This window comes from Pseudomonadota bacterium (assembly GCA_023229365.1).
Taxonomy (GTDB): domain Bacteria; phylum Myxococcota_A; class Polyangia; order JAAYKL01; family JAAYKL01; genus JALNZK01.
Map to the genome: position 1 here is coordinate 1 of JALNZK010000040.1, position 42,353 is coordinate 42,353.

At 68.4% G+C, this 42,353-nt stretch carries 30 protein-coding genes; 20 read left to right on the plus strand and 10 right to left on the minus strand.

The genetic code is table 11. The features are described 5' to 3' along the window. Positions 1 to 190: 190 nt before the first annotated feature. The 4 genes from M0R80_16300 to M0R80_16315 form a co-directional block, all read right to left on the minus strand. On the minus strand, positions 191 to 892 hold the full coding sequence (locus tag M0R80_16300) for a hypothetical protein (GenBank protein MCK9461189.1): 702 nt from the start codon (positions 890 to 892) through the stop codon (positions 191 to 193). Between the two features lie 201 nt (positions 893 to 1,093). Next, a complete protein-coding gene (locus M0R80_16305; GenBank protein MCK9461190.1) occupies positions 1,094 to 1,951 on the minus strand; it encodes a hypothetical protein in 858 nt (285 codons plus the stop codon). A 6-nt stretch (positions 1,952 to 1,957) separates the two neighbouring features. Next, entirely contained in the window at positions 1,958 to 3,214 is a 1,257-nt protein-coding gene (locus M0R80_16310) for a hypothetical protein (GenBank protein MCK9461191.1), read from the minus strand. Between the two features lie 15 nt (positions 3,215 to 3,229). After that, the gene (locus M0R80_16315; GenBank protein ID MCK9461192.1) at positions 3,230 to 3,868 is read right to left on the minus strand and encodes a GNAT family N-acetyltransferase; all 639 of its coding nucleotides are present in this window, start codon (positions 3,866 to 3,868) and stop codon (positions 3,230 to 3,232) included. A 96-nt stretch (positions 3,869 to 3,964) separates the two neighbouring features. Between M0R80_16315 and ligA the strand changes: the two genes are divergently transcribed. The 9 genes from ligA (at position 3,965) to M0R80_16360 (ending at position 20,710) form a co-directional block, all read left to right on the plus strand. Continuing rightward, on the plus strand, positions 3,965 to 5,980 hold the full coding sequence (gene ligA, locus M0R80_16320; GenBank protein ID MCK9461193.1) for an NAD-dependent DNA ligase LigA: 2,016 nt from the start codon (positions 3,965 to 3,967) through the stop codon (positions 5,978 to 5,980). After that, positions 5,977 to 6,408, plus strand: a complete 432-nt coding sequence (locus tag M0R80_16325) for a hypothetical protein (GenBank protein MCK9461194.1) — start codon at positions 5,977 to 5,979, stop codon at positions 6,406 to 6,408. The genes ligA and M0R80_16325 overlap by 4 nt, the downstream gene beginning before the upstream one ends. 92 nt (positions 6,409 to 6,500) lie before the next feature. Then, positions 6,501 to 6,824, plus strand: a complete 324-nt coding sequence (locus tag M0R80_16330; protein ID MCK9461195.1) for an RNA-binding protein — start codon at positions 6,501 to 6,503, stop codon at positions 6,822 to 6,824. A 165-nt stretch (positions 6,825 to 6,989) separates the two neighbouring features. After that, a complete protein-coding gene (gene tig / locus M0R80_16335; protein ID MCK9461196.1) occupies positions 6,990 to 8,306 on the plus strand; it encodes a trigger factor in 1,317 nt (438 codons plus the stop codon). Continuing rightward, positions 8,303 to 8,947 (plus strand): ATP-dependent Clp protease proteolytic subunit, encoded by a 645-nt coding sequence (locus M0R80_16340; protein MCK9461197.1) that lies wholly within the window; start codon positions 8,303 to 8,305, stop codon positions 8,945 to 8,947. The genes tig and M0R80_16340 overlap by 4 nt, the downstream gene beginning before the upstream one ends. Before the next feature lie 79 nt (positions 8,948 to 9,026). Next, positions 9,027 to 10,283 carry an ATP-dependent Clp protease ATP-binding subunit ClpX gene (gene clpX, locus M0R80_16345; protein ID MCK9461198.1) on the plus strand — a complete coding sequence of 419 codons (1,257 nt, stop codon included), beginning with the start codon at positions 9,027 to 9,029 and terminating at the stop codon, positions 10,281 to 10,283. Positions 10,284 to 10,342: 59 nt separating this feature from the next. Next, positions 10,343 to 12,799 (plus strand): endopeptidase La, encoded by a 2,457-nt coding sequence (gene lon / locus M0R80_16350; protein ID MCK9461199.1) that lies wholly within the window; start codon positions 10,343 to 10,345, stop codon positions 12,797 to 12,799. A gap of 143 nt (positions 12,800 to 12,942) precedes the next feature. Then, positions 12,943 to 14,388 (plus strand): leucine-rich repeat domain-containing protein, encoded by a 1,446-nt coding sequence (locus M0R80_16355; GenBank protein MCK9461200.1) that lies wholly within the window; start codon positions 12,943 to 12,945, stop codon positions 14,386 to 14,388. Between the two features lie 136 nt (positions 14,389 to 14,524). Further along, positions 14,525 to 20,710 (plus strand): Ig-like domain-containing protein, encoded by a 6,186-nt coding sequence (locus M0R80_16360; protein MCK9461201.1) that lies wholly within the window; start codon positions 14,525 to 14,527, stop codon positions 20,708 to 20,710. A gap of 3 nt (positions 20,711 to 20,713) precedes the next feature. Here M0R80_16360 and M0R80_16365 read toward each other — a convergent pair whose 3' ends face one another. Continuing rightward, a complete protein-coding gene (locus M0R80_16365; protein ID MCK9461202.1) occupies positions 20,714 to 22,669 on the minus strand; it encodes a DUF4388 domain-containing protein in 1,956 nt (651 codons plus the stop codon). Positions 22,670 to 22,783: 114 nt separating this feature from the next. Then, positions 22,784 to 23,560, minus strand: coding sequence for a Fic family protein (locus M0R80_16370; protein MCK9461203.1), 777 nt, complete (start codon positions 23,558 to 23,560; stop codon positions 22,784 to 22,786). A gap of 188 nt (positions 23,561 to 23,748) precedes the next feature. Between M0R80_16370 and M0R80_16375 the strand changes: the two genes are divergently transcribed. From M0R80_16375 to truA, 6 genes are all read left to right on the plus strand, one after another. Continuing rightward, on the plus strand, positions 23,749 to 25,797 hold the full coding sequence (locus tag M0R80_16375) for a serine protein kinase (GenBank protein ID MCK9461204.1): 2,049 nt from the start codon (positions 23,749 to 23,751) through the stop codon (positions 25,795 to 25,797). Further along, a complete protein-coding gene (locus tag M0R80_16380) occupies positions 25,787 to 26,896 on the plus strand; it encodes a DUF444 family protein (GenBank protein MCK9461205.1) in 1,110 nt (369 codons plus the stop codon). Before M0R80_16375 ends, M0R80_16380 begins: the two co-directional genes overlap by 11 nt. Before the next feature lie 4 nt (positions 26,897 to 26,900). After that, the gene (locus M0R80_16385; GenBank protein MCK9461206.1) at positions 26,901 to 28,445 is read left to right on the plus strand and encodes a SpoVR family protein; all 1,545 of its coding nucleotides are present in this window, start codon (positions 26,901 to 26,903) and stop codon (positions 28,443 to 28,445) included. Between the two features lie 157 nt (positions 28,446 to 28,602). Continuing rightward, the gene (locus M0R80_16390) at positions 28,603 to 29,913 is read left to right on the plus strand and encodes a fibronectin type III domain-containing protein (GenBank protein MCK9461207.1); all 1,311 of its coding nucleotides are present in this window, start codon (positions 28,603 to 28,605) and stop codon (positions 29,911 to 29,913) included. Then, positions 29,910 to 30,632 carry an MXAN_2562 family outer membrane beta-barrel protein gene (locus M0R80_16395; protein ID MCK9461208.1) on the plus strand — a complete coding sequence of 241 codons (723 nt, stop codon included), beginning with the start codon at positions 29,910 to 29,912 and terminating at the stop codon, positions 30,630 to 30,632. The genes M0R80_16390 and M0R80_16395 overlap by 4 nt, the downstream gene beginning before the upstream one ends. A gap of 26 nt (positions 30,633 to 30,658) precedes the next feature. Then, positions 30,659 to 31,396, plus strand: a complete 738-nt coding sequence (gene truA / locus M0R80_16400; protein MCK9461209.1) for a tRNA pseudouridine(38-40) synthase TruA — start codon at positions 30,659 to 30,661, stop codon at positions 31,394 to 31,396. On the opposite strand, the gene M0R80_16405 is transcribed toward truA, so the two are convergent. Continuing rightward, a complete protein-coding gene (locus M0R80_16405) occupies positions 31,397 to 32,041 on the minus strand; it encodes a hypothetical protein (GenBank protein ID MCK9461210.1) in 645 nt (214 codons plus the stop codon). Between the two features lie 63 nt (positions 32,042 to 32,104). Beyond that, positions 32,105 to 34,354 carry a hypothetical protein gene (locus M0R80_16410; protein ID MCK9461211.1) on the minus strand — a complete coding sequence of 750 codons (2,250 nt, stop codon included), beginning with the start codon at positions 34,352 to 34,354 and terminating at the stop codon, positions 32,105 to 32,107. A gap of 130 nt (positions 34,355 to 34,484) precedes the next feature. On the opposite strand from M0R80_16410, the gene M0R80_16415 reads away from it, so the two are divergent. The 3 genes from M0R80_16415 to M0R80_16425 are packed head-to-tail and all read left to right on the plus strand — an operon-like array spanning position 34,485 to position 38,488. Beyond that, the gene (locus tag M0R80_16415) at positions 34,485 to 35,549 is read left to right on the plus strand and encodes a hypothetical protein (GenBank protein MCK9461212.1); all 1,065 of its coding nucleotides are present in this window, start codon (positions 34,485 to 34,487) and stop codon (positions 35,547 to 35,549) included. Positions 35,550 to 35,598: 49 nt separating this feature from the next. Then, complete coding sequence (locus M0R80_16420; GenBank protein MCK9461213.1) at positions 35,599 to 37,167, plus strand: metallopeptidase TldD-related protein; 1,569 nt, start codon at positions 35,599 to 35,601, stop codon at positions 37,165 to 37,167. Further along, complete coding sequence (locus M0R80_16425; GenBank protein MCK9461214.1) at positions 37,160 to 38,488, plus strand: TldD/PmbA family protein; 1,329 nt, start codon at positions 37,160 to 37,162, stop codon at positions 38,486 to 38,488. The genes M0R80_16420 and M0R80_16425 overlap by 8 nt, the downstream gene beginning before the upstream one ends. Before the next feature lie 3 nt (positions 38,489 to 38,491). On the opposite strand, the gene M0R80_16430 is transcribed toward M0R80_16425, so the two are convergent. Further along, positions 38,492 to 39,712 carry a hypothetical protein gene (locus tag M0R80_16430; protein MCK9461215.1) on the minus strand — a complete coding sequence of 407 codons (1,221 nt, stop codon included), beginning with the start codon at positions 39,710 to 39,712 and terminating at the stop codon, positions 38,492 to 38,494. Between the two features lie 158 nt (positions 39,713 to 39,870). Continuing rightward, positions 39,871 to 40,188: a hypothetical protein gene (locus M0R80_16435; protein ID MCK9461216.1), complete on the minus strand. Its 318-nt coding sequence runs from the start codon at positions 40,186 to 40,188 to the stop codon at positions 39,871 to 39,873. 434 nt (positions 40,189 to 40,622) lie between these two features. On the opposite strand from M0R80_16435, the gene M0R80_16440 reads away from it, so the two are divergent. Next, the gene (locus M0R80_16440) at positions 40,623 to 41,465 is read left to right on the plus strand and encodes a hypothetical protein (GenBank protein MCK9461217.1); all 843 of its coding nucleotides are present in this window, start codon (positions 40,623 to 40,625) and stop codon (positions 41,463 to 41,465) included. Beyond that, the coding region (locus M0R80_16445) for a hypothetical protein (GenBank protein MCK9461218.1) at positions 41,458 to 42,353 on the plus strand (896 nt) is incomplete at its 3' end. The genes M0R80_16440 and M0R80_16445, both read left to right, overlap by 8 nt.

The window sequence follows — 42,353 nt, forward strand, 5'->3', positions numbered from 1 at the left end:
AACACTTTGGAGTCACCGCGAGTGCCCGGGGTCGATTCGCACGGACTCTGCACACCGCGGGGAACATCCAGGCGGGGCGCATATTGCATAGCTCCTTTGGAACCTCGTGGCCAGTTATTTTTTTTTTAATAGGCTACTTCGCCCCGGCGAACGCGACGAACGCGTCGTAGAGCGCATCGGCTTTCGAGATCTAGCCGAACGAGAAGCCGAGCGACAGCTCCGCGCCCCAGAACCGCTGGCCGACGATCCCGATCTCTCCCGCCGCGGCGACGAAGAACCACTCGCGCACGTACAGCCGGGCGCCGACCCGCGCCGAGAAGCCGAACGAGCACGCCCCGTACCCGACCGTCTCGCCGTCCACCACGAGCTCGGTGCTCACCCAGTCCACCTCGCCGATGAGGTCGACGAACGGCGCGAACCGCCCGATCGCGATCTCGCCGCCGATGCCGAACCGCAGCTCGTACGGTCGGATCTTCTGCACCGCGATCTCACGCTCGACGCCGGCCACGTCGTAGGAGCGCCGCGTGTCCGCGGGCTCGAACGACGCGAACGGGAAGTCGACGCCGGCCGTCATCCGCACGTGCGACACGACGAGCCGCAGGTCGTACCGGAGCCCGAACACCGTGCAGTCGTCGTACGGCGCCTGGCCGAACGGCTCCACGAGCGCCTTGACGCCCGCGACGCCGCCGCCCCCCTTCTCGTGCGCGAAGCTCTCGCCGTCGTACCGCCGCGCGCCGGCGATGAACCCCATCGTGAGCTCGAAGTGGTCGAGCTCGTCGTCGTCCTCCACGATGGTGGCCGGCCCGGCGTCGTCCTCCTCGGCGGCGGCCGGATCCACCGCGGCGCAGATCGCCGCGCCGAGCAGCAGTCCGATAATCGTGCGCGTTTCCATGGCGTCACCTCCGCGGCGAGGTGATGCTCACGCCGTGCCAAAATGGTGCGAAGCGCCCGACGCAGCCGGCCATCCGCGGGACTCCGTGCGAATCCTGCGGGGCGCGACGCGCGTGCGAAGCGCCGTACGCGTGGCAGCCGCGCCACACCGTGACCGCACGGCACAGGCGGAGCGCCGCCGCGCCCCGGTGCCCTTCTTGCGCTAGAGATCGACGCCGACGTTGAGCATGCCGTAGACGATGAGCTGGTCCGCGAAGCCCAGCCCCTCGAGGTTGGTCCAGGCGAAGCCGACCGCCGGGGTGAGGTAGAAGACGCCCGTCGCGTACCAGGTCAGGCCGGCCTTGACCCCCACGTCGAAGGTGTTGTCCTGCATCTTCTCATCCGCGCGGAGCCACGCCTTGTAGCCGAACGACGCGCCGAGATCGAGGCTCAGGGTCTCCGCCTCGTCGAGCACGAACGATCGGCCGACGCTCGGGCTGAGGTAGAGGTAGCTGTACTCGGCGATCGCGTCCTGGACGCCCGCCATGTACGTGACGGTCAGCCCGAGGTCGACGGCCGTCGACCAGGTGATCGACGCGCCCGGCTCGAGCCAGATGGGGGCGCCGCGGGTGAGCGTCACGTCCTCGTCCGCGAACGGGTAGAGGTAGGCGTACAGCTGCAGGCCGAGCGCGACCGTGTCGGTCAATCCGAACTCGTAGGTCGCGAAGAGGTCCTGCTCGGCGCCGACGCCGGCGTCGATGTTGTCGCGCAGGTTGGGGCCGTTGAGCTGGAACGCGGCCCACCAGCCCAGGGAGAGGCCGGTGTCGGCGACGCTCCAGGTGACGCCCGGCGCGAGCAGTGTGTGCGGATCGAGCTGCGCGCTCTCCTGGAACAGGTTCAGGCCGCGGAACACGTAGTGGGTCGCGAAGCCCAGGTCGAGGTTGATGCCCGCCCCCTCGTCCGCCGAGTCCTCGGCCGGCGCCTCGGCCGCGGCTTCGGAGGGCTCCGTCTCCGCGAGCGCCGACGACTGCGCGGCGAGGCACGCCGCGATGAACGCGCAAGACGCCGTTTTCGATGTCATGTCCGACTACTCCTCTCGCCGCTCGAGGCGGCACTCGGGAGGCGGGCAGGACGGCGTGCCAGCGGTGTCGAAAAAGAACTCTTCGGGGACGTAGAGGTTGCGCACGGCGCGCTCGTGGGCGTCCGGCATGTATTTCACCCAGAGCTTGATCGGCACCTCCGCGAGGTCGGCGCACGCCGGCGCGCGGCACAAGCTGAGCACGAAGTCCATGAAGTAGCGCACGTTCGTCGCGAGGTGGCCGTTGTAGTCCTGGAGCCCCCGCTGCACCCGGACGCGCTCCTCGTGCATGCTGCGTCCGATCTCCGACTCGAGCAGCTCCTCGAAGCTCGCGACGATCATCTCGAGGCGGACCGTGTCCTCGGCGCTCTCGACGAACGCCCGGTACTCTTCGGCGACCGTGTCCCGATCGAAGCCGCGGAACGACAGGACGCGCAGGAAGGAGTCGTCGGGCGGCGCGGCGAGGAGCCGGGCCTTGGGCAGCGCGAAGGCGAGCTTCAGGTTGATGCCGTTGTAGTGCCCGACGTGGTGCTCCTCCTCGGCGATCTCGACCCCCGGCGTCGCGGCGAGGAGATCGCGAAACCCGCCGAAGGCGTCCGGCTCGACGATCACCTTGACCCCCGCCACGTCCGGGATCTCGAGCTCCGGGAGCTCGGACTGGATCGTCCCCTGCTTGATGCTCTTCAGGAGCCGGCGCTCGGCGTGGTTGAACTCCTCGACCATCATCTCCTGGGGCGTGATGAGCTGATCCTTGGAGATCCCCAGGCTCCGCGCGCGCTCCTCGGCGAGCACGTCGGCGTTCGCGCGGATGCGGCCGAGCATGAAGTCGATGATCCGCCGCGAGCCCTTCTCGGCGATGCGCCGGATCCGCTTGATGCGGGAGGAGCCGACGAACCGCGCCGAGTCGTCCGCGCCGTTGACGTAGATGGCGCCGTCGATCGGGGTGTCCCGGTAGTAGTCCTCCGGGAAGCGTCGGTAGCGCTCGAGCATCTCCTCGACGCGCGGGTTCACGTACTGCGGGTGCGCGACGATGAAGTCCTTGAGCTGCCCCTTGAGCCGCACGGAGTAGCGCGTCGGATCGATCCCGTGAAACGCATGGAGAACGTCGCGCGCGAACCAATCGATCCACAGGCGCGCTATGTACGAATTGAAATTGATGATGGTCTTCAGGCGCATGACGTCGCCTGGCGCGGGCCTGTCGACCATCCAGCGCGTGAGGATCTCGGACAGCGCCGAGCGGTGTACGAAGCCGTCGATCAAGAGCATGGACGCTGCGTACCACTACTCGGCGGTCGTTGTCGAGCTTGGCTCGGAGCGCATCTGCCACAGGCGGATGCCGCCGATCCCCTGCAGATCGTGGGTCGCGGTCACGACGCACCCGTTCGCGGCGTAGAAACCCACGTTCGACTCCTTGTCGGTCTCGAGGCACATGGGGACGCGGTCCGCGGCGGCGATCTCGGCGAGGCGGGAGAACAGCGCCCGGCCGAGCCCCCGACCCTGGCGTTCCGGGGGCACGCCGAGGAAATACAGGTACCAGTGCGGCTGTGCGGGGTGGAGGCGGCTCAGGATCCCGTCGTACCGCGCGAGCCGGACGAACGGCTTCGGCCCGATCGTGAGGAAACCGAGGCCGGAGCGCACCCACCGGAAGAACGGCAGCGGCCACGCGCCGGGGGGGTACGCGATCGCCGCGCCTTGGATCTCGCCGTCGGCGCGCGCCGCGAGCACGCGCCCGAAGGACAGCGCGCCGAGCGTGACCGAGGAGAGCCCGCGCCGGAAGCGGCGCCGGATCGCGTCCTCCGGCACACCCTCGAAGGCGAACCGCATCGACGGAAGGTCCCAGAGCGCGTCCGTGAGCACGCGAGCGACCTGCTCCGCGTCCTTCCGGTCGATCTCCCCTACGCTGCACGCGATGGACGTCATGGGACCCACCGTAAGGATACCGCGCGGGCGCCGCGGCACCACGTGGCCCGCGTCTTTTTGGAGAAAATCCTGCCGCGGCTGTCGTATGCTGCCCCCATGCCGGACGCGAAGCAGGCCGTCGGCGCGCGCTACGCGGCGCTGATCCGCGAGATCGCGGCACACGACCGGGCGTACTACGTCCTCGCCGCGCCGACGATCGGCGACCGTGACTACGATCGCCTGTTCGCCGAGCTCGCCGAGCTCGAGCGCGCGCACCCGGAGCTCGCGCGGCCGGACTCGCCAACGCGGCGGGTCGGCGGCGAGCTCGCGGCCGGGTTCGCCCGCGTCCGCCACCTGCGGCGCATGTACAGCCTCGACAACAGCTACAGCGAGGACGACGTTCGCGAGTTCATGGCCCGCGCCCGCGAGGCGCTCGGCGGCGCGAAGGTCGCGTGGGTCGTCGAGCCCAAGCTCGACGGCGCCTCCATGGAGCTCGTCTACCAGGGCGGCTCGCTCGCGCTCGCCCTGACGCGCGGGGACGGCGTGGAGGGCGAGGACGTCACGACAAACATCCGCACGATCCGGAGCCTGCCGCTCGGCGTGCCGTGCGGCGGCGAGGTGATCGCGCGCGGCGAGGTGTTCATCGACAGCGCGGATCTCGAAGCCGTCAACGAGGTGCGCGAGGCGGCCGGGGATCCGCCGTTCGCGAACCCCCGCAACGCGGCGGCCGGATCGCTCCGGCTGCTCGATCCGAAGGAGGCGGCCCGGCGCCCGCTGCGCATCTTCCTCTACGAGCTCGTCGCCGCGCCCGATCTCCCGGAGACCCACCTCGGGTGCCTCGCGCGGCTCGAGGCGCTCGGGCTGCCGGTGCACGGCATGCAGCGGGCGTGCGGCACCGACGACGACGTCATCGCCGCGCTGGGCGCGTTCGCCGCGGCCCGCAAGGCGCTCCCGTTCGACATCGACGGCGCCGTGGTGAAGGTCGACCTTCTCGCGGCGCGGGAGAAGCTCGGCTCGACCGCGCGGTTCCCGCGCTGGGCGGCGGCGTACAAGTTCGAGACCGAGAAGGCCGAGACGAGGCTGCTCGACATCGCGGTGCAGGTCGGCCGCACCGGCGCGCTGACGCCGGTGGCGGTGCTCGAGCCCGTGGCGCTCGCCGGCACCGTCGTGAGCCGCGCGACGCTGCACAACGAGGACGAGATCCGCACCAAGGACATCCGCGTCGGCGACACGGTGATCGTCGAGAAGGCCGGGGAGATCATCCCGCGGGTCGTCGGCGTGGCGCGGGCGTCCGACGCGCGTCGCGGCCCGCCGTTCTCGATGCCCGCGGCGTGCCCGGCGTGCGGCGCGCCGCCGTCCCGCGGCGAGGGGGAGGCGCGCTGGCGCTGCCCGAACCGGCTCGCGTGCCCCGGGCAGCTCAAGGCGTCGCTCCTGCACTTCGCGTCCCGCAAGGCGATGGACATCGAGCACCTCGGCCCGTCGCTCGTCGATCAGCTCGTGGATCACGGGCTCGTGCGCGACGTCGCAGGGCTCTACCGCGTCGGCGAGGTCGAGCTCGAGGAGCTCGAGCGGATGGGGCAGAAGAGCGCGCGAAACGCGATCGAGGCGATCCAGGCGAGCCGGACGCGCCCGCTGCACAGGCTCATCACCGGCCTCGGCATCCCGCTCGTCGGCGAGGTCGCGGCGGTCCAGCTGGCGGCCCGCTACGGATCGCTGTCGCGCTTCGCTGCCGCCGAGCCGGAGATCGAGCGCGCGGAGCTGTCCGCGGTGTTCGGCATCGGCGAGAAGATCGCGGCCGCCGTAGCGGACGCCCTCTCGGACGATCGGTTCCTCGGCGTGATCCGCGAGCTGCTCGATCTCGGGATCGATCCCGCCGCGGAGGCCGCGGCCGAGGGCCCGATCGCCGGCGCGTCGTTCTGCATCACGGGGACGCTGTCGGCGCCGCGGCACGTCGTGCAGGAGCGGATCCGCGCCGCCGGCGGAGAGCTCCACACGGCGGTCAAGCGCGGCACCCGCTACCTCGTGGCCGGCGCCGACGTCGGCAAGGCCAAGCTCGAGAAGGCGCGCGCCCTAGGCACGGCGGTGATCGACGAGGCCGCGCTCGAGCGGCTGCTCGCGGGGGGGGAACTATGAACAGCGACGGCAGGCTCTTTCCGAAAGGCGCTCCGAAGCCCGCGTCCGCGCTCCTCGGTGAGTACGAGCGGCTGCGGGCGGCCGGCTTCGACGGCCTCGACCGTCTCCCGGCCGCGGATCTCGACTGGCTGCAGCGCATCCACGACAAACACCTCGACTTTTACAAGGAGGAACGCCGCCTGCACTTCGGCGCGTTCGCGCTCGTGGGGCTCGCGTTCGTCGTCCTGCTCGGGCCGACCCTCACCCTGGCCGAGACCGACTTCTTCCTCCCGCTCGCCGCCGCCGAGACGCTCCTGTTCCTGCTGCTCGTGCCGTACGTATTCGTCTACCACCGATACGAGGAGGGCGTGCGCCGCATGATGCGCGAATCGGTGCGGCTCGAGGACGCGCGGCGCGCCCGAGGCGAAAATTCTTGCCAACCGGATTGAAATCCAGTTGAATCTCAGCCAGTTGATCGTGAGAGGCCTCGCCGCTAGTGGCGGGGCTTCGGTGTTTTCGGGTCACGGAGCTGGAGAGAAAGATGAAGAAGCTATTTGTCGGCAGCCTGTCCTTCAACACGACGGAGAGCGAGCTCGAGGCCGCATTCAACCGCTTCGGCAAGCTCGCCGAGGTCAAGGTCATCACGGACAGGATGACCGGGCGCTCCCGCGGGTTCGGGTTCATTACGTTCGAGACGGACGAGGCGGCGCAGGCCGCGATGTCCGAAATGGACGGCACGACCCTCGACGGCCGCACGATCACGGTCAACGAAGCCCAAGAGCAGCGGCGCGACGGCGGCGGACGCGGCGGACGCGGCGGCGGACGCGGCGGACGCGGCGGCGGCGGGCGCGATCGCAACTGGTAAGCGCACCCCCGAGCCTCACAGGTCCATCGGGTCTCTGGCGGCGAGCCGCCCTGCACGGGCGGTACCGGCATCGATCCGCGCGGCGCCTTTCCGCGGACCTTGACACCGCCGCACGGCGAAGGGTAGATCGTGCGGTTTCCTCGTTCGTGTTCCAAGGAGGCTGAATTGTCTTCGATTATCAAGAAGTTGAGCCCGGTCGAGGTCGAGATCGAGATCACGGTGCCCGCGGCGGACGTCGGCGCCGCCATCGAGGGCGCCCTCTCCCGGATCGGGAGGGAGGCCCAGATCCGCGGCTTTCGCAAGGGCAAGGCGCCCCGCAGCGTCGTGAAGCGCATGTACGGCAAGGCGCTTCTCGGCGAGCTGACCTCGGAGCTCGTCTCTGAGCACTACCTCGCGGCGCTCACCGAGCACGATCTCGACCCGGTGACCGATCCGGAGCTCAAGTCCTCGGGCGAGGTCGAGGAGGGCAAGCCGTTCACCTGCACGCTCAAGGTCGAGGTCGGGCCGCGGCTGGAAGCGCTCGCGGTCGACGGCATCGAGCTCGAGCGGCGCAAGTCGGCGCCGAGCCCGGCCGAGGTCGAAGCGGAGCTGCGCCGGCTCCAGTCCGTCATGGCCAAGACGACCCCCCTCGCGTCGCCGCGGCCCGCGCAGGTGGGCGACGCGGTCCGGCTCGAGATCCGGCGCTGGCGCGACGGCGCCTTCCAGGAGCAGCCGCTGCCGGCGCAGGAGCTCATCCTGTCCGAGGAGGAGCTGCGGCCCGAGCTCTTCGCGGCGCTCCCGGGCCTTTCCGCCGGCGACGAGCGCGAGGTGGTGTTCCCGCCCGAGGGGCCGGACACGGAGCCCGCGAAGTTCCTGTGCAAGGTGCTCGAGATCAAGGAGCGCGCGCTGCCGGCGATCGACGACGAGCTCGCCAAGGACATGGGCGACTTCGACACGATCGCCGCGCTCCGGGAGGACATCGCGAAGAAGCGCACCGAGGCGCTCGAGCGCGACGAGGAGAAGCGCCTGCGCCACGAGCTGTTCGAGAAGCTGCGGGAGAAGAACCCGCTCGAGCTGCCGCCGCGCGTGCTGGCGCAGCAGGCGGAGGCGATGGCGAACCAGCTGCTCGGCATGATGGGGTCCGGCGCGGCCGAGGACGGCCCCGGGAAGGACGTGGCCGACAAGCTCGGGGAGAGCGCGAAGACCGCGGCGAAGGAGATCGTGCACCAGCACTTCCTGATGCGGGAGATCGCGCGGCTCCACGGGCTCTCGATCACCGACGAGGACGTGGAGGCGGAGCTCTCCCAGATGGCGGCCGCCACGGGGCTGCCGCTGCCGCAGATCAAGGCGCGCATCGCCCAGGGGGGGCGTCTTTCGGAGCTCAAGGTCGGCCTCATGGAACGCAAGGTTTTTGATTTCGTGCGCCCCAAGGTTAAGATCACCCTTGTCGATCCGCCGGCGACCCCGTCGGGCGGCGAGGAACGGCGAAAGGACGCGAAATGACGTTCAGCGACGACGCGCCGAAGTTTCGGGCTGACGGGTTCATCCCGTACCCGCAGGTCGTGGAGCAGACCCACCGCGGCGAGCGCAGCTGGGACATCTTCTCGCGGCTCCTCAAGGACCGGATCGTCTTCCTCGGGACCGGGATCAACGACGACGTGGCGAACATCATCGTCGCCCAGTTCCTGTACCTCGAGTCCGACGACCCCGAGAAGGAGATCATGCTCTACATCAACTCGCCGGGCGGCTCGGTGAACTCGGGCCTGGCGATCTACGACACGATGCAGCACGTGCGGTGCCCGGTATCGACGATCTGCATCGGGCAAGCGGCGTCGATGGCCGCGGTGCTGCTCGCGTCCGGCGAGCCCGGGAAGCGCCTGGCGCTGCCCAACGCCCGCGTCCTGATCCACCAGCCGCACGGCGGCATGTCGGGCCAGGCGTCGGACATCGAGATCCACGCCCGCGAGATCCTGCGGCTGCGGGAGCGGCTGAACGAGATCCTCGTGCGGCACACCGGCAAGCCGATGGACAAGATCAAGTCCGACACGGACCGCGACTACATCCTGACAGCCGAGGATGCGAAGGCGTACGGCCTCATCGACGAGGTGATGGCACCGAAGAAGAAGGGCGCCGGCGAGCCCTGACCGCGACCCATCAGGTTGCGGCGCGCGCACGCGGCCCTATAATTGGGGTGGTTTCGACCACCCAGCGAGGTGAACGGCCTTGACCCGCGGCAGAGGAAACGACCGTCCGACTCTGAGCTGCTCGTTCTGCGGCAAGAGCCAGAAGGAGGTCCGGAAGCTCATCGCCGGGCCGACGGTCTACATCTGCGACGAGTGCATCAGCCTGTGCAACGACATCATCGCGGAGGAGCTCGAGACGCCCGAGCAGCGCGGCGGCCTCAAGGCGCTGCCCAAGCCCGCCGAGATCATGGACTTCCTGAACCAGTACGTCATCGGCCAGCAGCACGCCAAGCGCGTCCTGGCGGTGGCGGTCTACAACCACTACAAGCGGATCGACGCCGCGCCGAAGAACGACGATGTCGAGCTCCAGAAGTCGAACATCCTCCTGCTCGGCCCCACCGGGTGCGGCAAGACCGAGCTCGCGAAGACGCTCGCCCGCATGCTCAACGTCCCGTTCGCGATCGCGGACGCCACGGCGCTCACCGAGGCCGGCTACGTGGGCGAGGACGTCGAGAACATCATCGTCCAGCTGCTGCAGAACGCCGATCACGACATCGAGCGCGCGCAGCGCGGCATCATCTACATCGACGAGGTCGACAAGCTCTCGCGCAAGAGCGACAACCCCTCCATCACCCGCGACGTGTCCGGCGAGGGCGTGCAGCAGGCGCTGCTCAAGATCATCGAGGGCACGGTCGCGAACGTGCCGCCCAAGGGCGGCCGCAAGCACCCGCAGCAGGACTTCCTCCAGGTCGACACGACGAACATCCTGTTCATCTGCGGCGGGGCGTTCCACGGGCTCGAGAAGCTCGTCGAGCACCGGATCGGCCGCAAGACGATCGGCTTCGGCGCCAAGACCGAGAGCGTGAGCGAGAAGCCGATAGGCGAGCTGCTCAAGGAGGTCCAGCCCGAGGATCTGCTCAAGTACGGCATGATCCCGGAGTTCGTCGGCCGGCTGCCGATCGTGGCGACGCTGAACGAGCTCGACGAGACCGCGCTCGTGGATATCCTGCTCAAGCCCAAGAACGCGCTCGTCAAGCAGTACCAGAAGCTCTTCATGATGGACAACGTCAAGCTGACGTTCACCGACGGCGCCCTCAAGGCCGTGGCGCGCTCGGCGATGGAGCGATCCACCGGCGCCCGCGGCCTGCGCTCGGTGCTCGAGGCGACGATGCTCGACGTGATGTTCGAGATCCCCTCGATGAACCGGCCCAAGGAAGTGGTCATTTCCGAGGAGGTCGTCGCCAGCGGCGAACGGCCCCTCGTCGTCCTCGAGAAAGACAGGGCAGAACCGGCCTGACGCGGCGGGGGGGACCTCGTGCGTCCCTCGGTCGCGTCTGCGCTTGGGAGAGGTGTGTCATGGCCGATCACGACGACAAGCAACCGCCGAAGCCGAGCCCGAACGGGACCGCGCCGCTCCTCCCCCTGCGCGACATCATCGTGTTCCCGCACATGGTCGTGCCGCTGTTCGTGGGCAGGGAGAAGTCGATCGCCGCGCTCGAGTCGGCGATGAAGGGCGACAAGTTCATCCTGCTCGCGGCGCAGAAGTCGGCCAAGACCAACGCCCCGTCCGAGGAGGACATCTACGGGGTCGGCACGCTCGGCACGATCGTGCAGCTGCTCCGCCTCCCCGACGGCACGGTCAAGGTGCTCGTCGAGGGCAAGCGGCGGGCGCGGATCCGGCGCTACCTGCCGGTCGCGGAGCAGTTCGAGGTCGAGTACGAGCTCGTGGAGGAGGCGGTCGAGGAGTCGGTCGAGATGGAGGGGCTCGTGCGCGAGGTCCAGTCGACCTTCGAGGCGTACATCAAGCTCAACAAGCAGATCCCGCCGGAGATGCTGATGACCGTCCAGGGGATGGACGACCCGTCGCGGCTCGCGGACACGATCGTCGTCAACCTCTCCGCCGTCAAGCTCGAGGACCGCCAGGAGATCCTCGAGGACGCGAACGTGCGCGCCCGCCTCGAGCGGCTCTACCAGCTCATGCGCGGCGAGATCGAGATCCTGCAGGTCGAGCGCCGCATCCGCACCCGCGTCAAGAAGCAGATGGAGAAGACGCAGAAGGAGTACTACCTCAACGAGCAGATGCAGGCGATCCAGCGCGAGCTCGGCGAGAAGGACGAGTTCCGCGGCGAGCTCCTCGAGATCGAGCAGAAGCTGAAGAAGAAGCAGGGCCTGTCCGAGGAGGCGCTCGACAAGGCGAAGAAGGAGATCAAGAAGCTCCAGATGATGTCGCCGATGAGCGCCGAGGCGACCGTGGTCCGCAACTACGTCGACTGGATCGCGGCGCTGCCGTGGGGCGAGTTCACGGAGGAGAACTACGACATCGACAAGGCGGAGCGGATCCTCGAGGAGGACCACTACGGCCTCAAGAAGATCAAGGAGCGAATCGTCGAGTACCTCGCGGTGCAGGCGCTCGTGAAGAAGCTCAAGGGACCCATCCTGTGCTTCGTCGGCCCGCCCGGCACGGGGAAGACGTCGCTCGCGAAGTCGGTCGCGCGCGCCACCGGGCGCAAGTTCCTCCGCCTCTCGCTCGGCGGCGTGCGGGACGAGGCCGAGATCCGCGGGCACCGCCGGACGTACATCGGCGCGCTGCCGGGCAAGATCATCCAGTCGCTGCGCAAGGTCGGCTCCGGCAACCCGGTGTTCCTCCTCGACGAGGTCGACAAGATGAGCTCCGACTTCCGCGGGGATCCGGCGTCGGCGCTGCTCGAGGTGCTCGATCCCGAGCAGAACTACATGTTCAACGATCACTACCTGGATCTCGACTACGACCTGTCGACGGTCCTGTTCATCACGACGGCGAACACGCTCGCCGGCATCCCGCTGCCGCTCCAGGACCGCATGGAGATCATCGAGCTGTCGAGCTACACGGAGTACGAGAAGCTGAACATCGCGACGCGCTACCTGGTGCCCCGGCAGAAGGAGGCCGCCGGCCTGGCGGCGGTCGACTGCGAGATGCCCGAGGCCGCGATCCGCACGATCATCAACCACTACACGCGGGAGGCGGGCGTCCGCAACCTCGAACGCGAGATCTCGTCCGTGTTCCGGAAGGTGGCGCGGCAGGTCGTCAAGGAGGGCGCGGGCCAGAAGATCCTGATCGGCGCGAAGGAGATCCCGAGGCTCCTCGGCGTGCCGCGGTTCACGGTGGGCAAGAAGGAGGAGGAGGACCGCATCGGGCTGGTCAACGGGCTCGCGGTGACGAGCTGCGGCGGGGATCTCCTCCCCACCGAGGTCGCCGTGGTGCCGGGCAAGGGGAAGCTCATCCTCACGGGCCACATCGGCCAGGTGATGCAGGAGTCGGCGCAGGCCGCGCTGACCTACGTCCGGTCGCGCGCCGAGACGCTCGGGCTGCCCGAGGAGTTCCACAAGAAGATCGACGTGCACATCCACTTCCCGGAGGGCGCGGTGCCCAAGGACGGCCCGTCGGCCGGGATCACCGCCGCGACCTGCCTCGTCTCCGCGCTCACCAAGATCCCGGTCCGCGCGGACGTCGCGATGACGGGCGAGATCACGCTCAGGGGCCGCGTCCTGCCGATCGGCGGGCTCAAGGAGAAGATCCTGGCGGCGCACCGGGGCCGCGTGCGGACCGTGATCATGCCCGCCGAGAACCGGAAGGACATCCACGACATCCCGTCGCGCGTGCTCAAGACGATGCGGCTCGTCCTCGTCGACCACATGGACCAGGTGATCCGCGAGGCGTTCACCGATCCCGAGATCGGCAAGCGGCTCGGCGCCGAGCACGAGACGCTCGTCTACCAGGAGGGCCGCCTCGTCCAGCCCGAGCCCGCGATCGACGCCCCGGCGCCGGTCGGCTGACACAGTCTGTGCCGCCCCACCGGCTGACCTTCGGTTTCCACCGCTAGAAAAATCGGGCACTTGGCGCTCACACGCGCGGTACACTGTCCTGGCTCGGAACTTGCTGCATTCCTGCTCCGGCGCGTCGCGCCGAGGAGGGAATCATGTCGAAGAACATCGCGCGTCTCGGCCTTGGGCTCCTGCTGCTCGTCGGTCTCGCCGCATTCGCGTGCGACGATTCGGCCGAAGGCGATGAGGATGCAGGGGTGGACTCCGATACGGACATCGACACCGACTCGGACGCCGACACCGACACCGGTGTCGACTGTAGCGGATCGCTCGCGTTCGAGGATGAATACCTCGAGCTGGCGGTGCGTGTCGCGATCAGCAAAATGGAGGGAGAGATCTACTCGGAGGATGTTGCGGGCCTCACGGAGTTGAACGCGGAGGCGTACGCAGTGAACTCGCTCGAGGGGATTCAGTGTCTGACCTCCCTGACAACCCTGGAGCTCGGTGATGACACCGGCTACTCCGGGTGGGGTGGTGTCCCCGACATCTCGCCACTTTCCGCGCTGACGTCCCTGACGCACCTCGATCTTTCATGGACCGCAGTGACCGACCTGTCTCCGATTTCGTTTCTCACTTCACTGACGTATCTCGATTTGCACGAGTGTGAGTACGCCAGTGGTTTCGCCGCGCTGGCCACCCTCCATTCATTGCAGCATCTCGACCTTTCTCTCGTCATGAAAACCATCGACCTTGCTTCTTTCTCCTCGCTCACCGCCCTGACGTACCTCGACCTGCGTTGGAACACCGTCAACGATGTAACGCCGCTCGCTTCGCTCGCTTCCCTGACACACCTTGATCTCTTCGCCACAAGTCAAGTCAGCGACGTCGCTCCGCTGTCCAGCCTCACGGCCCTGACGTATCTCGACATCTCACACAACATGGTGGAGAGCGTCGCACCGCTCTCGATGCTGACCTCGCTCACGACACTCAACCTCGAAGGAAACCAGATTTCCGATATATCCCCGCTCTCCTCCCTTGCCGTCCTCGCCGAGCTCAGGCTCGGTTACAACCAGATCGTCGACATCTCGCCGCTCTCCTCCCTAACCACCCTGACGTACCTCGATCTCTCCGCTAACCAGATCAGCGATCTGACGCCGTTGTCTCCCATCACCGCGTTGACACAGCTCTATGCGCGCCAGAACCAGATCGCCGATCTCTCGCCGATCTCCTCGCTCACGGCTTTGACGATCGCCGATTTCTCGTACAACCAGATCGTGGATCTCACACCGTTCTCTTCGTTGGGCACACTGGATCGCCTGTATTTGGAAGCCAACCAGATTGGCGATCTCGCCCCGTTTTCAACAGGCGCCGTGCCGACGCTGCTCGATGTCAACGATAACGAAATCACGACTCTCGCGCCTCTCGTCGCCAACCTCGGGGTCGGCGTCGAACACGAGGTGAAGGTAACTCTGAATCCGGTTGACGAGGCGGCCGAGGCAGGCAACATCTCGGCGCTACAGACTCGCGGTGTATGTGTTTGGGGCGACTGGTTCGACCCCGACGACGAGGATTCGGACACACCCGTGTGCTGGGAGTATTGAACGTACAGTTTTCCGTTCCCCTCCCACCTTTCTCCAATTTCGGATCGAACCCGCCCGAGAATCGTATAAGCTCTCGGAACGTCCCAAAGGTCCGCGGTTTCGTTCACGCTTTTCGCGTCGCAACGGAGGATTCGCCATGAAACGGTTGTTCGTCGCTTTCGTATTCGCGTCGCTCGCGGTCGCCGGCATGGCGCCGAGCTGCGGCGGCCGCACCGACAAGACGGCCACGAAGGCCCCGGTCGTCGAGCAGCCGAAGCTCGCGGGCGGCGACGAGGTGAGCTTCGTCGAGGACGAGGATCTCGAGGGGATGAAGCTGCGCCTGCGCGAGGTGGGCGCGCCGCGCGACGAGCAGCCGAGGCTCGCCGTGGCGCCGGGCGCCCAGCTCACGAAGGCCGAGCTCGACAAGCTGCTCGCACGCACCGAGGGGTTCGCGGCCGAGATCGGCGACGCGAAGGAGTTCGCCATGCGGCCGGGCTCGGCGCCGCCGCCGCTCACCGGGAAGAAGGTCGACCTCCCGTTCCCGCCCGAGATCGCGCTCAAGCCCCCGGAGTCGGGCAAGCCCGGGACGCTCGAGGTGATCCGGTTCGCGCCCGAGGGCGACGTGCCGATCGCCCCGCACCTGAGCCTCACCTTCTCGCGGCCCATGGTGGCGGTCACCTCGCAGGAGGAGGCCGCGAAGACCAGGCCCGCGACCGTGTCGCCGCAGCCCGCCGGGAGCTGGCGCTGGCTCGGCACGCGCACGCTGATCTTCGAGCCCGACAAGCGGTTCCCGATGGCGACCGACTACGCGGTCGAGGTGCCGGCCGGCACGGCGTCGGCCACGGGCGACAAGCTGAAGGAGGCGGTCAAGTTCGCGTTCACGACCCCGCCGCCGATGATCGTCGGCAAGTTCCCGCAGTACGGCCCGCGCGACATCGACCCCGTGATCTTCGTGGAGTTCGATCAGCGGATCGACGCGAACGCGATCGCCGAGATGACGCGGCTCAAGCACGGCGGCAAGTCGATCGCGCTGCGGGTCGCGACGGACGAGGAGATCGCCGCGGACGACGACGTGCGCGATCTCGTCGCCCGGGCCGAGAAGGGCCGGTTCGCCGCGCTCACGGCCGGCTCGAAGATCCCCAAGGGCACGCACTTCGACGTGGTCGTGAAGAAGGGCACGCCCTCGGCCGAGGGGCCGAAGACGACCCAGAAGGACCAGTCGTTCGAGTTCTACACCTACTCGCCGCTCGAGATCGAGCGCTCGCGGTGCGGCTGGAACGACGAGTGCCCGCCGACGCAGGATTGGTCGATCGAGTTCAACAACCCGCTCGACGCCGACGCGTTCGATCCGACCGCGATCCAGATCGAGCCCGCCGTGCCGGGCGCCGTGATCCGGCTGTGGGGCGACACGATCAACATCGGCGGGATGAAGCAGGGCCGCACGCGCTACACCGTGACGATCCCGGCGTCGACAAAGGACAAGTTCGGCCAGACGCTCGAGAAGACCGAGCACGTCACGTTCGAGGTCGGCCCGGCCGAGGAGACGCTGTTCGGGCCCGGCAAGGAGCTCGTCACGCTGGATCCGTCCGGCCCGCCGAAGCTCGCGATCCACAGCATCAACCACGACAAGCTCAAGGTGCGGATCCACAAGGTCTCCCCCGCCGACTACGGCGCGTGGAACGAGTGGCGGCGCAACTACCGGTACGAGACGACCAAGCCCGGGCCGCTGCCCGGGAAGCGCGTCTCTGACCGCTCGGTCAAGGTCGAGGGCGAGCCGGACCGGCTCGCGCAGACGCACGTGGATCTCTCGAAGCTCGTCGAGAAGCGCCACGGCCACTTCATCGTGCACGTCGAGCCGGCCAAGCAGCCCAAGGAGAAGTGGCGCCGCCAGGAGGTGCTCGTCTGGGTGCAGGTGACCGACCTCGGCGTCACGGCGTTCGTCGACGCGACCGAGATGCTCGTCTGGGCCACGCGCTTAGCGGACGGCAAGGCGGTCGAGGGCGCGGACGCCCAGCTCGCGCCCGGCTCCGGCATCAAGGGGGTCACCGACGGCGTGGGGCTCGCGCGGCTCGCGCTCGGCTCGGATCCGTCGAAGGCGCAGCTGCTCCTGGTTTCGACGCGCGACGACGCGGCGTTCCTGCCGGCGGACGAGTACGGCTACTGGGGCGGCTCCGGCTTCCAGGGCTCCAAGCCGAGCCCGGAGGCGCGCTGGTACGCCTTCGACGACCGCGGCCTGTACCGGCCCGGCGAGGAGGTGCGCGTCAAGGGGTGGATCCGCGCCTTCGATCCGGCCGTGCACGGCGACGTGGGCGCCCTGCCCTCGAAGCCCGAGAAGATCTCCTGGAAGCTCCGCGACTCGCGCGGCAACGACATCTCCAAGGGCGACGTCAAGGTGAGCGCGCTCGCCGGGTTCCACGTGGCGCTCACGCTGCCGAAGGAGATCAATTTGGGCACGGCGTGGCTCGAGCTGACCGCCGAGGGCGCGGGCGTCTCGAACACGACGTTCTCCCACCCGATCCAGATCCAGGAGTTCCGCAGGCCGGAGTTCGAGGTGAGCGCCGACGCGTCGCCCGGACCCTACGTGCTCGGCACCGAGGCGACCGCCTCGGTCTCCGCGAAGTACTACGCGGGCGGCGGGCTCCCGAACGCGCCCGTGATCTGGCGCGCCTACGCGGCGCGGGCCGACTACACGCCGCCGGATCGCGATGAGTTCCAGTTCGGCCCGTGGAGCCCCTGGTGGCGCTTCTTCGGCGGCGGCGGCGCGGGCGGCGAGACGGCCACGCTCGAGGGCAAGACCGACGCGATCGGGGATCACCGCGTGGCGATCCGCTTCGAGGCGGTGAACCCGGTGCGGCCGATGACCGTGACCGCCGAGGCGACGGTGACCGACGTCAACCGCCAGGCGTGGACCGCGCGGCGCGAGCTGCTCGTGCACCCGGCCGATCTGTACGTCGGGCTCAAGACCGCGCGCGGCTTCTACCCCAAGGGCGATCCTATCGAGGTCGAGGCGATCGCGGTCGACCTCGACGGCAAGGCGGCGACCGGGGTCGCGCTGGCGCTCGAGTTCGCGCGGCTCGAGGCGATGTGGAAGGCGGGCGAGTGGAGCGAGGAGGAGCTCGACGTCGAGAGCTGCTCGGTCGGCTCGGCCGAGGAGCCGGTGAAGTGCTCGTTCCACCCGAAGGTGGGCGGCACCTACCGCGTGCGAGGCACGCTGCGCGACGCGTACGGCCGTCGCAACCTCACCGAGATCCGCGTGTGGGTCGAGGGCGGGGAGACGCCGCCGTCGCGCGAGGTCGAGCAGGAGAAGCTGACGCTCGTCCCCGAGAAGGAGGAGTACCAGCCGGGCGAGACCGCCGCACTGCTCGTGCAGTCGCCGTTCTACCCGGCCGAGGGCGTGCTCACGATCCGGCGCTCCGGCCTCGTGCGCGAGGAGCGCTTCACGATGAAGGGGCCGACGGCCCGGCTGTCGGTGCCGATCCTGGAGGAGCACATCCCGAGCGTCTTCGTGCAGGTCGACGTGACCGGCGCCGCGGTGCGCAGCGACGACAAGGGCAAGCCGCGCGAGGATCTGCCGCGCCGCGTGGCCTACGCGACCGGCAGCCTGACGTTCAAGGTCCCGCCGCTCGCCCGCACGCTCTCCGTGAAGGCCGAGCCGCGGGTCAAGGCGATCGAGCCGGGCGGCGGCACGAAGATCGACCTCGTCGTGAAGGGCGCGGACGGCGCGCCGGTGAAGGGGGCGGAGCTCGTCGTGGTCGCCGCCGACGAGGCGGTGCTCGCGCTCACCGGCTACAAGCTGCCGAATCCGATCGACGTGTTCTACACGGCGCGCGGCGCCGGCGTGCAGGACTACCACTCGCGCAGCCAGGTGCTGCTCACGGATCCGAGCGCCCTCGCGGTGGCCGAGGCGGGGCGCATGTCGATGGACAACGCGCCCATGGCGCAGTCGGCGATGCCGCCGCCTTCGCCGATGATGGCGATGCCCTCGGCCGCGCCCGGCGGCGGCGAGGGCGGCGGCGCCATGCGCGGCATGAAGATGGCCGAGTCGTTGATGGACGAGGAGGCGTCCGCCGAGCGCGACAAGGCGCCCATGAAGTCGAAGAAGGCCTCGAAGGGCGACATGGGCGGCGACGACGACGGGGGCGGCGCCATCGCGGTGCGCACGAACTTCGAGGCGCTCGCCCTGTTCGCGCCCGAGGTCGTGACCGACGCCAAGGGCAAGGCGACCGTCGACATCAAGCTGCCCGACTCGCTGACGCGCTACAGGATCATGGTCGTCGCCGTGGAGGGCGGCAAGCGGTTCGGCTCGGGCGAGTCGAACCTCACCGCGCGGCTGCCGCTCATGGCGCGGCCGTCGCCGCCGCGGTTCCTCAACTTCGGCGACGTCTTCGAGCTGCCGGTCGTGCTGCAGAACCAGACCGACAAGCCGATGACGGTGGACGTCGCCGTGCGCGCGACGAACGTCTTCATAGCCAAGGACCGCGCGTCGGCCGTGCCGGGCACGGGCAAGCGCGGCGTCACGAGCTCGGGCAGGCGCGTGGAGGTGCCTGCGAACGACCGCGTCGAGGTGCGCTTCCCGGCCGCCTCCGAGAAGGCGGGGACCGCGCGGTTCGAGGTGATCGCCGCGAGCGGGGCGAGCTCCGACGCGGCCCGGTTCGAGCTGCCGGTGTGGACGCCGGCCACGGCCGAGGCGTTCGCCACCTACGGCGAGATCGACAAGGGCTCGCTCATCCAGCCGGTCCGGGCGCCCGGCGACGTGTGGCCGCAGTTCGGGGGCCTCGAGATCACGACCTCGTCCACGCAGCTCCAGGCGCTGACCGACGCGGTGCTCTATCTCGTCAGCTACCCGTTCGACTGCAACGAGCAGATCTCGAGCCGCGTGCTCGCCATCGCCGCGCTGCGCGACGTCCTGAGCGCGTTCGAGGCCGAGGGGCTGCCCGAGCCCAAGGAGCTCGAGGAGCTCGTGAAGCGCGATCTCGCGAAGCTCGCCGCGCGGCAGAACTACGACGGCGGCTTCTCGTTCTGGCGCAAGGGCGACGAGGGGTGGCCGTACCTCACGATCCATGTGGCGAGCGCGCTCGCGCGGGCCAAGGCCAAGGGCTACGAGGTGCCGCCGCTCATGTGGCAGCGCGCCGAGCGCTACCTCGAGGACATCGAGCGCCACATCCCGGCGTGGTACTCGATGGAGAGCCGCTGGATGATCCGGGCGTACGCGCTCCACGTGCTCCACCTGATGGGCAAGTCGGACGCGAAGAAGGCGAAGGCGCTCCTCGACGAGGCCGGGATGAAGAAGCTCTCGTTCGAGAGCCTGGGCTTCATCCTGCCTTTGCTGCACGCGGGCGGCGAGGCCGACGCGGTCAAGCAGATCCTGCGCCACATGACGAACAACGCGACCGAGACCGCCGGCGCGGCCCACTTCGTCACGGGCTACACCGACGGCGCGCACGTGCTCCTGCACTCCGACAGGCGCGTCGACGGCATCGTGCTCGAGGCACTCATCCTCGTCGATCCCAAGAACGACCTCATCCCCAAGGTCGTGCGCGGGCTGCTCGCCCACAAGACGCGCGGCAAGTGGCTCAACACGCAGGAGAACGCGTTCATCCTGCTCGCGCTCGACCGCTACTTCAACGTCTACGAGAAGACCACGCCGGACTTCGTCGCGCGCGTGTGGCTGGGCGAGAACTTCGCCGGCGAGCACGCGTTCAAGGGCCGCACGACCGAGCGCGCCCAGATCGACGTGCCGATGAGCTTCGTCGCCGAGCGCAAGGGCGACCAGCCGCTCGTGCTGCAGAAGGACGGCAAGGGCCGGCTGTACTACCGGATCGGCATGCGCTACGCGCCGAAGGATCTCGATCTCGAGGCCGCGGACTACGGCTTCACCGTCGAGCGGTCGTACGCGGCGATCGACGATCCGGCGGACGTGAAGCGCGACACCGACGGCACCTGGCGCATCCGGGCCGGCGCCCGCGTGCGGGTGCGGCTCACGATGGTCGCGGAGGCGCGGCGGTACCACGTCGCGCTCATCGATCCGATGCCGGCCGGGCTCGAGGCGGTGAACCCCGAGCTCGCGACGACCGAGAAGCTGCCGGTCGACAAGGACAAGCCGGAGGACAAGATGACGACCCGCTACTGGTGGTGGTGGCGGCCGTGGTACGAGCACGAGAACATGCGCGACGAGCGGGTCGAGGCGTTCACGTCGCTCCTGTGGGACGGCGTCTACAACTACAGCTACGTCGCCCGCGCCACGACGCCGGGCGCATTCGTCGTGCCGCCGGCCCGCGCCGAGGAGATGTACAGCCCCGAGACGTTCGGCAGGAGCGCAACGGACAAGGTGATCGTGGAGTAGAGCCTACCTGTTGTCCTCGTCGTAGCGGCGCAGCCCCTCGAGGAGGAGCATCTCGGCGTTCATCTTGATCACGCGCTCGGTCGCGGTGAACGTCGGATCGAGCGCGAACGATCCATCCCTGAACTTGACCAGGGCGAAGAACGCCTCGTTGCCGCTCAGCTTGCCGCACAGGGCGTTGAACAGCTCGCCGTTCACGAAGTGGATCTCGCCGCGCTGCTGGCCCGACGTGAGCCGGAGGAGCCCCGTCTTCCGGCCGTGGGCCAGGATCTGCACGAGGTCGGGGATCGACATCTCCTTGAGCGATCCCGACACGCCGCCCTTGGCCTCCGCGGGCTGCGCCTGCTCGAGGAACTTCTGCATCTTCATCGCCACGACGTCGACCGTCGACGGCTTGACGAGGTAGTCCTGGGCTCCGAGCCCGAACCCCTGGGCGACGTCGGCGGAGCTCGCGCGCGCCGTGAAGTAGAAGAACGGGATCTTCTTCAGCCGCGGATCGGCGTTCAGCCGCTTCTTGAGCTCGAACCCGTCGAACGGCTTGAGCTCCACCTCGGCCAGGACGAGCCCGACGGACTCCTTCTGCAGGAGCGCGAGCGCCGCGTCCGCCGTCCGTGCGGCCCGCACGCGGAAGCCGCGGGTCGTCAGCTGCATGTCGAGGATCGCGCAGTTCTCGGCGTCCGACTCGACGACGAGGATCGTCTGCGCCCCGGTGAGGAGCTGGCGCTTGAGGTCGTCCCCGGCGACCACCGCGCCGAAGAGATCCACGAGGTTCGCGTCGAACACCTTGCCGCGCCCCTTCTTGAGCACCTCCATCGCCTCGGCCGTGCCGAGGACGTGCCGGTACGGGTTGCGCTGGTTGGAGGTGAGATCGGCGTACGTGTCCGCCATGGTCAGGATCCGTGCGCCGAGCGGGATCTCCGTGCCCTTGAGCTCGTCCGGGAACCCGGTCCCGTCGTACCGCTCGTACATGTGGCGCAGCGTCAGAATCGTCTCGGGCGGGAGCTCCACCGATTCGAAGAGGCGGACCGGCGTCTCGAAGCGCTTCAGCGCCGAGGCGCGGTGGCCGTCCCACTCGGCGACGTTGAGCGGCGTCAGGTGGTACGGCTCCCCCTTGCCGAGGTCGTGCAAGAGCGCGCCCAGGGTGATCGCCTCGTTCTCGTTCGGCGAGAGGCCGATGCGCGCGCACACCCGCTCCGCGTAGCTCGCGGTGAGGACGGAGTGGCCCGCGAGATCGCCGCGCGAGCTCTCGAGCAGCGACACGAGGACGCGGACGACGCTCACGACCTGCGCGGTCACGGAGACCTGGCGGTCCTGGACGCCCGCGTCGCCTTCCGCGCGCCCCCTTGCGGTCATCTCTTCGGCGAGGATCGTCCGCTCGCGCCCCTCGCCGCCCGCGGCGGAGATCGCGGCGGCCAGGTCGGTCTCGTCGAGGAGGTTCCGCTGGTAGACGTCCATCATGGACTGGAACTCGCGGAGCCCTTCCTTGTCCATCGCCGCGAACGCGTGGATGTCTCCCTTGTAGAACTTCCCGATCGCCGCCTTGATCGCGGCGGGCCGCGCGAGGTAGGCGCGCACCCTGAGCGCCCGCGCGACCCGGCAGACCTCCTGCTCCACCTCGAGGTTCGTGGGGTCCGTCGTGACGATGGACAGCGTGCTGTTGTCCTCGTCGAAGAGGATCGGAAAGAGGTGGTGCTTGATCGCGAGCTCGCGGGGGACGCGCTCGAGCACCTTCTGGGAGATGTCGGCTTTCTTCAGCTTCGCGGTGGTGACGAAGCGCGTCTTGTAGTTGTTCGCGAGCGCCTTGAGCAGCGCCTCCTCGTCGATCACGCCGACGTCGATAAGGCTCTCCTCGATGAAGCCGCCGTAGCTCTTGTGATGGTTGACCGCGACGGAGCACTGCTCCCTGCTGATCACGCCGTCAGCGAGGAGTCGTTCCACGATCTCCTTGTCGGATCGCCCCATGTCGCCTGTCGCTTCCCACGCCGGAACACGCGCCGAGCCCGTCGTTGCTACGCTACCGCAGTTTATTACCGCCGTGTTCGCGAAGTCAAACCCGCTCTTCGCAGGCGCGGCCCCCTACAGGGCGCGCTTCAGGAACCTGGTCGCGGCGTCGAGCGACGCCCCCGCCGACTCGATGACGAGGTCGGTGAAGCCCTGCTGGTTGTTGCGCAGCGCCTCGTAGTACCGCTGCCGCTCCGTGGCATGGATGATGGCGGGGAGGTACCCGTGGTGCACGAGGATGGCGTTCATCACGGCCCTGCCCACCTTGCCGGAGGTGTCGGCGTAGGGGAAGATGCGCATGAAGCTCCTGTGGAAGCGGGACGCCCACTCGATGGGGTGCAGCGGCGGCTCCTCCGGCGACTCGTTCAACCACGTCACGAGCTTGCGCATGTTCATCGCGATCTTGTCCGGCTCGCAGATCTCGTGGAAGTACGAGCGGTGCAGCGGCGTTTCGGCGCGGAACCGACCGGATCGCGCCTCGGCGGGATCCGGCGCGAACAGCTGATGGAACTGCTTGAACAGGTCGAGCGTGAACACGAGCGACCGGGACGCCGCGAACTGCCGCATCAGATCGTACGCGTTCCTATGGGAGCGCAGCGAGCCGTACAGCGGCACGCGGGACGCATCCGGCACGGCGCGCGGGTCGAACGCGGCGTTCAGCTCGTCGGGGCCGAGCACCTGCCCCTCCAGCGCGCAGTCGTGGTATATCGCCGACACGTCGAGTTGGTGCCAGAGCGACGCGATGTCCTCGGCGCTCCCCCGCTCCATGAGGAAGCGCACTTGCACAGCGTGCGCGTCCAGATCCTCGCACTGAGCGGCGGGGGCCTCGGTGTCGAACTGCATTCCGTTCATCAGAATTCGTTCCAACCCATCTGTTTCATTAATCTTTCTAGGATATTATATCAGTTCTCACCTGTAAACCAAATAAATGGCGCGGCCGAGCTTTTGCATCATGAGACGAATTAACTTTGATCCTGTTTCCACTCGCCGTACACTGAATGCCGACTTCGAGAACCGCGGAAACGAGCCAAGGAGCCAAGATGAGCGCACACGAGGGCATCGATCCCATCAATCACATCGCGAAACTGCAAAACGCGGACGAATACCGGGAATTGCACTGGTCCGGCACGTTCACCGAGTATCTCGACATCGTCCGCGCCCGGCCGGAGGTGACGCGATCCGCGTTCGAGCGCGTGTACGACATGGTCGTCGCGAAGGGGACCGAGGAATACCTCGATACGAAGAAGCGCATCGTACGTTTTAGATTTTTCGAGCAGGACACCGTGGGCGGCAAGGACGCCGTGTTCGGCCTGGACATCCCGCTCATGCGGTTCGTCAACGTCCTCAAGGCCGCGGCCGAAGGGTACGGCCCGGAAAAGCGGGTCCTCCTCCTGCACGGACCGGTCGGGTCGTCGAAGAGCACCATCGTCCGGCTGCTCAAGAAGGGGCTCGAGGCGTACACCCGTACGCCCGCCGGCGCCCTGTACACCCACGAATGGCACGTCGAGGACGCGCACGAGAAGGTGATGCGCTGCCCGATGAACGAGGAGCCGCTCAAGCTGATCCCGGCGGACTGGCGCGCGCGCGCGGTCGCGGAGCTCGGCCTCGGCACCGACAAGCACGCCGTGGACGTCCGCGGCGATCTCTGCCCGGCCTGCCGGTTCACGTTCAACGCGCTCATGCTGCGGTACGGCGGCGACTGGTCCAAGGTGATGGACCACGTCCGCGTCGTGCGCCTGGTCATGTCGGAGAAGGACCGGATCGGCATCGGCACGTTCCAGCCCAAGGACGAGAAGAACCAGGACTCGACCGAGCTGACCGGCGACATCAACTACCGCAAGATCGCGGAGTACGGCTCGGACTCGGACCCCCGCGCCTTCAACTTCGACGGCGAGTTCAACATCGCGAACCGCGGGATCATCGAGTTCGTCGAGATCCTGAAGCTGGACGTGGCGTTCCTCTACGACCTGCTCGGCGCGACGCAGGAGCACATGATCAAGCCGAAGAAGTTCGCGCAGACCGACATCGACGAGCTGATCATCGGCCACACGAACGAGGCGGAGTACAACAAGCTGCTCGCCAACGAGTTCATGGAGGCGCTGCGGGACCGCACGATCAAGATCGACATTCCGTACATCACGCGCGTCTCGGAAGAGAAGAAGATCTACGAGAAGGACTTCGCCCAGAACAAGGTCCCCGGCGTGCACGTCGCGCCGCACACGCTCGAGGTCGCGGCGATGTGGGCCGTGCTCACGCGGCTCGAGGAGCCCAAGAAGGCCGGGCTCTCGCTCCTGCAGAAGCTGAAGCTCTACGACGGCAAGATGCTGCCCGGCTTCACGCAGGACAACGTCAAGGAGCTCCGCAAGGAGGCCGCGCGCGAGGGGATGGACGGGATCAGCCCGCGCTACGTGCAGGACAAGATCTCGAACGCCATCGTCTCCGAGGCCGAGGGGTGCCTGAACCCGTTCATGGTGCTCAACGAGCTCGGCAAGGGGCTGCGCAGCCAGGGCCTCATCACGAGCGAGGAGAAGCGCAAGCACTACGGCGAGCTCATCTCCGTCGTGAAGCAGGAGTACGAGGAGATGGTGAAGAACCAGGTGCAGCGCGCCATCTCCGCGGACGACGAGGCGATCAACAACCTGTGCATGAACTACATCGACAACGTGAAGGCGTACACGCTCAAGGAGCGCGTGCGCAACCGCTACACCGGCCAGGACGAGCCGCCGGACGAGCGGCTCATGCGCGCCATCGAGGAGAAGATCGACATCCCGGACGGGCGCAAGGACGACTTCCGCAAGGAGATCATGAACTTCATAGGCGCGCTGGCCGTGGACGGCAAGGAGTTCCGCTACGACACCAACGACCGGCTGCGCCGCGCCCTCGAGATGAAGCTGTTCGAGGACCAGAAGGACTCGATCAAGCTCTCTTCGCTCGTGAGCAACGTCATCGACCGCGAGACCCAGGACAAGATCGAGATCGTGAAGAACCGCCTCAAGGAGAAGTACGGCTACTGCGAGATCTGCGCCACCGACGTCCTCAACTTCGTCGCCTCGATCTTCGCCCGCGGGGACACCAGGAATGCATCTTAAGATCCACCAGGATCACGCCCGCTTCCGGCAGATCGTCAAGGGCCGCGTCCGGCAGGAGCTGCGCAGGTTCATCGCCTCGGGCGAGCTGATCGGCCGCGAGGGCGACAAGACCGTCTCCATCCCGGTGCCGCGCATCGACATCCCGCGCTTCCGCTACGGCGACAGGAACCAGGGCGGCGTCGGCCAGGGCGACGGCGACGTCGGCGATCCGCTGTCGCAGTCGGACGGCGACGAGAGCGGCCAGGGCGAGGCGGGCGATCAGGAGGGTCAGCACGCCCTCGAGGTCGACGTCTCCATCGAGGAGCTCGCCGAGATCCTCGGCGAGGAGCTCGAGCTGCCGAACATCGAGGAGAAGGGCAAGGAGCGCGTCGTCTCCACGAAGGACAGGTACGTGGGCATCCGGCGCGTGGGCCCGGAGTCGCTCAAGCACTTCAAGCGCACGTACCGGGAGGCGCTCAAGCGGCAGATCGCCGCCGGCGCGTACAACCCGGAGCGCCCGGTGATCGTGCCGGTCCGCGAGGACAAGCGGTTCCGCTCGTGGCGCACGGAGCAGGTGCACGAGGCGAACGCGGTGATCGTGTACATGATGGACGTCTCCGGCTCGATGGGGGAGGAGCAGAAGGAGATCGTGCGCATCGAGTCGTTCTGGATCGACGCGTGGCTGAGCACCCAGTACAAGGGGCTCGAGACGCGGTTCGTCATCCACGACGCGACGGCGCGCGAGGTCGATCGCGAGACGTTCTTCCACACGCGGGAGTCCGGCGGCACGATGATCTCCTCGGCGTACAAGCTGTGCGCCGAGATCATCGAGCGCGACTACCCGGTCGCGGAGTGGAACATCTACCCGTTCCACTTCTCCGACGGCGACAACTGGTCGACGGACGACACCAAGGTGAGCATCGAGATCCTCGAGCAGCGGCTCCTGCCGGCGTCGAACATGTTCTGCTACGGCCAGGTGCACAGCCCCTACGGGTCCGGGCAGTTCATCAAGGATCTCCAGGCCAAGCTCGCGGGCGAGGAGAGGATCGTGCTCTCCGAGATCCAGGACCGCGAGGGGATCGTCGACTCGATCAAGACGTTCCTCGGCAAGGGGAGGTAGGGCGATGCGGCAGTTCAGGCGGTTCTGGGGCGGGGGCCTGCCGCGCTACCTCTGGGAGTTCCAGCAGGAGATCGAGGGCTACGCCCGCGGCTTCGGGCTGGACTTCTTCAGCACCTTCTTCGAGGTCGTCAACTACGACCAGATGAACGAGATCGCCGCGTACGGCGGCTTCCCGAACCGGTACCCGCACTGGCGACACGGCATGGAGTACGACAGGCTCAAGAAGTCGAGCACGTACGGCCTGTCGAAGATCTACGAGCTCGTCATCAACAACGACCCGTGCACCGCGTACCTGCTCGAGGGCAACTCGACGGTCGATCAGAAGCTCGTCATGGCGCACGTGTTTGCGCACTGCGACTTCTTCAAGAACAACCTGTGGTTCGCGCACACGAACCGGCACATGATCGACGAGATGGCCAACCACGGCGCGCGGGTCCGCGACTACATGGACCGGTACGGCGTCGACAAGGTCGAGGAGTTCATCGATCTGTGCCTCTCGATCGACAACCTGATCGACGTCCACAACCCGCCGTCGCCCGCGGTCGACGCCGAGGCGCGCTCGCACGCCGCCGAGACCGCGCTGGCCGCCGAGAGCGAGGACGTGCTCGGCCCGGGCGACGTGCCGCGCCTGCGGGCGAAGCCGTACATGGAGTCCTACATCAACCCGCCGGAGTTCATCGCCGAGCAGCGCCAGAAGCGCCAGGACGAGGCGAAGAAGGAGGCGTCGTTCCCGGCGCGCCCGGCGCGCGACGTGGTGGGCTTCCTCATGGAGCACGCGCCGCTCAAGCCCTGGCAGCGCGGGGTGATGGAGATCGTGCGCGAGGAGGCGTACTACTTCGCGCCGCAGGCGCAGACCAAGATCATGAACGAGGGCTGGGCGACCTACTGGCACTCCCGGATCATGACCGAGAAGGCGCTCGACGCTTCGGAGATCGTCGACTACGCCGACCACGCGTCGATGGTCACGGCGACGCACGGCTCGCAGCTCAACCCGTACAAGCTCGGCGTCGAGCTCTACAGGCACATCCGGGAGCGCTGGGACAAGGGGCGCCACGGCAAGGACTTCGAGGAGTGCGACGACATGGCGGTGCGCGACGCGTGGGATCTCGGCCGCGCGGGCGAGGGCGCGAAGAAGCTGTTCGCGGTGCGCCGCACGCACAACGACGTGACGTTCATCGACGAGTTCCTGACCTTCGACTTCATCCGAGAGCAGAAGCTGTTCGCGTTCGGCTACAACGAGCACCATAGGCGGTACGAGATCGAGTCGCGCCAGTTCGACGACGTGAAGCGGAAGCTGCTCGCCCAGATCACGAACCTCGGCCACCCCGCGATCTCCGTGCTCGACGCCAACGCGGGCAACCGCGGCGAGCTGCTCCTCGGCCACGACCACCGGGGCATCGACCTGGATCCGGGGTACACGCGGGCCGTGCTCGGCAACCTCTACGCCATCTGGAAGCGGCCCGTCGCGATCCGCACGCGCGCCGAGGACAAGGCGCTGCTCGCGCAGTTCGACGGCACGGAGTACCAGGAAACCGAGCTCGAGGGTTGAAGGACCGGCGCGCCCCGTCCGTGACGAAACGTCGCGCGCGGGCGCCGAAACGGTGACAAAATGTCATTCCGGCGTGCGGAACGCCCCGCGCCCGCGGCGCCGTTCCGCGCTCGCAATGTGGTTCGCTTCTTGCTATTGAGGATGGGCCATGTCGAACGTGAAGCTCTTTATTATCCCGTTGACGGTCGCGGCGCTGCTCTTTTCCGGCGCCGCCCGGGCGATCACCGTCGAGGTGCGGGAGCGCGACGACAACGGCTGGTCGCTCCAGGGCGAAGACCTCACCCTCGTGAACCTCGCCGATTGCACGGCCGGGATCGACTATGTGTTCGAGGTCGCGCTGGCGGGAGAGACGACGACGGGCCGCGAGCTGTACCTGTACGAGGGCACGGACTGCGACGACGCGCCCGAGGGGTGCACCCTCATCGGCGGTCCGCAGCTCGCGTCGGAGCTCTACTTCACGGTGACGACCGCGGATCTGTTCCCCGACGGCTGCGAGGCCGCGGCCACCGCGTCGGTGTGGATCGGGCTTTTGACCCAGGAGAACGAGCCCTTCGAGGAGGGCGGGATCTGGTCGACGGCGCTCTCGCTCTCGCTCGACGTGAGCGGCCCGACCACCGCGCCGACCGGGCTCAAGGCGCGCGTCGGCTCCGGAAACGTCCGCATCTCCTGGAACGAGGTCACGGCGGGCGACGTCTCCGGCTTCCGGCTGGTCTACTGGGCGGGCGGCGCCTCGGATTCGGACAGCGACACGGACACCGATACGGACACCGACACCGACGCCGACGCGGGCGTCGACGCGGGGAGCGGGAAGCTCGACTTCACGCCGGTGCCGTACGCCGACGACGGCGGCATCGGCGACGCGAGCGAGGAGTGCACGGTGGGCGGCGGGCCAGAGGCCGGTGCGGCCTACGACGACGGGCTCGTCTCCGGCTACACCGACAGCAAGCTGAGCGACGCCGACGCCACGAGCGCAACGATAGACGGCCTCCACAACGGCACGCAGTACAAGTTCGCGGTCGTGGCGGTCGACGACGCCGCGAACCCGTCGGTCTTCTCCGAGGCGATCTGCGCGACGCCCGAAAAAACAATCGATTTCTCGGAGATTTACGGCGACGCGGGGGGCAAGGGCGCCGGCCACTACTGCTTCGTCGCCACGGCCGCCTTCGGATCGTACGACCACCCGACGGTCCGCGTGCTGCGCGCGTTCCGCGACCGCTTCCTCGCGAAGCTGCCCGGTGGCCGCAAAGTCATCGCGGCGTACTACGCGGCCGGGCCGTCGCTCGCGGCGGTCGTCGAGGGCGACGAGGAGCTGCGCGCGGCGGTCGCGGACGGCCTCACCGCCTTCTCCGGCGCCGCGATCAGCCTCCTGGCGATCGGCCCGGCGCGCTTCACCGCGGGGTTCGCGGCGTGCCTCGCTATAGGGCTCGTCATCGGCCTCGCGCTGCCGCGGCGCAGGAGGGACGCATGAAGCGACTGTTCCTCGCGTCCGCCCTCGCGGCGCTCTCGGTGTGCACCCTGCCCGGCGCCGCGGACGCCTACGTGCCGTCCCCGCAGTACGGCGCCTTCGAGATCAAGTTCGGCCCGTACCGGCCCAACGTCGACGACGGGAGCGGGATCTCCGGCTCCCCCTACGCGGACACGTTCGGCGCAGAGGAGTCGATGTTCCTCACGGTGCTCGAGCTCGACTGGCAGTTCTTCCGCTTCGACAAGATCATCAGCTTCGGGTTGGGCGGCTCGTTCGGCTTCATGCAGGAGTACGCGCGGTCGCGGACCGAGTCGGGCGGGACGTCCAACGACTACACGGTGCTCAACGTGATGCCGTTCGCGCTGCTCGGCGTGATCCGCGTGGATGTGCTCGCCGACGAGCTCGGCATCCCGCTCGTGCCGTACTTCAAGGGCGGGATCAACTGGTACCTGTGGTGGGTCCTCGGCGCCGGCGAGACGCAGGAGTCGGGCGGCACACCCGGCTGGCAGATCCAGCCCGGCCTCGCGCTCCGGCTCGACAACTTCGACAAGATGTCGGCGCGCACGTTCGACAACGAGTCCGGCGTGAACCACAGCTTCATCTTCTTCGAGTACGTGTTCGCCGTCGTCGAGGGGCTGGGGAAGGACGACCACATGTGCCTGAGCCCCATGAACCTCGGATCGCACGGCACGTTCCTCGCCGGCCTCGGCATCGAGTTCTGACGGGGCGCGCCGCTTCGAGGGGCTCCATGGCGGTCTACAGGCTCACCATCGAGTACGACGGGGAGGCGTTCAGCGGCTGGCAGAGGCAGCCCGGCAAGCGCACCGTGCAGGGCGTCATCGAGGAGGCGCTCGCCGTGATCGCGCGGGAGGAGCTCCGCGTCCAGGGCGCGTCGCGCACCGACGCCGGGGTCCACGCCCTCGGGCAGGTTGCGAGCTTCGAGACCGGCCTCGACCTCGATCCGCGCAAGCTCGCGGACAGCGTCTCGGCCCTGTGCCGCCCCCACGCCGCGGTCGTCCGCGCCGAGCTCGCGCCGCCCGGCTTCAACGCGCGCCGCGACGCGCGGGGGAAGTGGTACCGCTACCGCGTGCTCAACAGGCCGGCGCCCTCGCCGTTGCGCCTGCGGACGAGCTGGCACGTGCGCGATCCCCTCGATCTCGGGGCGATGCGCGCGGCGGCGGCGATCCTCGTCGGCACGCACGACTTCCGCGGGTTCCGCGCCGCCGACTGCGGCCGGGAGGAGACGGTGCGCACCGTGACCGCGATCGACGTGATCGAGCGCGGCGACGGCGTCGTCGAGCTCGAGGTCCGCGGCACGGCGTTCCTGAAGAACATGGTGCGGATCATCGCGGGCACGCTCGTCGGGGTGGGGCTCGGGAGGATGTCGGCCGAAAGCGTGGCGCGCGCCCTCGAGACCGGCGATCGCACCCTCGCGGGCCAGACCGCCCCGGCCTGCGGCCTCACGCTGGTCGAGGTCTTCTACTGATCAGGTCGAGAAGCGGAACCACCCGTCGAGCAGGCCGCCCACGACGACGCCGCGGTGCTCGTCCGGGTCGTCGACGCCGAACAGCGGCGCCACGTACGGGCTCAGCCCGAGCTGGAAGTTGAACCTCTCGTCGGGCCGCTTGAAGTCGAGCCCCATGTACCCGCCCACCTGCGGCCCCATCGCGAAGAACGACGGCCGGCGCCCGGCGCCCGACGCTTCGGACAGGTAGTCCGGGCCGTAGTGGAGCGACAGGCCGATCGTCGGCCCGGCCACGAGATCCACCCCGGCCTCGGTCCGCCTGCGGAAGATGAGCCCGATCTCGGGCTCGAACTGGAGCATCCGGAACGCGGCCGCGAAGAGGATCGGGCGCATGAACGGGATGTTGACGCGCACGCTCGCGTTGTCGCTGACGCCGATGTCGGCGAACAGGGAGATGTCTGCCGCGGGACCGCCCTTCACGCCGGCCGGGGAGGCCACGCACATCCGCACGTTGTCGAAGCGCCCGCCGGCCCGGATCGCGACCCCGAGGATCACCGAGCGGTCCGCCTGCACGCCGTCGCCGGGCGCCGCGAGGACCGCGCCCCCGCTCCCCAGGATGAGCCCGAACGCCGCTATCGACAACGCCATCGGCAAAGCCCTGCTCATGCGCGACCTCCTCTCGTCCCGCAAAGGTAGGCACGAACGAGACGTTTGCAAGCTCCGCCGCCGTTATGGGGTCGGGCCCCCGTCGGCGGCCGGAGCGAACGGCTTGTAGCCCGGCGGGAGGAACTGCGCGTCGGAGCCGTAGTCGACGCCCGGCTTCGGCATGTACGTCTCGATAGGCGAGCGCTGCTTGCCGCGGATGCGGCCGTACTGCACCTCGACGTCCATCGGCGCGACGAGCTCGTACTTGTAGCCCCGCGTGTCGAGCGAGATCTCGAACGTGTCCTCCTCCACCTCGACCTTCTTGCCGTAGCCGCCCGGGATGCGGCCCACGCGCGTGTACGGCCTGTGCTTGAGCACGAAGTCGAACATGCGGATCGCGAGGTGGTTGTACAGCCGGTGGCAGCCGTGGGAGTAGCGCCTCAAGATCGAGTTGTAGTCGACCGAGCCGTGGCTGCGGATGCCGTTGTCGAAGTAGTCGGTCGTGCCGTTCTTGCGCGGCACCGGCCGCACGTGGAACGCCGCCACCAGGCCGTACGCCGAGGCGTACCACGGTCCGAACTCGTCGTAGTTCGGCACCATGACGGTGCGGCCCTTGTACACGAACGGCTTGATGAGGTCCTTCGCCGGCGTCGTGTCCGGCGGCAGCCACACCGGGCCGGCGACGATGTCCTTCCATACGCGCGGCCCGACGTCGGAGTTCTTGTACTTGTAGTACTCGTAACCGTCCGGCGCGAGCTCGGTGCGCCACGAGCCGATCGTCGTGTTCATCGTGACGAGCGGGATGTCCTGGCCGTTCCAGCGCACGAGGAGCGTGTTCGTCGGCATGCGCTTTCGCGGGAACGTGCGCTCGCGGCCGTCGGGCGCGACCGGGTAGTCGTACCACACGTCGCCGCGATCGATGATCGAGTGCAGATCCATGCTCGGCGCGTAGTACGGCGGCTTCGGCGGCAGCGGGATCGCGACGAACAGGTTGTCGAACACCGTGTCGCCGTTGGCCTCGAGGAACGCCTCGACCTTCTCCGGCGTGCCGAGGCCCATGTGCCTGAGGAGGAGCGCGCTGTACTCGGCGACCAGGTTCGGCACCTCGTGCTCGACGCCCTTCTCGTCCTTGTACTTCGCCGGTCCGCCGTCCGCGGCGCGGGCCGTGCCGTCCTCGATGACCCCGGCCGCGTCGGCGATCCGCTCGGCGACGGCGCGCAGGAACGCGTCGAACAGGCGCTCCTTGGGCGTCTTCCCGAGCGCGAGCGCGGTCTCCTCGCCGAAGACCCCCCACGCGAAGATCCGGTTCTTCCTTTCGAACGCGGAGAGCGCCGTGTGCGTCTTCCAGTCGAGCCCGCCGGGAACGTACCGGCTCGCGTTCGGCGGGAAGAGCCCCTCGCACGCGAGCTGCTTCTGCGCCTCGACGAGCGCCTCGTACCGAACCGCGATGCTCACGAGCCCGCCGGAAAGCTTGTTGTTCGGGTGCGCGAGCAGCGCGTCCGGATCCGCCGCGCCGAGCTTCTCCATCGCCTGGCGCATCTGCCGGGCGAAGGTCTTCCCCTTCTGCGCCTCCTCCTTGGCCGTCTCGTTGCTGCGGTACGCGATCCCGCCCTGGAAGCGCCGGATCCTCTCGTAGTCGATTTCCTTGAAGCACGGGCGATCCACCTCTTCGATCGCGCGGTTCCGCAGCACCGAGAGGCTCGGCGGGATGCCGTACACCTCGAGGAAGTGGTCCTCCTCGCCCACCCCGCTCTCCGGGAGATCGCCCGCGTCCGGCGCCTCGGCCTCCTCGGGCGCGCCGGCGTCCGCGGCGATCCCGAGCTCCTTCGCGATCTGCGCGTCCGTGAGGCCCTGCGCCTTGAGCTCCGCGATCTTCGCCGCCCGAGCCCGCGCGATCCGCCGCTCCACCGACTCCCGCGCCGCGGCCGCCATCCGCGACTCGTAGAACCAGTTGTTGGCGAGCTTGCGGAAGATCGGCCGAAACTCGTTCTTCAGGTGGGGCGCGCTCGGCGAGTCCTGCTCGGAGAACAGGAAGGGCACCCAGTAGTTGCTCAGGTCGATCACGGTGAGGCCGTCCTGGATCGCCTGGGGCTCGGTCGTCCCCCGTGCCACGCCGTCGCGGTACGCGGTCAAAGGGCGCCCGCCGAGCGGCGGGGGCGGGGGCTCCTCGTCGTGGGACAGCCCGCCGTCGGCTCCTCCTATCGCGACCGGCGTCAGGACCTTGCCCGAGCCGTCGGAATCGCCTCCGCCGCAACCCCAGAGGGCGGCCGCCGCGAGAAACGCCGCGACAGCGCCGCAGAAGCGTCGGCATCTCGTCGTGCTGCGTGTGCTCATGTGCGGACTCTACGTCGCCGCGCCGCCGCGGCTCAAGTTTGCGTCATAAACGAAAAAAGGCCGCTCGCAATTCCAGCAAAGGTGTATGCTGAAGCTCATGTATTCGGATATCCGTCTCGGAAAATCCGTTATGAAACCCGCATTCTGTTCGTTAATCCCCGGGTTCGTCGCGGTCGTTGCCGCACTTTTGTTCGGCTGCGAGGTGGCGAGCCCGCTTCCTTCCGCGAGCGATGCCGATTCCGATTCCGACACGGACGCCGACGCGGACGCCGATTCCGACGGAGATTCCGACGGCGACACGGACGGCGACAGCGACGGGGACACGGACACCGAGAGCTCCTCCGACACGGGTCCGGACTGCTCGCTTCCGCCGCCGGCGCCGTCCGGGATGGCGCGGATCGAAGGCGTGCCGACCGGAGATGACCTGGCGTTCGACGCCGAGGGAAGCCTCGTCGGCATGTCCGGACAGGACCTGCACAAGACGCTCAAGTCCGGCGCCTCGTCCGTCTGGGTCGAGGGGGCGGGCTGCGTCCGCGGCCTCGCGACGCTGCCGACGGGCGACTTCGTGTGCGGCGGCACCGACTCGCTGTTCCTTTTCGACAAGCTCACCGGCGCGCGGCGCACGGTGACGGGCGGCCTGCGGCAGCCGTCGGGGATCGAGGTCGAGCCCGGCGGCGACGTGATCGTCACCGAGCAGTCGAGCGGCGACGTCCGCGCGATCCGGCCGTACACGGGCGCGAGCCGGATGATCGCCGAGGGGCTCTCGGCTCCGGTCGGCGTGGCGTTCAGCCCCGACTTCCTCACGCTGTACGTCTCGGCCGAGTGCGGCTCCATCTACACCGTCGAGCTCGACGAGCTGCGCGAGCCCGCGCCGCCGAAGCTGTTCTTCACGACGTCCGATCCGGTCGCGGTCGCCGCCGGCATGTCGGGCTGCCTCACCGGGCTCGGCGTCGACGCGTGCGGCAGCCTCTACGTCTCGACGGGGGAGGAACCTCGCCTCTTCCGCATCTCCGACGACGCGAGCTCCGTCGCGAAGCTCGCCGATCTCCGCGACGCGGTCGCGTGGGCGTCGGGCCTCGAGTGGGGCCGCGGCGAGGGCGGCTTCTTCGAGGACGCGCTCTACGTCACCTGCGCGGGCGAGACGGTGTTCGAGGTGCTCGTGGACGTGCCGGGCAAGAGCTACTCGCAGATCTGATCCCCGAAATCTGTTACAAAGGCGTGTCGGAAACAAGGAGAGGGGCGACATGCGCGACGACTCCAACCAAAGGCGGCTGACGCGCCGCGACTTCCTGGCCGCGGCGGGCTCCGGCCTCGTGCTCGGACCGGCCTTCCTCGCAAGCTGCGGGGCGCCCGCCGAGCCGACCGCCTTCGTCCCGCGAGCGGCCGCGCCGCCCGCGGCGACGTACTTCGCGCGCTTCGGCGTCGACGAGGCGCTGATGAGCCGCGTGCTCGGCGAGGCGCTCGCCCGGGGCGGCGAGTACGCCGACCTGTACTTCCAGCACGAGGTCGTCAACTACCTCGCGCTCGAGGACGGCGCCGTGAACCAGGCGTACGCCCGGATCAAGCTCGGCTGCGGCGTGCGCGTCCTCCAGGGCGACCAGACCGGCTTCGCGTTCACCGAGGATCTCTCGCCCGAGGCGCTCTCGAGCGCCGCGCGCACCGCCGCGGTCGTCGCCAACGCCGCCGGCGTCCCGGGTCCTGCGGCGTTCGCGCGCGGAGCCCCGCCGAACTACTACATGATCGATCAGCCCTGGTCCTCGGTCTCGCTCGATCGCAAGATCCCGTTCCTCGATCGCGCGAACGCGGCGGCGGCGGCGTTCGACAAGCGCATCGTCAAGGTGCGCGTCTTCGTGAGCGACACCGAGAGCCGCGTGCTCGTCGCGAACAGCGCGGGCGGGATCGTCGAGGACTTCCGGCCGATGACCACCGCGTACTGCACGTGCGTCGCCGAGGACAAGGGGCGCCGCGAGGAGAACTACCACAGCTTCGGCAAGCGCCGGGGCTTCGAGCAGTACAGCGACGCCGTCATGACCGAGCTCGGAGAGACCGCCGCGCGCAAGGCGGTCGTGCTGTTCGAGGCCGCGCCGCCGCCGGCGGGCGAGTACCCCGTCGTGCTCGCGCCGGGCCTCTCCGGCATCCTCCTGCACGAGGCGATGGGGCACGGCTTCGAGGCCGACTTCAACCGCAAGGGGATCTCGGTCTACTCGGGCCGCGTCGGCCAGAAGGTGGCGCCCGAGTTCGTGACGATCGTCGACGACGGCACCGTGCCGAACGAGCGGGGCTCCCTCAACGTCGACGACGAGGGACAGGCGACGGCGCGCACCGTGCTCGTGGAGAACGGCGTGCTGGTCGGCTACCTGCACGACCTGATCTCCGCGCGGCACTTCGGCGTCGCGCCCACGGGCAACGGCCGCCGCGACTGCTACATGTTCCCGCCCGTGCCGCGGATGCGGAACACGTACATGCTGAACGGCCCGCACGATCCGGCGGAGATCCTCCGGTCGGTCAAGAAGGGGATCTACGCCGAGACGTTCTCCAACGGCCAGGTCAACATCGGCGCCGGCGACTTCAGCTTCTACCTGAAGAACGGGTACCTCATCGAGGACGGCAAGCTCGGCCGGCCGGTGAAGGACGCGAACCTGATAGGCTTCGGCCCCAAGGTGCTCGAGCAGGTGCAGATGGTCGGCAACGATCTCGCGCTCGACAGGGGCGCCGGGACCTGCGGCAAGGACGGCCAGCGGGTGCCCGTCGGCATGGGGCTGCCGACCGTGAAGTGCGGCGGCATCTCGGTCGGAGGTGTGAACGATGGATGAGAGGAGCATGCGGGATCTGGCGGGGCGCGCCATCTCCGAGGCGAGGGCCGCGGGGGCGCAGGACGCCCGCGCGTTCGTCACGCGCAGCCGCGACGTGACGGTGGAGTGGCGCGACGGCAAGCTCGACAGGATTCGCGAGTCCACGGCGCAGAGCCTCTCGGTCTCGCTCTACGTCGACGGCCGCTTCTCCGCGAGCGGGACCTCGGACCTCCGGCCCGACGCGGTGGCGCAGTTCGTGCGGGGGATGGTCGGCGCGACGCGCACCCTCGCCCCGGATCCGCACCGCCACCTCCCGGATCCGGCCCGGTACGCGGGCGCGACCCAGGCGGACCTCCAGATCTCCGATCCGGCGGTCGCGACGGTGGCCCCGGACGCGCGGCTCGCCGACGCCCGGCGGCTCGAGGAGGCGGCGCGCGCAGGCGACGGCGACGGGAGGATCGTCTCCGTGACCGCGGGCGTGGGCGACACCGAGGCCGCGTGGGTCGGCATGTCCACGAACGGCTTCGACGCGACCGAGAGGAGCACCTCGTTCGGGCGGAGCATCGAGGTGGCGGTCCGCGACGCGGGCGACCGCAAGCCCGAGGGGTACGCGTACGCCGACGCGTGCTTCGCGGCGGATCTCCCGTCGATCGAGGCGCTCGGCGCCGAGGCGCTCCGCCGTGCGGACGGCCAGCGCGGCTCGAAGCAGGCGCCGACCGGCTCGTACGAGGTGGTGATCGAGAACCGCGTGGTGAGCCGGCTCGCCAGGTACCTGTTCGGCGCGCTCGCAGGCGAGGATCTCCAGCAGAAGAGCTCCTTCCTCGAGGGCAAGCTCGGCGCCCGGATCGGCTCGGAGCTGCTCACCGTGACGAGCGATCCGCACCTCCCGCGCGGGCTCGCGACGTCGGCGTGGGACAGCGAGGGGATGGTCACGTCGAAGCTGCCGGTGTTCGAGAAGGGCGTCGTGAAGACCTACTTCCTCGACACGTACTACGCGTCCAAGCTGGGCGCGCAGCCCACCACCGGCGAGTGGAACAACCTCGTGTGGACCAAGGGCAAGCGCGACGCGGCCGCGATGATCGCCGGGATGAAGAAGGGGATCTTCGTCACCGACTTCACGGGCGGCAACTCGAACGGCACGACCGGCGACTTCTCGCTCGGCATCAAGGGGTTCTACGTCGAGAAGGGCGCGATCGCGCACCCGGTCTCGGAGATGAACCTCGCGGGGAACCACCTCGAGATCTGGAAGCAGCTCGTCGAGGTGGGCAACGACCCCTGGACCTCGGCGGGCAACCGCGCGCCCAGCCTGCGCTTCAAGAAGGCGCAGTGCTCCGGGACGTAGGTTCTACTCTCCCGGCCCGCCGCCCTCGATCCGCCAGTACACGGACGATTCCGTGACGACCGTCGATCCCCAGGCGTCCGTGTACGGAGCGATGAACGACCAGGCGCGCGCAGGCCCGTCGAGGGGGTCGAGGGACGTGCACGACGTCGAGTCGGTGTCCGAGTATCTCACCTCGACAACGCTCCCGTCCTGCGCGAACGCGGTCACCCAGCGGTGCATCTCTTCCTCGTAGTTGTAGGACTGCCCGCGCAGTTGCACGATATCGACGCCGGCGAGCGGGCACTCGAGCGTCTCCTCCGGGAAGCCGAGCACCAGGATCCCGTCGCCGCCGGCCGCGAAGAACTCGTGGCCCGAGCTCACCGTCTTCAGATCGACGTCGCAGGAGAGCGGGATCTCCTCGAAGCCGTCGGCGCTCTGCCGCACGAGCCGGCACGCCGCTCCGGACGCCAGCAGGTAGGTGTGCCAGCTCTCCCAGTAGGTCGTGGCCGAGAGGAGGAGCGGCCCGCCCGGCGAGAGCATCGTGGTCCACGTCGATCCGTCGAAACAGGCGATCCCGTCGCCGAATGCGCAGATCGTATTTTCGAAAGTGTCGTAATCCGCCGGCTCTCTAAAAACGAGGCCGCGCGCGTCGTCGATCGGCACCTCCCCGTTCGGGATCCACGCGAGGTGCGCAGCGTCGATCGAGTCGACAAACACGCCGTACAACGCGCAGCCGCTCTCGCCGCACAGGAGGATCACCGCCGGGTAGCCGATGATCGACCCCTCCGACGAGAACCCGTAGTCGGAACTGTAAATGGAACGCGGTGAAACGATCGCGACCGCGCGCAGCGGTTCGGAGGGCGCCTCGTTCAGGGCGACGACGGCGTATTCACCCGGCACATCCTCGAAGCTCGTCTCCCACGCCCTGGCCACCAGCACGGGCTCGGTTCCGCCCGAGCCGTCGGGCCGCTCGGCGAGAAAGACACCTTCGCCCTCGACGTCCGCGAAGGCGAGCCCCTCGTCGAAATCGGCCGCCTGTCCCAAGAGATCGTACGCGTGGCTCTCGGCGCAGATAGCGGTCGGCGGATCCGGACAGGTCCAGTCTGGCCCGGCGTCGGCATCCGAGTCCGAATCGGCGTCCGTGCCGCTGTCGCCCTCAACGTACGGGTCGCTGATCTGGGGGTCGCAGGCGCCGAAGAGCGCGGCGAGAACGAGGAGAAATCGGGTGAGTTGGCTGAATGACATACTCATAGTGTAGTGCTTCGGCTGCGGATGGGGTGGCGAAAAAGGAAGGACCTGGAAAAGGCTTGGACGAGTGGGACGAAGGCAATTGGGACAACTAGGACCGGTGAGACGAGTGAGATCTCCTTGGGTCCCTTTCGTCCCTTCTGTCCCTTTGACTCTTACTCTGCCTTCTTCTCTTCCGGCGCCGGCTTCGCCCCCGGCTCGTCGGTGAGGTACTTGGGCCCGGTGAACGGGTCCTTCTCGCACTTGGCCGCGCGCTCCTGGCACGCGGCGAGCTCGGCCGAGCAGTCCGCCTCCGCCGCGGGCTTCGCGCCCCCGAGCTGCGCCTCGAGCGCCTTGTTGGCCGCCTCGAGCGCGGCGACGCGTGATTGGAGCTCCGCGACCTGCGGATCCGCCCCCCCCTTTTCGCAACAGGCGGCTGCCGCGAACGCGACCGCGGCGAACAGAAGCACCATCGCAGTGAATTTGAAGGACATGAGACCCCTCCGCGTTGAGCGCCCCCGGGCACCCGAATACTAGCGCCGCCCGGACGGCGTCGCCACGGGATTCGTCCGGTCGCTCAGGCGCGGTCCAGCGCCGCGCGCAAGAGTTCGTGGGGTTTGTGCGGCTTGTGGATGAACCCCGCGGCGCTCGCGGCGCGAAAAATCGCTCACCGCCTTTGCTCTTCACGACACGACAGCTGGAAATGGCAACGTCGAGGCGCCTGACCCATTTTACCTCTTGACCCCCCCACCTGTGCGAAAACAGCGGCACAAGATCATTTCGCCGGCGGATCGAGGAACGCGCTCCGCCGTCCCCGCTGCACCCACCCCTTCCTCCTCCAACGTTCCCCGTGGATGGACGGCCCGCTCCCGGGCCCACGAACCGGGCGGAGACGATCGATTCGGTCACCGCTCGAAAAGGAGGCAGCATGTACAGGATGATTTTGCTCGTGGTCATCGCCGCGCTCGCGGCGGCGCTCTCCGCCGGGTGCGACTCGGGCGGTGCGATGACGACCGTCGGCGCAGCGCCGAACGCGATGCTCGGCGGCGAGACGGATGGCGATGCGGAGGTGACCGCGGGCGATTCGTCGCAAACCTCGGTCGACCAACCGCACGAGCCGTTCTCGGCCGAGTGGACCGACTCGGCCGAGGCCGCCGGTGCGTCGTCGCTGTCGTTCGAGGTGACGAACGAGACCGACGAGGAGCGCTCGGTGACCGTGGCGCTCGTCGCCGAGAGCGCGCTCGGTGTCGCGCGCCTGCCCTTCGGCGAGGTCGCAATCGCCGCGGGCGAGAGCGCGGCGTTCTCGCTCGACGCGGCCGAGGTTCCGATCCGCAGCTCCGAGGTCGTTTCGCAGATCGCGGTGGAGCTGACCCGTACGAACGTCGCCGGCCTGGGTCCGTTCGAGGTCACGACCCGAACGGCATTTCGCTGGCTCCTGCACGATGCGGGCTACGGAGCGGCACGCGCTTACACGCAAGAGTCGTTCATCGCCGAGCGCGGCGGCGTGTACTTCTCGCTGCCCGCGAGCCCCGAGGCGTTGACCGAGGCCGCGCTCGAGGCGAAGGCGCTGGGCGAGATCGCGGACGCGTACGGCGTGTACTCGGTCGTCACCGCAGCCGGCAGCGAGCTCGTCTCCCACGATGAAGCCGAAGGGATCGAGGGTGTCGTCACCTGGGCGGCCGACGGCCGAGGCGACGTGAGCGGCAGCGCGGACGCGATCGTCGTGCCCGACGAGGGCGGCGATGCGGAGTTGGAGGTTGACGATGAGTAGGGCTACAATCGCCATCATGGGTGTCGCGATCGCGGCGACGATCTCGAGCACCGCCGGCGCCGGCACCGGCAAGTGGTGCTTCCAGTGGGACATCTCCTACGCCGACCAGGACACCGACCCCGACCACAACACGTACTGGCTGGACAACGACAGCGTCCACGCCCCGGCGCGGTACACCTATGTCGTCGTCATCGGGCCGAGCACTTGCGACGAGTATTTCCTGGACTCGAGCGGATGCACGCCGAGCGTGACCATCGACAGCTATACAATGTACTATTTCTATCAGTACACTTACGCGAAGAAAGGAAACCGCGAGGTGATCGTGATGCCGGATGGCGAGGCGTGGGGCTCGATGACGACCGACAGCTACTATTGGGCCTACTACACCGGCTTCCTGATCCCGCCCACCAAGTTGTTCAACCCGCCGCCGCTCAACAACGAGCGGCGGCTCATGCCCGCGGTCACGACGCTCATGTACCAGTCGTCGCTGCTCGGCTGGGACGACGGCACCACGCACTGGGTGAGCACGGATTCCGCTCCCCACGCTCCCCATCCGGGCTGCGGAAGCGCAGCTTGGGAAGCCGATCCGAATCATCCAGAGTATCTGGACTACCACGTCTGCATCGATGACGATTGGACCAACGATCGGTTCCAGATCGCCCACGAGTTCGGCCACACGATCACATGGATGAACGACGGCCCGCGCGACGGCCAGTATGAGGGATCCGAGGGATATTTCCGTGCATCCGGCGACTACAACCGCTGCAACTGCGACCTCGTCGGCGGATACCCACATTGCCCGACATCGCGCGAATTCACGGGCTCGGGCCAGAAGGAGGGGTTCTCCCACTTCGTCGGCGCGGCGGCGTACAACGCGCCGTACAACAC

Bases quoted from the DNA above. Each gene is read 5' to 3' on its own strand.
- M0R80_16325 (MCK9461194.1), top strand. From the start codon at position 5,977: ATGAACAGCGACGGCAGGCTCTTTCCGAAAGGCGCTCCGAAGCCCGCG.
- ligA (MCK9461193.1), top strand. From the start codon at position 3,965: ATGCCGGACGCGAAGCAGGCCGTCGGCGCGCGCTACGCGGCGCTGATC.
- truA (MCK9461209.1), top strand. From the start codon at position 30,659: ATGGCGGTCTACAGGCTCACCATCGAGTACGACGGGGAGGCGTTCAGC.
- M0R80_16365 (MCK9461202.1), bottom strand. From the start codon at position 22,669: ATGGGGCGATCCGACAAGGAGATCGTGGAACGACTCCTCGCTGACGGC.
- M0R80_16370 (MCK9461203.1), bottom strand. From the start codon at position 23,560: ATGAACGGAATGCAGTTCGACACCGAGGCCCCCGCCGCTCAGTGCGAG.
- M0R80_16440 (MCK9461217.1), top strand. From the start codon at position 40,623: ATGTACAGGATGATTTTGCTCGTGGTCATCGCCGCGCTCGCGGCGGCG.
- M0R80_16330 (MCK9461195.1), top strand. From the start codon at position 6,501: ATGAAGAAGCTATTTGTCGGCAGCCTGTCCTTCAACACGACGGAGAGC.
- lon (MCK9461199.1), top strand. From the start codon at position 10,343: ATGGCCGATCACGACGACAAGCAACCGCCGAAGCCGAGCCCGAACGGG.
- M0R80_16340 (MCK9461197.1), top strand. From the start codon at position 8,303: ATGACGTTCAGCGACGACGCGCCGAAGTTTCGGGCTGACGGGTTCATC.
- M0R80_16355 (MCK9461200.1), top strand. From the start codon at position 12,943: ATGTCGAAGAACATCGCGCGTCTCGGCCTTGGGCTCCTGCTGCTCGTC.
- M0R80_16300 (MCK9461189.1), bottom strand. From the start codon at position 892: ATGGAAACGCGCACGATTATCGGACTGCTGCTCGGCGCGGCGATCTGC.
- M0R80_16315 (MCK9461192.1), bottom strand. From the start codon at position 3,868: ATGACGTCCATCGCGTGCAGCGTAGGGGAGATCGACCGGAAGGACGCG.
- M0R80_16415 (MCK9461212.1), top strand. From the start codon at position 34,485: ATGAAACCCGCATTCTGTTCGTTAATCCCCGGGTTCGTCGCGGTCGTT.
- M0R80_16305 (MCK9461190.1), bottom strand. From the start codon at position 1,951: ATGACATCGAAAACGGCGTCTTGCGCGTTCATCGCGGCGTGCCTCGCC.
- M0R80_16435 (MCK9461216.1), bottom strand. From the start codon at position 40,188: ATGTCCTTCAAATTCACTGCGATGGTGCTTCTGTTCGCCGCGGTCGCG.
- M0R80_16430 (MCK9461215.1), bottom strand. From the start codon at position 39,712: ATGTCATTCAGCCAACTCACCCGATTTCTCCTCGTTCTCGCCGCGCTC.
- M0R80_16310 (MCK9461191.1), bottom strand. From the start codon at position 3,214: ATGCTCTTGATCGACGGCTTCGTACACCGCTCGGCGCTGTCCGAGATC.
- M0R80_16360 (MCK9461201.1), top strand. From the start codon at position 14,525: ATGAAACGGTTGTTCGTCGCTTTCGTATTCGCGTCGCTCGCGGTCGCC.
- M0R80_16375 (MCK9461204.1), top strand. From the start codon at position 23,749: ATGAGCGCACACGAGGGCATCGATCCCATCAATCACATCGCGAAACTG.
- M0R80_16395 (MCK9461208.1), top strand. From the start codon at position 29,910: ATGAAGCGACTGTTCCTCGCGTCCGCCCTCGCGGCGCTCTCGGTGTGC.
- M0R80_16425 (MCK9461214.1), top strand. From the start codon at position 37,160: ATGGATGAGAGGAGCATGCGGGATCTGGCGGGGCGCGCCATCTCCGAG.
- M0R80_16405 (MCK9461210.1), bottom strand. From the start codon at position 32,041: ATGAGCAGGGCTTTGCCGATGGCGTTGTCGATAGCGGCGTTCGGGCTC.
- M0R80_16420 (MCK9461213.1), top strand. From the start codon at position 35,599: ATGCGCGACGACTCCAACCAAAGGCGGCTGACGCGCCGCGACTTCCTG.
- M0R80_16385 (MCK9461206.1), top strand. From the start codon at position 26,901: ATGCGGCAGTTCAGGCGGTTCTGGGGCGGGGGCCTGCCGCGCTACCTC.
- M0R80_16380 (MCK9461205.1), top strand. From the start codon at position 25,787: ATGCATCTTAAGATCCACCAGGATCACGCCCGCTTCCGGCAGATCGTC.
- M0R80_16410 (MCK9461211.1), bottom strand. From the start codon at position 34,354: ATGAGCACACGCAGCACGACGAGATGCCGACGCTTCTGCGGCGCTGTC.